Raw genomic sequence first — 54824 nt, forward strand, 5'->3', positions numbered from 1 at the left:
ACTCCCACAGGTCTTCCGGCGCCAACCGTTCGACAAGCGCAGCAGTCATCACCCCAGACTGCCGCAAGATCACGCCAACTGAAATGACGTCTTAGCTACCAACGGTGATCAACTCGTTGCCCGAGGTGTGCCCTTGGTAGTGCGTGCCGACTCCGGTCTCCCGTTACACGCGTTCAGCGTGCTGCGGATCCCCTTGATGAGCCGCCAGTTCGTGACGCCGGGCTCCTCGTGGAGTCATCTATGCTCGCGCCCAGTTGGTAAGACCAGTTCGCTTCAGGGGGCGGGGAGCCGCATGGTCGGTGAGATCAAGTACGAGTACAAGGCCGTGCAGACGGTTCGGGGCACCGACGGTTTGGTGATCTCGAAGATGCAGAAGGACGGATGGGAGCTCGTGGAACAGCTCCCAGGCAGACTTCGCACCACCCTCAACTTCCGTCGGCCGAAGAGGCCACTGCCTTGGCGTCTGATCGGGGCGGGGGCTGCCGGCCTCGTGGTCTTGGCCGCCATCATCGGCACGGGCGTTGCGCTCGGCGACGGCGACGGCGACGGCGACGAGGAGAAGGGCGCGTCGGCCAGTTCGACGGCCGCCAGTGAGAAGCCTTCTGCTACGCCGCCCGCAGACGAGCCGACCACCGCTGAGGCGATCACGGCGCAGAACAGTCCCGAGTTCGCGACGTTGTTGAAGGCGGATCCGTGTGGCGAAGCGAACGTGAACTTCGCAACCAAGCACGAGGGGCAGACGGTCGCCTTCGACGGGTCAATCAGGCACATGGTGGCCCACGCGGATGACCGGACCCGCTACGACTTCCTTCTCGGCCCGGGCGACAAGGGGCCGCAGACGACGGACGGTCCGAACTTCAAGTACGAGGACGTCAACACCGGCAACCTCCACCTGACCGGCAAGGAGGTCCCTGCCAGCATTGCTGTTGGCGACAAGTTCCGCTTCATCGCCGAGGTGATCGAGTTCAACACGGTCCAGTGCCTATTCCGCCTCGCCCCGGTCTCGACGGAGACCCGGTAGCCGAAATGGGCAGCCTTCCCAGCATGGAGGGAGCTGCCCGATAGAACGGCCCCCTGCTCCATCCATTCGAGAGTTTTGAACTTTCCCACCAGCTTGCCAGACGGCAGCGCCATCCTTGACCCATGCTCGCATCCAGCCCTGCCCAACGGCTCGCCGGCCACGTTCGACACCTCCTTGGCGGCGGACCGTTTCTCCAGCCCGGCGGATGGACCCACATGGGTGCTGTCATCTGCGACGTCAGCTTCCAGCCACGGTGCAACTACGAGAGGACTCTCCGACCGCGGCTTCTCCATCTGCAACTGAGCTGGGCTGATGCAAGAACAGTCCGCGGCTTCCAGCGCCGGCTCGTCACGGAAGACCTTGCCGTGGCCATGAAGTTCAACCACGCACAGAAGGTCGCGACGGCTCACGCCATCACCAACCTCCTCGCTGCCGACGAGGTCGATACCCGCGAGGACCTTCACACCTGGCTCGATCATCAGGCCAATCGCGCCGCGCTGCGCACGGTGAAGGGAGTGGGGCCGAAGAGCATCGACTACATAGGCAATCTCGTCGGCCGTTCGCACGTCGCCGTTGACGTACATCTGCGCGCCTTCGCCGTGGATGCTGGTGTTCCGGACCTCCCATACGACCAGTTGCGTGCCGTGTATGAGGAAGCCGCCGCGCTTCTCGGGCACGACAAAGGTGGACTGGAGCATGCCGTTTGGCGGCATAGGTCGAAGGCTACGTAGCCACCCAGCGGGCCTGGCCGTTGTAGGTGCGGGTTACAGCAGGCTGATCGCTCGCGGATGGTGCGCGGCTGAGTTCGCGGACCATGTCTCCGGTCTTCTCCTCCCACCAGCTAGTGCTCTGACCGCATAGGTTCACCGGGTTGGCGTCCCGCCGCTACGCGATTGCTCACGGAGTGTTCGCGGTCGCCCAGGAGCGGAACAAGGCGAGGGCTTCGGTGAGATTGCCGGGGCCGCATCTGGCGTGAAAGGTCTTCTCGGAAGTCCATGCCCAGACCCAGTCGTGTGCGCTGCGGTTGACGTCCTGGCGGGGGTATTCGTGTTGCTCCAGGTCGGTCTCCTCCAGGTCGATGGTGACGGTCCAGCCGGGGTTGTCGAGCGTGGCGATCTTCAGGCCCCACTCGTGCTCCCATTCCTCGTTGCACTGCGCGGCGTACCAGTGCTGCAGCCAGTCAAGGGCATCTTCCGAATCGCTCATGACAGGGGATGCTAGTAGTGCTCTGACCATAGGTTCGCCGGGTCGCTCAGGCCGTGGTGACGAGGGGTCGGCCGCCCCAGCGGATGCCTTTCTCGCTGCGGATGCGGGCGCGTTCCTTGCGCTCGACGGCTAGGACGTCGCGGTGGCGGGCGTTGGTGTTGCGCCAGCGGAGGTAGGCGTGCAGGGCCCGGGTCTGCACGGTGTGGTTGGGATGGTTGGAGTTGGCGATGGTGAACTGCCGCAGCGGTCCGAAGTGCGCTTCGATCGGGTTCGCCCACGAGGCGTAGGTCGGAGTGAAGTACAGCTCGACCTTGTGTTTCTTCGCCCGGCGTCGGATATCGGCGCCCTTGTGGGCGGACAGGTTGCCCATGATCACGTGGATCGGGGCGCCGTCGGGCCCGGCGGTACGGATCGATTTCAGCGCGGCCAGGGTGTTCACGGCTCCCTTCTTGCGTCGGTTCACACCCCACAGTCGGTCTCGCCGACCGAGTAGCAGCCGTGGAAGTACCGGACTCCGTGAGTGCGGGGGTAGGTGGCCGACACCCGGTCGGGATGCTTCCGTTTTGCCCAGCCCGAGCCAGCGGTGGGCCGGATCCCCAGCGGGCCGAATTCGTCGAAGGCGAAGACTCGGTCCGGGAAGCGGTCCATAACGTGCTCGATACGGTCCAGCTTCGCCTCACGGTCGGGGTCAGGGGACTCCTTCCAGGTCTTGGTGCGTTGAAAGGTGACGCGCGGCGGGCGAGCAGGGACCGTAGTGCCTCGCGGCCGATGCGGATCACCCGGCCGTGGACTTTGCGCAGGTAGGCAACCAGCTTGCGCAGCGACCAGCGGGTGAACGGCTGGCTGAGCTTGACCGGGCGGGTGGTGGCCGCCGCGATGACGAAGTCCTCGTCGTCATCGCTGAGTTGGCGGGGACGACCTCCCGCCCACTGAGGGTCCAGACAGGCCAGGCCGATCTCGTTGAAGCGGTGGATCACGTCCCGGACGGTGTCCGCGTCGGCCTGTGCCAGCTCCGCGATCACCGGCACCCGGTTCCCGCCGGCCGAGGCCAGCAGCATCATCGCGCGCCGGTATCGCACCGAACTGGTGCTGCCCCGGCGCACGATCCGCTGCAGCTTCTGCCCCTCCTGGTCGGTCAGTCTGCGCACACGGACGGGCTCGGCCATCGCGCCTCCAGCGGTCGGATCGGACGTCACCGCACATCCAACCGCTACAACCTCCGACCCGGCGAACCTATGCGGTCACAGCACTAGGCGTCGAGCATGTCCGTGAAGTAGGTGTCGTGTCGCACCTGGAAGGTCTTGGCTTCTTCGCGGCTGCGTTCCGCGTACTCTGCGGCCTTCTCGAAGTACTCCTCGCGCGGGGCACCCGGCGAGAAGAACATCAGCATGGACAGCGGGTCATCTGTGTCGTTCTGGAAGGCATGCAGTCCACCGGCGGGCACGTAGAGGAAGTCTCCCTTTCCGCCCCTGATCCAGCGTTCGCCGTTGTAGAACTGGACCTCGCCGGAGAGCACGTAGAACGACTCCGAGATCGCCCGGTGGAAGTGCTCTTTGGCGCCAATGGTCTTCGGTCCCATGTCGACCTTGTACAGGCCGTACTCGCCTTGCGTGGTTTCCTCGGCGGCCACGTAGTTGATGTTGGTAGCGCCAATGAAGCCGGTGTCGGGCTCCTCGGCCGCGGGTCGGTACTTCGCGCTGATCTCGCCCTTGTCGCTGAGGTAGCGAGGGTCGGGGTACGACACGGTGGTTCCTTTCGTGAGGGCGGTTTGACGCCGCGATGGGATTCCCCAAAGGAGGCGGATGGGTAAGGGCGGTTACACGCCTATCTGCGGCGTTGTCGGAGGTGGGCGGGCTGGGGCGAATGGGCGTGGTGACTCGCCCGGTCCGTGGTGCGGCCGGTCACTCAGCTGAGGATGAGCATGGTTGCCAGTGCGGGGCCGAGGGCTCCGCCCATGAGGTAGGCGAGTTGGAACAGGCCGATGGCGGTGGGGCGTTGGCGGTCGGGGACGGCGGAGGCGGCGGCCATGGACTGGGTGGCGTTGGCGCCGGTCGCGGTGAAGACGGCCAGGCCGATCGCGACGAACAGGACGATCGCGTTGTGGGCGAAGACGGCCGCCGCGGCGGCGAGCGCCGCGACCGCGAGCAGGAGTGCTCGCACCGTGCTCTGGCCCAGGCGCGCGGAGACGGCGGCGAAGGCGAGGGTGAGCATGGACCCGGCGCTCATGGCGATCATCTGGCCGACCGCGACCGATCCGGTCGACCAGCCGGCCCGGTCGGTGATCAGCTGGGGGATCCCGAACAGCAGCGTGAAGTAGAGCACGGACAGGGCGACGGCGATCAGCACCGAGCCGCGGAAGAGGCGGGACCGCAGCGCGACCTGGGGGACGTAGCCGTGCGGGCGGCGCCGGATGTGCAGGGCCAGGAGGGCGGTGGTGACGGCCGCCACGGCCAGGGCGGGCAGCGGGTTCGACGGCAGTAGGACGATGCCGCTGGACAGGATCGCGAGCAACACGGCGCCGCGGGCATCGAAGCGGCCCTCGGTCGTGGGGAGCACCTTGGTGGTGTGGCGGCTGACAGCGGGGACGGCCACGAGTGTGATGATCAGGATGGCCAGGGCCGCCCGCCAGGAGACCGCACTGGTGAGGCGTTCGCCGAGCAGTGGGCCGACACCTCCGAGGATCCCGGAGCCGGCGCTGATGACGCCCATGCGGCGGGCGGTACCGGCGAGGTTCATGGCGATGGCCATCATGCCCGCGCCGCCCGCGGCCTGGCCGGCGCGCCCGACGAGGGTGAGCGGCAGCCACGGCGAGACGGTCACGATCGCGGTGCCCACGGCGACGAAGGCGGCGCTGGTCCACAGTGCTGCGCGTGTACCGCGCCTGCGCACCAAGGTCGCGATCAGCGGGGTCGCGACGGCCAGCGTCAGCGCGAACACGGTGACCAGCCACGACGCGGTGGCCAGGGTGATGCCGAGGGAGCGGCTCATGTCGTCGAGGATCAGGACGGCGGCGTTGTTAGCGGCGGCGACCGGCGTGGCGAGCAGCGCCAGCCACAGGACGGGGACGCGGCGGATGGGTTCGTTCACGGAGGCGGGGGTGCGCGTGGAGGCCGGTCCGGTCGTGGTGGACATGACTCTTCCTGTGCCGGTGGACAGTGGGATGGAAGGGGGTGCGGGGTGGGGCGGGGTTGCCCGGTTTGGCCGGTGGTGACGGCCTGGGGTCCCAGAGGGAGCGCGAGGCGAACGGCCGGCTGGGCGCGTGGAGCCGTGGCCGGCCTGTTCACCTCGTATAGGGTCAGCTCGCGGTAACGTCGTCCAGCATCCGGGGCGCGTCGCCGTCGAAGTCGATCCACGGGTTATTGCCCAGTGCCTCCGAGCCTTCGGCGTTCGGGGCGTCGTAGCGCATGACGAACTTCTCGGGGCCGTGGGCGTAGGCGACGATCAGGCCGTGCTCGGCGTCCAGGAACGCGCCGTGGGGACGCTTGCCGGGGTAGCTGATGCGCCAGGCCGGGTCGCCGGTCTCCACGGCGGGTACCGAGAGCTTGACGACGACGCCGTCGGGAAGCCGGTAGAACCACGTCATCGGGCCGCCGGACACCACGGTCATGACCTCGTCGATGCCGACGCCATCGTCGGTGGTGTTGACGTGCAGGCGGCCGAAGCGCGCCTGCACGAAGTGCTTGGCGGCGGCGTCCATGGCCTGCATGTCGTAGACCTTCGGGTACGGAGCGACCCCGTGCTCGGAGGTGTTCAGGTGGCCGCCTTCAGTGGCCTCGGGAGTGCGGCCGGCGAGCTGGACGTGCGCCAGCAGGTCACTGCGGTGCAGGGCGAACATCGAGATCAGCTCGGCCTGCTCGTCCTCCGAAAGCGCCCGGGTCCTGGACGCCGCCACGATCGGGCCGGCCTCCGCGGGAACGGGAGTCCGGCTGGCGTGGACGCCCACGGTGCGCAGCACCTCGTTGACGGCCTCGATGCCGATCGTGGACGGCCGTCCGTCGATGTAGGAGAGCGTGAGATCTGCCTTGGTCATTTCCAGTCCTGACGTGAGTAGCGGTTGAACGGCCGCGGGAACCGCCGCCCTGCGCCTTGCAGCCAGGAACGGCCGGAACCCGCCGTCATCGACGCCTCTCCAGAGAGGGTCAGCGCCTCGTCACTTCGACCATCCACCATCAGGCTCATTTATGGAAATGCTTCCTGTGCATCTCTACTATTCGCACCATGGATGAACTGCAGCGGATCGACCTCAACCAGCTGGTGGCGCTGCACGCGCTGCTGACCGAGAAGCACGTCACCCGCGCCGCAGTGCGGCTGCACAAGAGCCAGCCGGCCGTCAGTCACACCCTGGGGCAGCTGCGGACACACTTCGGTGACCCCCTGCTGGTGCGGCACGGCGGTCGTATGGCCCTCACGGCACGCGCCCAGGCGCTGGTGCAGCCACTCGAAGACGCCCTGAGCAGCTTGAACGACCTACTCAGTGCCCCTGACTTCGAACCGGCGCGCACCCGCAGGCGCTTCAGGATCTCGATGTCGGACTACGCGGCGCACCTCGTGCTGCCCCCGCTGGTGCGGCATGTTCGCCGCCATGCTCCCGGCCTCGACCTTGCGATCACCCAAGCCAGCCGGGAGGCGATGCTGGCGCAGCTCCAGGACGGCGAACTCGATCTCGCGCTGGGAATCTTTCCCCACCTGCCCGACGACATCGAGATCCAGGACCTCTTCCAGGAGGAATTCGTATGCCTGGCGGACAAGGCGGTCCTCCCCGCAAGAGGAGGGCTGTCGTTCGAGGAGTGGCTGGAGCGTCCGCACATCTCGCTGACCCTGCGCCCCGATGCGAACGATGAGATCGAGAAAGCGCTGGCGGCGCGCGGACTACGGCGGCATCTGGCCGTGACACTGCCCCACTGGAGTGCGGCAGCCGACCTGCTTCCAGGCACCGACCTCCTGCTGACCATTGCCAGCCGGGCGGTGGGGCCTATGCGCCGGTACAAGACATTGCGGAAGTTCGCTCCGCCCCTGGAGCTTCCCCGACCCGCCTACCAGCAGGCATGGCACGTCCGGCGGGCAGGCGATCCTGCGCACCGCTGGCTGCGCCGGGCCGTGGCGACGTGCAGTCAACCCAGCGGCCCGAAGGCCGCCATCACGGGCGCCGGTGCATGAGGCCCCGTCATGAAGACGCCTCCCCCCGAATGGAAGCCAGCGCCGGTCCCACAGCCCGGCACGAACTGACGCCCTCTCGCACCTGCCGTGCCTGAGCGCGCCGGGCAGGCGTCCCGGGCGCGCGTCCCTTCGCGCTTCTGCTGGTGTCGGTCAACCGACGGTGACCGTGGGGTGGGGGGATTCGTCGATGTGGAGGGTGAAGACGTCGGGGCGGGCGTAGTGGCCGGTGGTGTCGAGGTCGAAGCGGGCGCGGGCGAGGTCGTCGAGGTCGAGTTCGGCGGTCAGGATGCCCTCGCCGTCGCGCAGTGGACCGGCCAGCACCTCGCCGAGCGGGGAGACGATGACGGAGCCGCCGCCGACCAGGACCGTGTCCGGTTCGTTGCCCTGGACGGGGCGGAGGTCGGCCGGTAGGGCGTCGCGGCGCAGGTACTGGTTGGCGCTGAGGACGAAGCAGCGGCCTTCCAGGGCGATGTGACGCATGGTGGCCTGCCAGGCGTCACGGTCGTCGACGGTCGGCGCACACCACAGGTCCACGCCCTTGGCGTACATCGCCATGCGGAAGAGCGGCATGTAGTTCTCCCAGCAGATGGCGGCGCCGAGGCGGGCGGCGCCGGTGTCGACGACGGGGAGGGTGGAGCCGTCGCCCTGGCCCCACAGATAGCGCTCGGCGGCCGTGGGCATCAGCTTGCGGTGCAGGCCCACGTAGCCGTCGGGACCGAAGTAGAGCGCGACGCAGTACAGCGTCCCGCCCTGGCGCTCGACCGCGCCGACCACCGCATGGCAGCCCAGCTCCCGGGTAACCGCGGCCAGGTGTCCGACCTCCGGGCCGGGGATCTCGATGGCTGCGGCGTGGTAGCGGCGGAAGAGGTCGCGGCCGGCCGGGGTGCGGCTGCCGACCGTGATGTCGAAGTCGAGCCCCTTCGGGTAGCCGCCGAGGAACGCCTCGGGGAGCACGACGACCTCGGCGCCCCGGCCGGCGGCCTCGCGGATGAGTTCCTCGGCCCGGGCCAGTGCGGCCGGGGTGTCGAACAACGGTGCGGCCGCCTGGGCGACGGCGACGGTCATGGTGCGGCGGGATTCAGGAGAGGTCATGCCGTCGACGGTAGAAACCCCTACACACATCCGGCAAACTAATCATCGCGATGATCGACATTTACGAAACCGAATTCCGGAAGGCTGACCTCAATCTGCTGGTCGTCTTCGCGGCATTGATGCGCGAGCGCAGTGTCACCCGGGCCGCCGCCGCTCTGCATCTGAGCCAGGGCGCGACCAGCGCCGCCCTCGGCCGGCTGCGCGGACTCTTCGGCGACGAACTGTTCACCCGCACCCGCAGCGGCGTCGAGCCCACACCGCGTGCCGCCGAACTCGCCCGCCGCATCGAACCGGCCCTCGGGCTCATCTATGGCGCCGTGACCAGTCTGGACCACTTCGACGCGGCTACCGTCCAGCGCACCTTCACCCTGGGCATGTCCGACGACATCGAAGCAGCCCTGCTGCCCCGCCTGCTGGCCGCGACCGCCCAACTGCCGGGCATCCGGCTCGCCGTACGGCAGGCCAGCCGCAACACCGTCGCCGGCATGATCGACCGCGGCGAGGTCGACCTCGGCCTGGCCGCCGCCCCCGCGCACGGCACCGACCACCGCAGCCGCGACCTGTTCACCTCCGGCTACACCTGCGTATTCAACCCCCGCCTCCTGCCGCTGCGGACCCCGATCACACTGGAGGACTACCTGGCTCACCCCCACCTCCTGATCTCCTACGACGGCCGCCGCGGCATAGTCGACGACCTACTGGAAGCTCGCGGACTCGAACGCCGAGTGATCGCCGCCACCACCCACTTCGCCGGAGCCGCCCTCCAGCTCGCCACGCTGCCCGCCCTGGTCACCCTCCCCACTCACGCAGCCACCGTCTACGCCGACATCCTGGGCCTGACAGCTACGGCGCCGCCCCTGCCGATGCCCCGGTACACCGTCAGCGCGATCTGGCACGGCACCACCACCGACGATCCCGCCCACGCCTGGCTCCGCCGCCTCGTCGACGAAGCGTCTCGCAGAAATGAGTAGTTCTGAGAGACCGCTGAGTCCGCCCTGGAGGGCGAGTTAACCGATCACCTCGGATACGAGAAGCACGATGCCGAAGGCGGGGGCAGTGGCAACAGCCGCAACAGGACGCGGGCGATGACGGTGCTGACCGATGTCGGCCCGGTCGAGATCAAGGTCCCCTGGGACGTGGCCGGAACGTTCGAGCGGGCCATCGTCAAGAAGCGGCAGCGGCGCCTGTCCGGGGTGGACGAGATGGTGCTGTCGTTGTCGGCGAGGGGGCTGACGCACGGCGAGATCTCTGCCCACCTGGCCGAGGTCTAAGGCGCGAGCGTGTCCAACACAACCATCTTCTCGATCACCGACAGTGATAGTGATACCCCGGTCTCCTGGTACAGCGCGAGGTTCTCGGCCTCCGCCCCCGAGAGGTTCTTCGGCATGGGTGCGGGGTGTTGTGGGCTGGAGGGCATGCCTCCATTCTGGGGCCGGAGTAGTGGCGCGGGTCATGATGAGCCAGCTGGCCTCTGGAGTGAGCGGGGCGGACCCTGCTGGGCAACTGGTCGTGGCAGCTCGGTCTGGCCCGAGTGGGAGGGACGGGCTGTCGACCGTGACGCTCGTTTGACGCTCTGGGCGCACTCACGCTGCGCGGCGAGCCGAGAAAGCTGCTCTGACCTGGGCTTTTCCGTGGCTCGCTCAGGCCGACACCTTTCCGATGACACATGCCTTCGGAGTGGAGTTCATCAACGCCTTTATCGACAAGCACCTTGATGCGCCCGCGGGGCCTGAATGACGGATGGTGTCGAGCGGGACTGGTGGGATCCTCGCCTTGCGGCGGTGTCCCTGTAGGGGCTCCAGATGAGGTGGCCGAGGCTGGCGTGTCGTCGAGTTCGACGGTGCGCTGACGGGCGCGGGTGGGGCTGGGGCGGGTGACCATGGTGTCCTGGATCCAGATCAGTCGCGGGACGCCGCTTGCTTCTGTGAGGTCTAAGCCCAGCTCTTCGTCGAGTTCCCGTGCGAGGGCCTGATGGACGGGTTCACCGGGGTCGGCATTGCGACCTGGCAGGGTGTACTGGTCTTGGCCGTCATTGACGCGATGAATGAGGGCGACTCCCTCGCCGTTGAGCAGGGCCGCCGAGACGCGGAACTTGATGTCCCGTCCCTGGCACCGCGGTGGCGCGGCCGAACCGAAGTTGGTCAAGGAACGCGGGTTCCGGCTGGACGATCCGCAGGGCGCGGCCGCTATCACCATCTACCTCGCCGGTCTCCACATCGCGGGCATCTTCCTCTGGTCCGCCCGATGATCCGCTAACTCAAGTGCTGCTGTGCCCAATCAGAGACGCTGCTCAGCCGGGCGGCCGCATTGACAGATGCACCGGTTCGGGTGGGCTGGTCCACCTCGAAGTCGTGTCCGGTCAAGCCGCTTTCGTCCTCGACGATGCGAGCGATGCGATAAGCCAGCTCCATCACTTCCAACGCCGCCGGACCCGAATAGCGGTAAGCAACCTCGATGTGGGCTGTGTCGCCGCAGTAGTCGAGCTGTACGCGCCCTGGCGGACCAACGGTCTCAAGCGTGAGGCTGTACAGGTACTCCTCGGACTCGACGGGACCAATGTCCCGCGAGACTCGTCTCAGGATTCGGCCCCACTCGTTCCGTTGCGCGTGAGTAAGTTGGAGCAGCGGCAGGTCGGCATCGGGATCGAAGTCGGCGCTGAGGCGGTCAACCGCTTCCTGGAACGTCAGGCCCGGCTGAACCCGCACGAGCATGATGTCGTAGGTCACCGGGCGAATCTACAGCGTCGCTCCTGCCCCCAGAACTGACTCTCTCGTGGTGATCCAACCCCCACAACGTCTCGCCCTACTCGGCGGCGGCTTCTCCACCGACGACGGTCTGCTCGCCCAGGACGTCGTGTACGTGGGCGGCGGCAACACGGCCAATCTCCTCGAGGTCTGGCGCGCCCACGGTGTGGACCGGCTGCTGCGTGAGGCGTACGAGCAGGGCACGTTGCTGTGCGGCAAAAGCGCCGGTGCCAACTGCTGGGCCGAAGGCTCGCACACCGACTCCTTCGGGCCGCTGACGTACCTCCCCGGCGGCCTGGGGCTGCTTGCCCGGCTCCGTCTGCCCGCACTACGACGGTGAACCTGGCCGGCGGCCCTCGTAGCGTGCGGCCGTGGCGGCGGGGAACCTGACGGCGGGCTGGGCGGTGGAGGACGGGGCCGGAGTGCTCTTCACGGACGGTGTGCTCACGGAAGCCGTCACCCGGGTGCCGGGAGCGGGGGTGTCACGCGTGGAACCGGACGGGACCGGCGGGGTGCGCGAGCGGGAGCTGCCCTGCCGGGTCCTCACGTCTTCCGGCTCTCTTAGGGGGCTTCTGATGGATCTCCGCGGCGTCGCGACGCCCGGCACGCACTCTCGCCGCACCGGACAAAAGGCCTAGTAGCTCCGCTACGAGGCCTTCCGCCCGGCACGCCGAGAGCACGCACCGAACGCCGCTCCTTCTCCCGCGGAGATCCATCAGAAGCCCCCTGGACGCCCCGAGCAGTGATCGGCACCGCTGATCCCCTGAACCTCAGTGATCCACCAGGATTGCCCCGTCCACGATCGGGTACGCGAGCAGAACCGTGCCCGGGGCGGATCATGTCCCGGGTGGGCCGCAAGACCGCCGCTACCAGGGAATCTGCCATGGAGACACCCGCAAACAACCCCACGCCCACGCCCGCCCAGCGGGCTCTGGACGTCCTCGCCGAGAACACCGAGGACGCGGCGGCTCTGAACGCGCTCGCCGACAGCGACGTGCTCATCCCCGTGCCCGACGACGCGAACGATGCCGACGCCGCCAACCCCTCCGCGGTGGCGCTGCCGGTGCTGGAGCAGCCGGGCGGCGAACCGGTGGTGCCCGTGTTCACCTCCGAGGTGGAGATGGCCGGGCTGCTGCCGTTCGTCTCCCGCTACCGCATGGTGCCGCTCGGCGCCCTCGCGGCGCAGTGGCCGGCCGACGACCTGTCGCTCACCATCGACGGCAGCTCGGAGCACCGCCTGACGCTCACCTCGGAGGGAGTCCGCACCCTGCTGGCACGTCCGTAGGGCGATCGGCCCGGTCCGGGCCTGGGCCGCCTACGTGCCCAGCGTCCGGGCCAGCGCCGCCCGCTGCAGCGGCAGCACCTCGGTGTGCAGGTCACGGCCCCTGGAGGTCAGGGAGACCCACACGCCCCGCCGGTCCTCCACGCACACGGAACGTGTCACCAGACCGTCCTTCTCCAGCCGGGCGATCAGCCGCGACAGCGCGCTCTGGCTCAGATGGACCCGCCCGACCAGATTCTGCACCCGGCACTGCTCGCCCTCCTCGGGCGCGGCGGTCGCGAGCATGTCCAGGACCTCGAAATCGGAGGCGCCGAGGCCGTGCGGATGCAGTGCCCGGTCGATCTCGCACATCGTGCGCGCGTGCGCCGACAGGATGTCCCGCCACCGTTCCTCGAGCCGCGCACCAGCCGTTTTCGCTGCCATAAGCGAACGGTACACCGGTCCGAGGTTCAATGACTGTGCATGGAGTGGCGTCCTTCGTGACGTCCTTCCGGAGCCAGGACCGGACCTACGTCGACTCCCGCTTCACCAACTCCGTCGGCAGGATCACCGCCGCCGGATCCTCGCCCCCGATCTGCGCGAGCAGCACCCGCACCATCTCGGCGCTGATGCGGTCCCACGGCTGCCGGATGGTCGTCAGCTCAGGGACGGCGCCCAGCGCCGCCGGTGAGTCGTCGAAGCCGCCGACCGAGACGTCCTGCGGCACTCGCCGCCCCGCCCGCTGCAACGCCGCCAGCACCCCTTGTGCCATCAGGTCCGACGCGACGAACACCGCGTCCATGTCAGGGGCCTGTGCCAGCAGCCGCTCAGCCCCCGCCTCGCCGCTGGCCCGGCTGTAGTCCCCGGAGACGACGAGCCGCTCGTCGAACTCCAGGCCGGCGTCCGCCAGCACCTCCTTGTAGCCGGCGAGGCGCTCGACACCGCCCGGCGTGTCCAGCGGACCGGTCACCATGCCCACCCGGTGCCGCCCGAGCGACAGCAGGTGACGCACCATGTCGCGGGCACCGTCGCGGTCGTCGGCGGCCACGTAGCTCACCTTGGAGGCCAGCCCGATCGGCTTCCCGCAGGCCACCAGCGGTACCCCGGCCCCGCGCAGCTGCTCGGCGACGGGATCGCCGGAGTGGCTGGAGACCAGCAGCACCCCGTCGACATGCCCGGCGGTGATGTACCGGGTGATGCGCCGCCGTTCGTCCTCGGTGCCGGCCAGCATCAGCAGCAGCGGGATGTCGTGCGCGGCGAGCGCCTGCGTGCAGCCGCGCAGCAGGACATTGAAGTTGGGGTCCTCGAAGAACCGCTCCTGCGGCTCCGTGAGCAGGAAGCCGATCGAGTCGGACCGCCCGGTGATCAGGGAGCGGGCGTGCCGGTTGACGACGTAACCCGTCCTGCGGATGGCCGCGTTGACGGCCTCCTGGGCGGCCGGGCTGACGTAGTGGCCGCCGTTGAGCACCCGCGAGACGGTGCCGCGCGAGACCCCCGCCTCGCGCGCCACATCGTGGATCGTGGGCGGCCTGCGCCTGCCTCCCGCAGCGTTCATGGTCATGACTTTACGGCTCCGGACAGCAGATCCAGACTCCAGAAGCGCTGGATGACCAGGAAGAGGGCGACCAGCGGGAGCACCGCGAGAAACGCGCCCGTGATCACCAGCGTGTACAGCGCCGGGGTGTTGGCCCCCTGCTCCAGCAACGTGAACAGACCGAGCGTGATCGGGAACTTCTCGTCGTCGCTGAGCATGATGTACGGCAGCAGGAAGTTGTTCCAGATCGCCACGAACTGGAACAGGAACACCGTCACCATGCCGGGGATCATCATCGGCAGCGCGATCCGCGTGAAGATCCGCCACTCGCTGGCCCCGTCCATCCGCCCGGCCTCGACCACGTCGGCGGGCACCGCGGCGGCGGCGTAGATCCGCGCGAGATAGACGCCGTACGGCGAGAGGACCTGCGGCAGCAGGACGCTCAGGAACGAGTCCGTGAGGTCGGCCTTCGCCAGCAGCAGGTACTGCGGGATGGCCAGGATCACCGGCGGCATCAGCACACCCGCGAGCAGCACGTTGAAGATCGCCTCGCGGCCCCGGAAGCGGTAGGTCGCCAGCGCGTAGCCGCTGAACGCCGAGACGCATGTCGACAGCAGGGCGCCCAGGCCGGCGTACAGGGCGGAGTTGCCCATCCACGCCCAGTACACGCCGTCGCGGTAGGCGCTCAGGTCCCGGAGGTTGTCGGCGAACCCCGAGCCCGGCAGGAACGTGAACGTGGAGAACAGCTCACTGCCGGACTTGGTGGCCGCGATGAGCACCCAGGCCACCGGCAGCAGACAGTAGACCGCGCCCAGGAGCAGGGTGACCGTCGGGATCAGGGCGATCCGGCGGCGCAGCGGCGGGCGGCCCTGGACGGTGCCGGGTGTGCTGCCGGCCACCGGCTCGGCCTTCGGGACGGCAAGGGAACTCATCGAGTGGCCTCCTGCTTCTGACGACGGTTCGCGGCTCGCAGGAAGCCGAAGGACAACAGGAGCGTGGCGAAGGCGATGATCACGGCCTGCGCGGCGGCGCTGTGGATGTCGCCCTCGCCGAACGCGTCCCGGTACACCTTCATCAATGGACTCCACGTCGTGGACACGGAGTTGGTGAGCGGTTTGAGGGTGGTCGGCTCGTTGAACACCTGGAGCGTGGCGATGATCGAGAAGAAGAAGGTCAGCACCAGCGAGGGCGCCACCATCGGGATCTTGATCCGCAGCGCGATCTGCGCCGGGGTGGCGCCGTCCAGCTTCGCCGCCTCGTACACCTCCGCCGGGATCGCCTGGAGCGAGGTGTAGATGACGATCATGTTGAAGCCGGTGCCGCCCCACACCGCGATGTTGGAGAGAGCGAGATACAGCGGCCCGCCGTCCAGCAGGTCCGGCTGAGGCATGCCCAGCTTGTCGAGCACGAAGTAGAAGGGGCTCACGTCCGGCAGGTACAGGAAGCCCCACAGCAGCGCCGCCACCACACCGGGGATGGCGTACGGCAGGAAGATCGCGAGCCGTGTGAAGGGTGCCAGCCGCACCTTCTCGGAGTCGAGCATCAGCGCGAACAGCAGGGCGAGGCCGAGCATCACCGGTACGACGATGCAGCCGTAGCCCAGCACGCGCAGCGTCCCCTGCAGCAGCTCGCTGTCGGTGAGGGCGTCGGTGTAGTTCTCCAGACCGGCCCAGACCTCCCTGCGGGCCCCGGAGCCGAGGCCGAGGCCGGAGACCTTCACCTTGTGGAGGCTGAGCCAGATCGCATAGCCGATGGGGAGTGCGAAGAACAGTATGAAGAGGAGGGTTGCTGGGAGGAGGAAGGCGTACGGGGCCTCCTTGACCCCGTACGACTGCCGGCGTGCCGTGCTTTTCACCGAGCGACCCCGAAGCCCTGCTTCTTCATGTCGGCGACGGTGTCGTCCTGCATCTTCTTCAGAGCCGCGCCGAAGTCGGACTTGTTCTTCGCGGCTGCGCCGAAGGCGTCCTTGAACGTGGTGTAGGCGACGTTCACGTTCGGGCCCCAGGCGGACGGTGCCGTGGTCTCCGCGATGTCGGCGGCCTTGGTGTAGAAGTCGGCCTGGTTCGAGAAGTAGGCCGGAGGCTTGAGGAAGGCACCGCTGGTCTGGGCGTTCTTGGCGGCCGGGTAGATGCCGCTCTCCTTCGCCAGCGCGTTGAGGGCGTCGCTGTCGGTGTTCAGCCAGGTGGCGAACTTCGCGGCGGCCGCCTGGTGCTTGGAGTCCGTGGTCACGGCGGTGGAGGAGCCGCCCCAGCTGCCGGTGCGGGTCTCGCTCGCGGACCACTGGGGGAGCGGGGCCATGGCCCATTTGCCCTTGGTGTCGGGAGCCGCGGTGGTGAGAGTGCCGGGGGCCCACACGGCGCTGAGCCAGGCGATCTGCTTTCCGGTGTTGAGCGCCTTGTTCCAGGCCGGCGTGTACATCGGCTGGTTGTCGACGGCGCCCTCCTCGACCAGGCCGCCCCAGAACTTCGCGACCTTCTGTGTCGCCGCGCCGTCGATGGAGACCTTCCACTGGTCGCCGGAGGTCGTCCACCACTTGGCGCCGGCCTGCTGCGCGAGGCCCGCGAAGAGGCCGGAGTCGTTGGCGGAGAAGGTGGTCAGGTCCTTGTCGGGAGCCGCCTTCTTGAGCTTGCGGGCGGTCTCGGCGAACTCGTCCCAGGTCGTCGGCACCGTCAGGCCGTACTCCTTGAACAGGTCCTCGCGGTAGTAGAACATCATCGGCCCGATGTCCTGCGGGACCGCGTAGACCGCGTCCGTCCCCAGCGTGGTCTGCTGCCAGACGCCGTCGGCGAAGCTGCCCTTCGCGTCGCCCACGTTCTTCGCCATGTCCGCGAGCGCGTCATTGCTGACCAGGGTGGGAAGTGCCTGGTACTCCGCCTGCACCAGGTCGGGCGCCTTGCCCGCCTTGTGCGCGGTGAGGATCTTGGTGACCAGTGTGTCGCCGGACGCCTGCTTCTTCACCGTGACGGTGATCTGGTCCTTCTTGCCCGGGCCCTTGTTCCACAGGTCCACGACCTTGTCCATGCCGGGCGTCCAGGTCCAGTACGTCAGCGACGCCGGGCCCGACTCGGTCTCGCTGTCCGCCGACTCCGTCCCGCAGGCGGCGAGTGTGGTGGCGCCGAGCGCGACGGCGACGGCGGTTCTCACGAGGCGGCGGCGCTTCGTGTACGGCATGGATCTCTCCCCTGACCTGGGGTCCTCGCCTGCTGCGAAGACCTGCCATGCTTCTGTGAGCGTTCACAGTAGAGAAACATCCCGGACACTTGTCAATGGTTGTTGCTGTGCGGTTATGTTGGCCTCCGCACGGCATCGTTGTGTGTGCACGTTCCCAATTAATCGATCGACCTGGAGACCATCCATGCCGGAGTCCATGCCGGAGACCACCCCCAGGGGCCTCACCAGGCTCGCCTTCGGCGGGGACTACAACCCCGAGCAGTGGCCGGAGAGCGTCTGGCAGGAGGACGTCCGGCTGATGCGGGAGGCCGGCGTCACGATGGTGAGCGTCGGGATCTTCTCCTGGGCGCTGCTGGAGCCGTCGCCCGGCGTGTACGACTTCGGCTGGCTCGACCGCGTGGTCGACCTGCTGCACGAGAACGGCATCCGCGTCGACCTCGGTACGCCCACCGTCTGCCCGCCGGTCTGGTTCTACCGCGCCCACCCCGAGGCCCTGCCCGTGACACCGGAGGGTGTGCGCCACGAGTTCGGCTCCCGCGCCGCGATCTGCCACAGCAACGCCGACTACCGCTCGGCCGCGGCGGCCATTACCACCGAGCTCGCCGAGCACTACGGTGACCACCCGGCCCTGGCCATGTGGCACGTGCACAACGAGTACGGCGTCCCCGTCTCGGCCTGCTACTGCGACGCCTGCGCCGCGCACTTCCGCCGCTGGCTCGCGACGACGTACGGCACGGTCGACGCCGTCAACGAGGCCTGGGGCACGGCCTTCTGGGGCCAGCGCTACACGGACCTCGAGCAGATCAACCCGCCCCGGCTCACCCCGACGTCCGTCAACCCGGGCCAGGCGCTGGACTACAAGCGGTTCGCCGACGCCACCATGCGCGAGAACTTCGTGGCGGAGCGGGACATCCTGCACCGCCTCTCGCCGGGCGTCCCGGTCACCACCAACTTCATGACGGCCCTGAGCCAGTGCGACTCCGTCGACTACTGGGCCTGGGGCCGCGAGGTCGACATCGTCACCAACGACCACTACCTGATCACCGACGGCCGCCGCACCCACGTCAACCTCGCGATGGCCGCCGACCTCACCCGCTCCGTCGCGGGCGGCGCCCCCTGGCTGCTCCTGGAGCACTCCACCTCGGGCGTCAACTGGCAGCCCCGCAACCCCGCCAAGGCCCCCGGCCAGATGGCCCGCAACTCCCTCGCCCATGTGGCGCGCGGCTCCGACGGCGCCATGTTCTTCCAGTGGCGCCAGTCCCGGCGCGGCGCCGAGAAGTTCCACTCGGCGATGCTCCCGCACGGCGGCACCGACACCCGCGTCTGGCGCGAGGTCACCGAACTGGGCTCGGCCGTCGACGCGTTGGCCGATGTGCGCGGCACCCGCACCGTCGCCGACGTGGCCGTGCTGTGGGACTGGCACTCCTGGTGGGCGCAGAACCTCGACTGGCGCCCCAGCGAGGACCACGACGCCCGCGAGCGCGCCGACGCCTTCTACGAGACCCTCTACGACCGTCACCTCACCGTCGACTTCGCCCACCCGGAAGCCGACTTGTCGAGGTATCCCCTTGTCGTCGTACCGGCCCTGTACCTGATGACGGAGACGGCCGGGAACAACCTCAAGGCCTACGTCGAGAACGGCGGCACGCTGGTCGTCTCGTACTTCTCCGGCATCGTCGACGAGCACGACGCCGTCCACGAGGGTGCCTACCCGGGCCCGCTCCGGGACGTCCTCGGCCTAACGGTCGAGGAGTTCTCGCCGCTGCTGCCCGGCGAACGGGTCCGCGTCACCGGCCCCGACGGATCCGAACTGGGCGCCGACGTATGGACCGAGTTCGTGGTGCCGCGCGGCGCCGAGACCGTCTGCACCTACGCCGACGGCCTCACCGCGGGCCACCCGGCCGTCACCCGGCACAGCCTCGGCGAGGGCAGCGCCTGGTACGTCTCCGCCCGGCTCGGCGGCGACGGCCTCGACACGCTGCTCGGCCTGGCGATCGAGGACGCGCGCCTCGCCCCGCGCGCCGACCTGCCCCGGGACGTCGAAGTGGTACGCCGCACCGGCGAGTCGGGCACCTACCTGTTCGCCCTCAACCACACCGGCTCGGACACCAAGGTGCCGCTGGAGACCCCGGGCACCGAGTTGCTGACCGGAGAGCGCGCAGCGGGCCGCCTGGCCGTCCCCGCCGGAGCCGTCCGGGTCGTCCGGCTCGACGGCTGAACCGACTCCCTCCGCCCGTGCGAGCCGCACGAGCCGCGGGCGGAGGGGCCCCTCACCGGCCCCCTGGTGAGAGGCGCCCCCATCCCCGACGTCGAAGGGACGACGGACGACGATGTTCCATCCCAGACGCACGCTCAGAGCCCTGCTGCTGCCGCTCGCCGCAGGACTCGCCCTCACCGCCCTGCCCGCGCAGACCGCCCACGCCGCGAGCACCCTCACCAACGGAGGCTTCGAGACCGACGGTTCGGGCGCGGCCACGCCGAGCGGCTGGTCCGAGTCCGGCGACACCGGCGCCTCGTTCGTCGAGTCCGGCGGCCACGGCGGGAGCTACCGCCTGAGCCACTGGGCCTCCACCGCCTACAAGGCGGAGACCTGGCAGTACCTGTCCGGACTCACCAACGGCCGGTACAAGCTCACCGCCTGGGTGCGCTCCGGCGGCGGACAGAAGTCCGCGTACATAGCGCTGAAGAACTGCGGCGGCGCCGAGCAGCGCACCGATCTGCCGGTCTCTGCCAGTGGGTGGATCCGGATCGTCGTGCCGGTCAATGTGACCGGCAACCAATGCACCATCAGCATCAACAGTGACGCGAATGCCGGCAACTGGATCAATGTCGACGACCTGAGCTTCACGTCGGGCACGTCCGGTACGTCGATCAAGGGTGCCGACATCTCGTCCCTGGCCAAGAGCGAGGCCAAGGGCGGCGTCTACCGCAACAGCTCCGGTACGGCCGGCGACGCCCTGGCCGTCCTGAAGTCGTCCGGCATGAACTACGCGCGCCTCAAGGTGTGGGTGAACCCGGCCGACGGCTACAACAACAAGGCACGCGTCCTGGCCATGGCCAAGCGCGTCAAGGCGCAGGGCATGAAGCTGCTGGTCGACTTCCACTACTCGGACTTCTGGGCCGACCCCGGCCGCCAGGACAAGCCCGCCGCCTGGGCCGGACACTCGTACGGTCAACTCAGGACGGACGTGTACGACCACACGTACGACGTGTTGAACGCCTTGAAGGCGCAGGGCACCACCGCCGACATGGTCCAGGTGGGCAACGAGATCAACGGCGGCATGCTGTGGACCGAGGGATCCACCTCCAACTGGACGCAGCTGGCCGGTCTGCTCAACTCCGGCTACGACGCCGTCAAGGCGGTCAACTCGTCCACCACCGTCGCCCTGCACCTCGCCGAGGGCGGTGATCTGGAGGGCACCCGCTGGTGGTTCGACAGCGCGCGGTCCAACGGCGTGAAGTTCGACGCGATCGGCCTGTCGTACTACGGCTACTGGCACGGCACACTGGCCGACTTCCAGACGACCCTCGACGACGCGGCCTCCCGCTACGGCAAGCCGGTCTACGTCGCCGAGACCGCCTACCCGTTCCGCCTGGACAGCGAGGACGCGCACGAGAACATCATCGACCTGACCGGCGAGCTGGTCCCCGGCTATCCGGCGAGCGTGGCCGGCCAGACCCGGTGGATGAACGACGTGGCGAGCATCGTGGAGGCCGTCCCGAACGGCCGGGGCCTCGGCATCTTCTACTGGGAGGCCACCTGGACCGCGGTGGGAGGCAACGGCTGGGACCCGACCGACGCCTCCTCCGGCAACGGCTGGGAGAACCAGGCGCTCTTCGGCTACGACGACCGGGCACTCTCGTCGATGTCCTGGTTCCGCCACCGCTGATCTCACCGGGGCAGGGCGACGTCCTGCCCCCGAACTTCGCCAGAGCGTACGGCAGTTCGGTATCGGTCAACGATGCCGACTGCCGTACGCGTCGGCATGGGCTGCGAGACAGTGGGAAGAAACGCGGTGAGAGGGCGAGAGCCGCGAGGCAGGGGCACGACATGCTGAGGACTCCCACGGACGAGACGCGGCTGCGCATCCTGGCCTGGCTGAAGGAACCCGGCCCCGCCGAGGGCGGGGTCACCGCGGACGCCGTCGCCGAGAAGTTCTCGCTGGCCCGCCCGGTCGCCGTCACCCACCTCCGGCTCCTCGAAGCCACCGGCATGCTGCGCACCAGCCGGTCCGCGGGCCGCGTGCACTACCACCGAGACGAGGTACGGATCGCCGAGGTCGCCCGCATGTTTGAGAAGGGCTGGTAGGCGACCCGGTACGGCGGCATCCTCCAACTGTGAAGGACACACGCACCATGAACCGTCCCACGGCACTGGTCCCACGCCACTACATCGCGCTGGGCCACGGCCCCGAGGACGTGGTCGCCGACCCGCGCGGCCGTGTCCTGACCGGTGTGGCGGACGGCCGCATCCTGCGTCTGGAGGGTCTGGCGGACCCGGTCACGGCCCGTACCGAGGTGCTCGCCGAGACCGGCGGCAGGCCGCTGGGCCTCGAAATCCTCCCGGACGGCGACCTGTTGGTGTGCGACGCCGAACGCGGCCTGCTGCGCGTCGACACCGGCGACGGGACGGTCCGCATCCTCGCCGACTCGGTGGCGGGGGAGCCGCTGCGGTTCTGCAGCAACGTCGTGTCCCTCTCCGACGGCACCGTCTACTTCACCGTCTCCAGCCGCCGTCACCCCCTGGAGCACTGGATCGGCGACATCGTCGAGCACATCGGAACGGGACGGCTGCTGCGCCTGGCACCAGGCGACGACACCCCCGAGGTGGTGCTGGACGGACTGCAGTTCGCCAACGGGCTCGCCGTCGGCACCGACGAGTCCTTCCTCGTCGTCGCCGAGACCGGCGCCCGCCGGCTCGTCCGCCACTGGCTCACCGGCCCCGAGGCGGGACGGACCCAGCCCTTCGCCGAGAACCTCCCGGGCATGCCCGACAACCTCTGGCGCGGCGCCCCCGACGGACCGGTCTGGGTCGCGCTGGCCGGACCCCGCGTCCCGCCCCTCGACCTCCTGCACCGCGGCGCACCCTCGGTCCGCCGCGCCGCCGCCCGCGTGGCCCTGCGCGCCCCGTTCCGCCCCACCGGCACGATCGCCGTGCTGGCCTTCGACGACGAGGGCCGCGTCGTCCACCACCTCACCCGCCGCCGCTCCGGCTACCGCATGGTCACCAGCGTGTGCGAAGCGAACGGGCACCTGGTGCTGGGCAGCCTCTGGGAGCCCGGCGTGGCGATCTGCGAGCCGCCCGTGCCGACGAAGTGACCGCGACCGGAAAATGACCCCGTCCCGAACCGGGGGTTAGTCTGAACCCCGGCCGCGACACCGCTCGCGGCGCGGCGGTGGGGCCCGCCGTACCCGAACCGCGGCGAGGAAGCCGCCAACGGTCCCTACTTGCGACGGCACGCGCCCGCACGACCCGGGCCCCGGCGAGTAGGAGACGTACCCCATGACAGCCCCTGAGAGCCTGCGCCTTCCGGCCTCCGCCCCCCGTCCGCCTTCCTGGCGCGCCGAGGTGCCCGTCGTCGCCGTGGTGGCGCTCGGCGGGGGAGCGGGGGCGGCCGCCCGGTACGCGCTCTCCCTGTGGTGGCCCGCCGCCGCGGGGGGTTTCCCCTGGACGACCTTCTGGGTGAACGTCGCCGGCTGCGCCGTGATCGGCGTGTTCATGGTGGTCGTCACCGAGATCCGGGCCGTCCACCCCCTCGTCCGGCCCTTCTTCGGCACCGGTGTCCTCGGCGGCTTCACCACCTTCTCGACGTACGCCGTCGACATCCAGAAACTGCTCGAGGGCGGCCACGCCGGCACCGGTCTGGCCTACCTCGCGACGACCCCGCTCGCGGCCCTCACGGCGGTGTGGCTCGGGGCCCGGTCCACCCGCCGGCTCCTGGGCAGAGCGGGCAGAGCGGACGCGAAGGGTAAGGAGTCGTTGTGAACTGGCTGCTGGTGATCGGCGGCGCGATCGTCGGCGCCCCGCTCCGCTACCTCACCGACCGGGCGGTCCGGTCCCGGCACGGCCCGGGCTTCCCCTGGGGCACCTTCACCGTGAACGTCACCGGCTGCCTGATCCTTGGCCTGCTCACCGGCGCCGCCTCGCATCTGCAGCTGCTGCTCGGCGCCGGTCTGTGCGGGGCCCTCACGACGTACTCGACGTTCTCCTACGAGACGCTGCGGCTCGCGGAGACGGGGGCCCGTCTCCAGGCGGCCGCCAATGTGGCGGCGAGCGTGGCGGCCGGTCTCGGGGCTGCGTTCGCGGGGGCCGCGCTCGTGCGTATGTGAGGCGCGCGCAGGTGTCAGCCGCGTGGATGAGATCCGTTCTCGCCCGCGTGTAGTAAGACGGTCCTCTCCGCTCCCGCTTCCCCCCGAGCAGAACTGGATCCCATGAGCGTCATCAGCGTCGGTCAGGCCGTCGTCCTCGGAGCCGTCGAAGGGGTGACCGAGTTCCTGCCCGTGTCCTCCACCGGCCATCTGAAGATCGTCGAAGGGCTCATGGGCATCCCCGTCGACGACCACGCCGTGGTCGGGTTCTCGGCCGTCATCCAGGTCGGCGCGATCGCCGCGGTGCTCGTGTACTTCTTCAAGGACATCGTGCGGATCCTCTCCGCCTGGGGGCGGGGCCTGCGCGACCGCGAGGAGCGGTACCACCACGACTACAAGTTCGCCTGGTGGGTCATCTACGCCACCATCCCGATCGTCGCCGTCGGGCTCGCCGCAAAGCCCCTCATCCAGGGCCCGCTCGCCTCGCTGTGGGTGGTGGCCGGCTCGCTGATCGCCGGCAGCGGGGTGATGTGGGCCGCGGACCAGCTGGGCCGCCACAAGCGCGGCGAGGACGACACCTCCTTCAAGGACGCCATGCTGGTCGGCAGCTCCCAGATCCTCGCCCTGCTCTTCCCCGGCTTCTCCCGCTCCGGCGCCACCATGTCCACGGCGCTGCTTCTCGACCTGGACCGCGTTGCCGCCACCCGGCTCTCGTTCTTCCTGGGCATCCCCGCACTGACCGGCGCAGGCCTCTACGAGCTCAAGGACGCCCTGGGCACCGGGGTGGGCGCGGCCCCGCTCGCGGCCGGCACGCTCGTGTCGTTCGTCGTGGCGTACGCCTCCATCGCCTGGCTGCTGAAGTTCGTCGCCAAGCACTCCTTCAACGCCTTCGTGATCTACCGGATCGTCGTGGGGGTGCTGCTGTTCGGCCTGCTCGGAGCGGGTGTGATCCACAGCTGACCGTCCGGACGGGCCAGCGGGCCGGGCGCCTGAACGCACGCTTCCGGCCCCCTGGACGATTCCTTTCGGCCTCTTGACAGGCGCCTCCCGCGCCCCGCAGGATCACCACCGTGAACCTGTCAGACAGCCGGACAGCCGGACAGCCCCTGCGTCGCGTCAGTGCCATGGAAGCGGTACTGGCGCACCTGCGCGGCGCCATCGAGCGAGGCGAGTACGCCATCGGCGACAAGCTCCCCTCCGAGGCGGAGCTCTGCCGCACCCTGGAGGTCTCCCGGCCCGTGCTGCGCGAGGCCCTGCGGGCCCTGCAGACCATGGGCCTGACCGTGTCCAGGACCGGCAAGGGCACCTTCGTCGTCGCCAGTACCGTCGAGGACCCCACCTTCGGCGACTACTCGGCGAGCGACCTGCTGGAGGTGCGCCGCCACGTCGAGATCCCGGTCGCGGGCTATGCGGCGCGGCGCCGCACTCCGGAGAACCTCGACCACCTGGCCCACATCCTGGACCGGATGGAAAAGGAGACGGACACGACCGCGTGGGTCGCCATGGACACGCTGTTCCATCTCGCCGTGGCCGAGGCCGCCCAGAACCCGGTCTTCCGCCGGGTCATCGAGGAGATCCGGGACGCCCTGGCCCGCCAGTCCGCCTTCCTCAACCAGCTGGGCGGCCGCCGCGAGCAGTCCAACCGCGAGCACCGCGCGATCGTCGAGGCGCTGATCGACGGTTCCGAGAACGACGCGGTGGAGGCGATGGCCCACCACCTCGACCGTGTCGAGACCACCCTCACCGACATCGTGCGTCCCCCGCGCACGGACACCCCCACGGAAGGCGGTACCGAGGCGTGAGCGAGCAGTCCCTGCACGACGATGTGCAGAAACGTTCCGGCCATGTCGACGCCGGAGACGAGGGCTACAGCAAGTCCCTGAAGTCCCGGCACGTCAACATGATCGCCATCGGCGGAGCCATCGGCACCGGCCTCTTCCTCGGCGCCGGCGGCCGCCTCGCCGACGCGGGCCCGTCCCTCTTCATCGCCTACGCGGTCTGCGGCCTCTTCGCCTTCCTCGTCGTACGCGCCCTCGGCGAACTCGTGCTGTACCGGCCCTCCTCCGGCGCCTTCGTGTCGTACGCCCGTGAGTTCATGGGGGAGAAGGGCGCCTACACCGCGGGCTGGATGTACTTCCTCAACTGGGCGACCACCGGCATCGCCGACATCACCGCCGTCGCCACCTACACCCACTACTGGGGCATGTTCTCCGACATACCGCAGTGGGTGATCGCGCTCATCGCACTGGCCGTGGTGCTCACCGTGAACCTGATCTCGGTGAAGATCTTCGGCGAGCTGGAGTTCTGGTTCGCGATCATCAAGGTCGGCGCGCTCGTCCTCTTCATGTGCATCGGCATCTTCCTGCTGGTCACCCAGCACCCCGTCGACGGCCACAGCCCCGGCCCGTCCCTCATCAGCGACAGCGGCGGCGTCTTCCCGAACGGCCTGCTGCCCATGCTGCTGATCATCCAGGGCGTCGTCTTCGCCTATGCCTCCGTCGAGCTGGTCGGCGTCGCCGCCGGTGAGACCGAGAACCCCGAGAAGATCATGCCGAAGGCGATCAACTCGATCATGTGGCGCGTCGGCGTGTTCTACGTCGGCTCGGTCGTCCTGCTGTCGATGCTGCTGCCGTGGAACAAGTACACCGCCGGCGAGAGCCCCTTCGTGACCGTGCTGGGCAACATCGGCATCCCGGCGGCCGGCGACGTGATGAACCTCGTCGTCCTCACCGCCGCGATGTCCTCCCTCAACTCCGGCCTCTACTCCACCGGCCGCATCCTGCGCTCCATGGCCATGGCCGGATCCGCGCCCAGGTTCACCGCCGTGATGAGCCGCAGCCAGGTCCCCTACGGCGGCATCCTGCTCACCAGCGGCATCTGCGTCCTGGGCGTCGGCCTCAACTTCGTCGTGCCCGCCGAGGCGTTCGAGATCGTGCTGAACTTCGCCGCGATCGGCATCCTCGCCACCTGGGGCCTGATCATGATCTGTCACCTCCTCTTCTGGCAGAAGACCCAGAAGGGCGAGCTGACCCGCCCGGACTACCGGCTCCCGGGCTCCCCCTGGACCGAGATCGTGACGCTGGCGTTCCTCGCCTCCGTCCTGGTCCTCATGTACGCCGACGGCGGCGCGGGACGCACCACCGTGCTGTGCCTGCCGCTGATCGTCGGGGCACTGGTCGTCGGATGGTTCGGCATCCGCGGCCGTGTCGCCGCCAAGTCCACCACCGGAACCGACGCGTGACCGACGCGCCGCTCCCCGAGAAACAGGCAGTGATGTACAGCAGTTCCCCGGCGGACGCACCCCTTGTCCGCGAACCCGTCCACGCCCCCGTCGCCCACCTCATCCGCGGTGGCATCGTCGAAGGCATCCACTACGGCTCCGTCGTCGTCCTCGGCGCCGATGGAGAGGTACAGCTCCAGCTCGGTGACATCGAGGCCGCCTTCTATCCACGTTCCGCGCTCAAGCCCCTCCAGGCCGTGGCCATGGCCCGGGCCGGGCTCCCGCTCGACGGCGAGCTCCTGTCGCTGGCCGCGGCCAGCCACTCCGGCGAGGAACGCCACCTCGCCGGCTCCCGGCGCATCCTCGAGATCGCCGGGCTCACCGAGGGCCATCTGCGCAACGTCCCGGATCTGCCGTACGACCCGGTCGTCCGGGACGCCTGGGTGCGTGAGGGCCGGATGCCCTCGCGGCTCGCGCAGAACTGCTCCGGCAAGCACGCTGCCATGCTCTACACCTGCCTGCTCAACGGCTGGTCCCTGGAGGACTACCTCGACCCGGGTCACCCGCTCCAGCAGGCCATCGCCGAGATCGTCGAGGATCTCACCGGGCAGCGCATCGCCCGGGTGACCGTCGACGGCTGCGGCGCGCCCCTGTTCTCCGTCTCCCTGCACGGACTCGCCCGCGCTACCGCCCGCATCACCACCGCGGTGCCGGGCACGCCCGAGGCCCGGGTGGCCGACGCGATGCGTGAGCACGCCGAGATGGCCTCCGGCTCCGGCCGGGACGTCGCCGCGCTGATGCGGGCCGTGCCGGGGCTGCTCGCCAAGGACGGCTTCGAGGGCGTTCAGGTCGCCGCGCTGCCCGATGGGCGGGCCGTCGCTGTGAAGATCTCCGACGGGGCGAACCGGGCGCGTGTGCCGGTGGCTGCCGCCGCGCTGGCCCGGGCGGGCGTCGCCCCGGGCCTGCTCGCGGAGTTCGAGGGCGAGCCGCTGCTCGGGGGAGGGGAGCCGGTGGGGTATGTGCGGCCGGTTCGTGCGCTGGATCCTCTCCTGGCGACGGCCGACATGTGATCCTGCGCCGGATCCGACGGGGGACTGCGGGCGTCGCCGGTCTGCGGGCCGGTTGTGGTTGATCGCGCAGTTCCCCGCGCCCCCTTCGTTGCACAACCCTCCGCTCAGAAAGAACTCTCATGACCGCCGCCGCCACCCGCTCCGAACACGATCTGCTCGGCGACCGTGATGTGCCCGCCGACGCCTACTGGGGTGTCCACACCCTGCGCGCCACGGAGAACTTCCCCATCACGGGTATGCCCATCTCCGCGTACCCGCATCTGATCGACGCGCTCGCCGCCGTCAAGGAGGCCGCCGCCCTCGCCAACGAGGAACTCGGCCTGCTGGAGCCGAAGAAGGCCGCCGCCATCGTCGCCGCCTGCCGCGAGATACGCGACGGCAAGCTGCACGACCAGTTCGTGGTCGACGTCGTCCAGGGCGGCGCCGGCACGTCCACCAACATGAACGCCAACGAGGTCGTGGCGAACCGGGCGCTGGAACTGCTGGGGCACGCCAAGGGCGAGTACCAGTACCTGCACCCGAACGAGGACGTCAACCTCGGCCAGTCCACCAACGACGTCTACCCGACCGCGGTCAAGGTCGCGACGGTGTTCGCGGTGCGCGGGCTGCTCTCGGCGATGTCCGTCCTGCAGGACACCTTCGCCGGCAAGGCCGTCGAGTTCCACGACGTGCTCAAGATGGGCCGTACACAGTTGCAGGACGCGGTGCCGATGACACTCGGCCAGGAGTTCTCCGCATACGCGGTCATGATTGACGAGGACCGGTCCCGTCTTGCCGAGGCCGTCGAGTTGATCCATGAGATCAACCTCGGTGCCACGGCGATCGGCACCGGCCTCAACGCCCCCGCCGGATACGCGGAGGCGGCCCGCCGTCACCTCGCGGCCCTCACCGGCCTGCCCCTGGTGACCGCGGCCAACCTGGTCGAGGCGACCCAGGACTGCGGCGCCTTCGTCCAGATGTCGGGCGTGCTCAAGCGCATCGCGGTCAAGCTCTCCAAGAGCTGCAACGACCTGCGGCTGCTGTCCTCCGGCCCGCGCGCCGGCCTCAACGAGATCAACCTGCCGCCGGTGCAGGCCGGTTCGTCCATCATGCCCGGCAAGGTCAACCCGGTGATCCCCGAGGTCGTCAACCAGGTCGCCTTCGAGGTGATCGGCAACGACGTCACGATCACCATGGCCGCCGAAGCGGGACAGCTCCAGCTCAACGCCTTCGAGCCGATCATCCTGCACTCCCTGTCGGAGTCCATCACCCATCTGCGCGCGGCCTGCCTCACCCTCGCCGAACGCTGCGTGGCCGGCATCACCGCCAACACCGAGGCGCTGCGCGCCACCGTCGAGAACTCCATCGGCCTGGTCACCGCCCTCAACCCGCACATCGGCTACACCGCCGCCACCGACATCGCCAAGGAGGCCCTCGCCTCCGGCCGGGGCGTGGCCGAACTCGTCCTGGAGAAGGGCCTCCTGCCCGCCGAGACCCTCGCCGGCCTGCTGCGCCCGGAGGTCCTGGCGGGCAGCGGCCCGGCTCCGACGGCCTGACCCAGGGCCTGCCGAGCGCACCGGGACCGGCACCGAGGGACAATGGTGATCATGACATCGCCGACGACCTTCCAGCCGGTCCTGGAGCGCATCGCCGAGGAGATCGAGCGGACCCCCGGCCGCGGCCGGCCCGCCGACTACATCCCGGCGCTCGCCGCCCGCGACCCGCGCCGGTTCGGCATGGCCGTCGCCGAACCCGACGGCACGGTGCACGGCGTGGGGGACTGGCGGGAGCCGTTCTCCGCGCAGTCCCTCACCAAGGTCTTCACCCTCGCCCTCGACCTGGCCCGCGAGGGCGACGCCCTGTGGGAGCACGTGGGCCGCGAGCCGTCCGGCAACCCCTTCAACTCCCTCGTCCAGCTGGAGTACGAGAACGGCATCCCGCGCAACCCGTTCATCAACGCGGGCGCCCTCGTCGTCACCGACCGGCTGCACACCCGTACCGGCGACGCCTCCGGCGAACTGCTGGCGTTCCTGCGGGCGGAGAGCGGCAACCCCGGCCTGTCCTTCGACGAGGAGGTAGCCGCCTCCGAGACGGCGCACGGCGACCGCAATGCCGCTCTCGGCCACTTCATGGCCGCCTACGGAAACATCGACAACCCGGTGCCGGTCCTGCTCGACGAGTACTTCCGGCAGTGCTCGATCACCGCGTCCTGCGCCGACCTCGCCCTGGCCACGAGCTTCCTGGCCCGCCACGGCCTGCGCGCCGACGGCACCCGACTGCTCACCCGCAGCCAGGCCAAGCAGATCAACGCGATCATGCTGACCTGCGGCACGTACGACGCGGCGGGCGACTTCGCCTACCGCGTCGGGCTGCCCGGCAAGAGCGGTGTGGGCGGCGGCATCATCGCCGTCGTCCCGGGCCGCTGCACGCTGTGCGTGTGGAGCCCGGGCCTCGACGAGCGCGGCAATTCGGTGGCGGGCATGGCAGCCCTCGACCGATTCACGACGCTGACCGGCCTCTCCGTCTTCTGAAGGCCTCTGATCACCGGCCGGTCACGCTGCCGCTGCCTCCTGGAACAGACCCCGTCAGCTTCCGGCCACCCGACATCGACACCCTGACTGAGTGTTGGCCATGGCTTTCCCCGTCGATCTCCGCCGCTGCCAGATACTCGGTCTGGCCGGTACCGCCTTCCTCGCGGCGGGCGGTGAGACGGCCGGCGCCCTGCCCGTACGGGACCTCCTCCACCCGGCCTCCGCCGGCGCGGCCCTCGGACTGGTCGCTGTGTACTTCGGCGTCGTCCTGCTCATCGCGGCCTGGGCGCTGCTGGGCCGCCTGGTGCGCGGGCCGAGGCCGCCCACCCCCCGCGCCCTGCTGCTCGTCCTCGCCGTCTGGGCGGCACCGCTGCTGCTCGCCCCGCCGCTGTTCAGCCGGGACGTCTACAGCTACCTCGCCCAGGGGGCGATGGTCGACGCGCACATGGACGTGTACGCGCACGGGCCGTCCCGGCTCGGCGGCCCGCTCGCCGACGAGGTCGCCCCGCTCTGGCGGCACACCGGAGCCCCGTACGGCCCGGTGTTCCTCGCCGTCGCGGCGGCCCTGTCCGGTCTGACCCGAGGGGAACTGCCCGCCGGGCTGTTCGGGATGCGGCTCGTCGCGGTCGCAGGCGTGGCCCTGATGGCGGCCGCACTGCCCCGGCTCGCCCGGCACAGCGGCGCCGACCCGTCCGCCGCGCTGTGGCTGGGTGCCCTCAACCCGCTCGTCCTGCTGCACCTGGTCGCGGGCGCCCACAACGACGCCGTCATGCTCGGCCTGCTCGGCATCGGCCTGGTGGCGGCGCTCGGCCGGTGGCCGATCCTCGGCGCCGTCCTCGTCACGCTCGCCGCCCTGGTCAAGGCGCCCGCCGTGCTCGGCCTCGCCGCCGTCGTCGTCCTCCAGGTCCGCGCGGGCCGCACTCCGGCGAAGGCCCTGCTGACCACCACCGTCGCCGCCGCGGGGACGACCGCCGCCGCCACGGCCGTGGCAGGCACCGGGTACGGCTGGATCGGCGCCCTGAACACCCCCGTCTCACCCCAGAACTGGGCCCTGACCACCCTGCTCGGCCGCGCCACCCGGGCCCTGCTGGAACACCTGGGCAGCGACCTCGCGCCCCTGGCGATCCCCGCCTGGCACGCGCTCGGTATCGCGGCGGCCGTGGTCGCGATCGTGCTGATATGGCTCCGGCTGCGCCCACGGCCGGTCTACGCGCTGGGCCTGAGCCTCGCGGCGGTGGCCGCGCTCGGCCCGGCGATCCGGCCCTGGTACGCCCTGTGGGGCCTGTTCCTCATCGCCGCCGCCACGCCCAGCACCTCCGTACGCCACCGCACGGCCGCCGTGACCGGTGTGCTCGCGCTCTGCGTCCTGCCCAGCGGCGGCGCGGCGGACACGGGGCAACTCGTCCTCGCCGTCTCCGGCGGCGCGCTCGCGGTCGTCGTGCTGTGGCAGGCCCGCCAGGCCGAACTCGCCCCGGCGCTGGGAGGCGCGGCATGACCCCGGCCCCGCCGCGCACCGACCGCGGACGACTGCTGCTCCTGCTCGCCCTCGCGACGGCGGTGACCGTCTTCACCGCCACCGTGCCCCTGCTGCGCGACTGGTTCGACCTGCGCGTCTACCACGGCAGCATCGACACCTGGGTCCATCACGGCGGCCGGATCTACGACTACCGGGTGCCCGGCACGGCATACGGCTTCACCTACCCGCCGTTCGCCGCGGTCGCCATGCTGCCGATGGCCCTGCTGGACCTGCGCACCGCGATCGCAGCCGCCCTGCTGCTCAACCTGGCGGCCCTGGCCGTGATCCTGCGCCTGCTCACCGGCCCCGGATGGCGGCGCCACGGCTGGTACGGCTGGGCCCTGATCGCCTGTCTGCTCGCACTGTTCGAACCGCTCCGCGACACCTTCAGCTTCGGTCAGGTCAACCTGCTCCTGCTGGCTCTCGTGCTCACCGACGCGGCGCTGCTCGCCACCCGACGCGGATGCGGACGGTGGGCGGGCGTCGGCATCGGGCTCGCGGCCGCGATCAAGCTCACCCCGGCGCTGTTCATCGGGCTGCTGCTGGTGGCCCGGCGGTGGCGCGCGGCGGCTCTCGCCACGGCCGTCGCCCTCGGGGCCACGGCCCTCGCGGCCTGGGTCGACGCGGACGCCTCGCGCTTCTACTGGACCGACGCGCTGTGGGACACCAGCCGCATCGGGCGCCTCGGCTACGTCTCGAACCAGTCGGTCCAGGGCATTCTGGCCCGCCTCGGCGAACCGGACCGGGCGGTGTGGGCGGCGGCGGTCCTGCTGATCCTGGGTGTGTGGGCGGTGCGAGTGCGGCGGGCGGTCGCCGCGGGGGACTGGACGGCCGCGTTCGCCCTGACCGGCCTCGCCGCGTGTCTCGTCAGCCCGATCACCTGGGTGCACCATCTGGTGTGGCTGCTGCCGTCCTTCGCCGTGCTGGTCCGTACCGGGCACCCGCGGATCGCGGGCGCCCTGTACGCCGTGCTGTGCACCAGCGTGGTGTGGCTGTGGTTCGACGACGCGTCCGGCGTCGACGGATTCCTGGGCAGCAACACCTACGTCTGGATCACCCTGGGTCTGCTGCTGTGGCTGCCGGTCGGTCAACTCCCCTCGGACCGGCGGACCGGCAGGCGCAGCACCAGCACGACGACCGCCGCGCCCAGCCCGACGGCACCCACGATCAGCCCCGCCTCGGTCCAGGCGGAGGCGGCTTCTTCCGGTACGGCCGCGGCGGCGGCCGCGGGCAGCGTCGTCGCTCCCGGCCGAGCGGGGGCCCGCCGGGTCTCGAGCGAGCCCACCGCTTCGACCCCCGGGGCCGACCGGAACCCCCAGTCGAGCAGTGAGCGTGCTTCCTCGTAGACGGCGGCCCCGCCGCCCTCCTGAGGGTTCATCACCGTCACGACGAGGGTGCGCCCGCCCCGGCGTGCCGCCGCGACGAGCGTGCTGCCCGCCTTGCTGGTGTAGCCGTTCTTGATGCCGATCAGCCCCCGGTACGGCTTCACGCCGCGGGTGCCGCTCAGCAGCCGGTTGGTGTTGCGGATCGCGTACGACCAGCCGCCCCCGCCGGGGAATCTGGCCTCGACCGTGGCGCAGTACCGGGCGAAGTCCGGGTTGCGCAGCCCCGCCCGGCCGAAGATCGCCAGGTCGAACGCCGACGACACCTGGCCCGGCGTGTCGTAGCCGTCCGGCGACAGCACACGCGTGTCGTGGGCGCCCAGGGAGCGGGCCTCGGCCTGCATCCGCCGGGCCGTGGCCCGCCAGCCGCCGTTCAGTTCGGCCAGGACGTGCACGGCGTCGTTGCCGGAGTTGAGGAAGACACCGCGCCAGAGGTCGGCGACCCGGTAGGTACGGCCTTCCGCGACCCCGACCAGGCTGCTGCCGGCACCGACGCCCCGGAGTTCCTCCGCACGGACCGTGTGCCGGCCGTTCGACGGCAGCGCGGGCAGCACCGCGAGGGCGAACAGGGTCTTCAGGGTGCTGGCCGGGGGCAGCCTGCGGTGCGCGTTGTGGGCTGCGAGCACATCGCCGCTGCGGGCGTCGGCCACCAGCCACGACAGGGCGGAGACCTCCGGGAGACGGGGCACCCCGGCACGCGGGCGGACATGGGTACCGGGGACGTGCAGCAGCGAGGGGTGCGGGGCCGCCGCCCTCGGCCCGGCGGGCGCACTGGGCTCCGCCCTGCCGGAGACGTCCGCCGCGGCGGGCACCACCGCCAGGAGCCCCACCGCACAGAGCACACCGGCCGAGACGGCCATCCGGAAAGAGAGTCCGAGGATCATATGATTAACGTAGAAACGGATGTGCTCCGCACGGCGACGACCGGGCCGAACAGCGTCCGCGAGCACCCGGATGCCACACCGGCGACGTCCCGGAACGGCGTGGTCGGGGTGTCCGTCAGCCCGAGGGCAGGGTCGGCTGGATGCGCCGCAGGAACGTCGCGTTGTCCGGCGTCTCGCGCATCCGCTCCAGGAGGGTCTCCAGACCGCCCTGGCCGTCCCGGCTCTGCAGCACGCGCCGCAGGCCGTACACGGCCGTCAACTCGGCCGGGGGCAGCAGGAGTTCCTCGCGGCGGGTGCCGGAGGGGGTGATGTCGACGGCCGGGAACACGCGGCGGGACGCCGGGTCGCGGCTCAGTCGCAGCTCCATGTTGCCGGTGCTCTTCAGCTCCTCGAAGTAGAAGTCGTCGGCCCGGGAGCCGGTCTCCACCAGGGCGGTGGCGAGGATCGTGAGCGAGCCGCCCTCCTCGGCGGCCCGGGCGGCGCCGAAGAACCGCTTGGGGCCGGTCAGCGCGGACGCGTCGACGCCCCCGGTGAGGATGCGGCCACCGGACGCGGCCGCGTTGTTGTGCGCCCGGCACAGCCGGGTCAGCGAGTCGAGGAGGATGACGACGTCCTCGCCCGCCTCGACGAGCCGCTTGGCCCGTTCGATCACGAGGTCGGCGAGCGCGATGTGCTGCTTGGCACTGCGGTCGAAGGTCGAGGCGTACACCTCGCCCCGCACGCTGCGCCGCATGTCGGTGACCTCCTCGGGCCGCTCGTCGAGCAGCAGCACCATCAGCCGGCTCTCGGGATGGTTGCCGGCGACGGCGGCCGCGAGCTGCTGGAGGATGACGGTCTTGCCGGTCTTGGGCGGAGCCACGAGGAGCCCGCGCTGGCCCTTGCCGACCGGCGAGATCAGGTCGACGACCCGTCCGGTCAGTCCGGCGGCCGGGTGCTCCAGACGCAGCCGCTCGTGCGGATGCAGTGGTGTCAGGTCCCGGAAGTGGCGCCGGCCGCGCGGTTCGCCGGGCTCGCGGCCGTCGACCCGTACGACGTCGGTCAGACCGCGCCGGTCGCCGCGCACGCCCTCGACCAGGTCGCCCTTGCGCAGGCCGTACCGGCGGATCAGCGCGGGGGAGACCGGAGGATCGGCGGGCGTGGGCAGGAGGCCCTCGTCGCGCAGATGCCCCTTCCCGGCCGCGTCGATGTCGAGGACGCCGGTCGCGTTCTGGGCCTGGGTCTGCTGCTGGACGGGTGGGTTCTCGAGTGTGGTGGTCATGGTGGTGTGTCCTTTCACGGACGGTCGGCATGGGACATGCGAAGGGGAGGGGGAGAGAGCCGCGAAGGGAGGGGCCTTGGGGCACGCCTCCGGGCGGCGAGAACAGCACAGCACCTTGGCTACGACGAAGAACGTCCTGCTCAGCGAGGCGGTGCTGGAAATGAAGAGAAAGAGAAGAAATGAACTGGCACCGGCGCCCGAAACCCGGGCGTACACGAGTGCTGCTCGTACTGTACCACCGGACGCGATGCCGGGGGCGTGAAATGTGCCTCAGAAGCCTCAGCGGCCGGCCAGCAGCCCGTACAGCAGCGGGATCCGCGGCTCGGGCAGCCGCCACCAGCCGGACTCCGTACGGACCATCTGGGGCCAGCGCGGCCAGGGAAGTTCGTCGCCTTCCCGCAGCCGCCGCACGGTGAGTCCCGCTCCGGTCAACGCGTTGACGACCTCGCCCATTCCGTGCATCCACTCGTAACTGTCCGTGGCGCCCTCGACGGCCGGGCCGTCCGTGTAGGTGCGGGTCGCGTCCCGGCGCACCGGGCCGCCGCCGCTCAGGTAGTCATGGCGCAGCAGCAGCTCGGTGCCTTCGCCCGGAGCGGGCTTCGGGCCGAGGGAGTTGAGGAGGGGATGGAACTCGACGACGTACAACCTGCCGCCCGGCCGCAGGAGCCGGCCGACGACCTCCGCCCATCGGTCCAGGTCGGGCAGATAGCACAGGGCGCCCTTGCCCGTGTAGACGACGTCGAACCGCCGCCCGTCCAGGGCCTCGACGGCGTCGTACACGTTCGCGTGTACGTACGTCATGTCCGTCCCGGCCTTCGCGGCGATGCCGGTCGCGGCCGCCACCGACGCCTCGGAGAAGTCGAGGCCGACGGCACGGGCTCCGCGCCGGGCCAAGGCGATCGTCTCCGTGCCGAGGTGACACTGCAGATGCAGCACGTCACGCCCGGCCAGCTCGCCGAGGTCCTCCCACTCGAAGGAGGCGAACCAGCGCTCGGGGTCGAGGTCCTGGTCGAGACCGTAGAACCGGCTGGCGAGATGGACGGGCGTGCGGGCGTCCCAGTTGGCCTGGTTGGCCCGCATCAGCGCGTCGTGCTCGGCGGACGTCATGGGGGCATCCAACCAGACGAGTTGCTCACACCGAGCGTGCTCGCGCCTCCTCGGCGATCCGCTCGAACTGCGCGCCCATGGCCGCCGCGAGCGCCTGTGCCCCTGACAACGGGCGCACCATCACGGTGAATTCGTCGATGAGTCCGTTCTCGTCGACATGGATGAAGTCGCAGCCGCTGATCTCCCGGTCGCCCACTCGCGCGCTGAAGACGAGGGCGTGGTCACGGCCGTCCGTGTCGTTGATCTCGCGCACGTAGCGGAAGTCCTCGAAGACGCCGGAGACGGCGCGCAGGATCGCCGCCGTGATCGCCTTCCCGGCGTACGGCTTGAACACGACCGGGCTGGTGAACACGACGTCCGGCGCCAGGAGCGCCTCGGCGGCGTCGAGGTCGTCTGCCTCGATGGCCTCGCGGAATGCACGCATCGAACCTGCCTTGGTCAATTAGTTGAGTAGGTGCGGATGAGATTAATCAACTGCTGTTAGTGTGTCCACATGTCTCTGAAGTACGCCGTTCTGGCCGCACTCCTGGAAGGAGAGGCCTCGGGCTACGAGCTCTCCAAGGTGTTCGACGTCTCGCTGGCGAACTTCTGGGCCTCCACGCCGCAGCAGCTCTACCGGGAACTGGAGCGCCTCGCGCAGGACGGGCTGATCGAGGCCAGGGCCGTACGCCAGGAACGGCGGCCCGACAAGCGGATGTTCACGCTCACCGAGGCGGGCCGCGAGGATCTGCGCACCTTCGCCGCCACACCGCCCCGGCGGCCCACCGCCATCAGGGACGAACTCCTCATCAAGATCCAGGCCATGGACGGCGCGGACCCCGAGGCCACCCGTGCCCTGGTCGAGGAGCGCGCGGCGTGGGCCCGCGGCAAGCTCGCCCGCTACCGGCGCGTCCGCGAACGCCTGCTGGCCGGCCGCGGCGAGGAGGAGTACCTGCGGGAGGCCGGCCGCGTCGGTCCGTACCTCACCCTGATGGGAGGCATCGGCTTCGAGGAGGAGAACCTCCGCTGGTGCGAACGCGTACTCACGGTCATCGAGGAGCGAGCTCCCCTAGGCTGAGCCGATGTTCAGCCCCGAAGGTCCCAGTCTGCGTGAACTCGCCGTCCAGGCGCTGTCGTCCGTCGAGCGCGGCTACGACCTCCTGGCACCGAAGTTCGACCACACCCCCTTCCGGACACCCGAAGCGGTCCTCGACGCCGTCGGGTCGGCACTGCGGAGCATGGGGCCTTTCGGCACCGGCCTCGACCTGTGCTGCGGCACCGGCGCGGGCGTCGGTGTGCTGGCGGGGGTGTGCCGGGAGGGGGTCACCGGCGTCGACTTCAGCGCGGGCATGCTCGACATCGCGCGGGAGCGGGTCGGGCCCTTGGAGCCGCCGGTCTCCTGGGTCCGGGCGGACGCCCGCGCCCTGCCCTTCGCTCCCGCCTTCGACCTGGTGGTCAGCTTCGGGGCCTTCGGGCACTTCCTGCCCCGTGAGCTGCCTACCCTGTTCGCGCAGGTCCGCTCGGTCCTGCGGCCGGGCGGCTGCTTCGCGTTTCCGCTGGTGGCGCCGCCCCGCCCGGGCTCGCTCGGCTACTGGATGCTGCTCGGTTTCGACACGGTGATGCGGGTGCGCAACGCGCTGTGGCGGCCTCCGTTCGTCATGTACTACCGCGCGTTCCGCTTCGGGGACGTTCAGCGCGAGCTGGCACGCGCCGGCTTCCGGGTGGACCTTTACGCCCTGCCGGAGTTCGGGCCGCGACGGGACGGCAGCCCGCGGGTACGGCTCGTCGTGGCCCGGCTGCCGGACGGATCGGCCCGGCCCGGCAGGGTGAACTCGTAGACCAGCGCGTCCTGTTGGGCGTCCACGACGAGGTCGGTGATCTCCAGCGGGCGCGCGCGTCGCAGTGCCCGTGCACCTGTGTCTCGTTCTCGGACATGAGCCCCTCCGCCGACCGTCTCGGGGCCGGGCGGCCATGGAGCGGCCCGGCCGCGAAGAACATACCGACTGGTCGGTACCGTGTGGAAGCCCGCCGGCGCGAACGGCCGGATCAGATGTACGAGCGCATCCAGCGCAGCTTGGCCGCCTCCTGGAAGGGACCGCCGCCCTCGTGGTCGTTGAAGTCGTACACCTCGATCTCCTTGTCCTCGTGGCTCCAGGCGTTGAAGGCCGCGAAAACGGTGGAGGGCGGGCAGGTCTGGTCCTCCAGGGCGGCCGAGAAGAGCGCCGGGGCCCGGCCGCGGGCGGCGAAGTGCACGGAGTCGAAGTAGGAGAGCGTGCGCAGGGCGTCCTCGGCGCGACCGCGGTGCGTCTTGAGGTACAGGCCGATCTCCCGGTACGGGTGCCGGTCCGTGAGCGTCGCCGCGCGCGGGTAGTCGCACAGGAACGGCACGTCCGGCGCGATGGCCGCCAGGTCGGGGACCAGGCCGCCCACGGCGATCGTGATGCCGCCGCCCTGGCTCGCGCCGACGGCCACCGTGCGCGTGGCGTCGGTCAGGGGGTGCGAACGGGCCGCCTCCACGGCCCGCACGGCGTCCGTGAACACCCGGCGGTAGTAGTAGTTCTCCGGCGCGTCGATACCGCGCGTCATGAAGCCCGGGAAGGCGGGCGCGCCGCCCACCGGGTCCGCCGTGCCGCCGCCCGCGCCCCAGGCGCTGCCCTGCCCGCGGGTGTCCATCACGAAGTGCGCCCGGCCCGAGGACGCCCACAGCAGGTGCTCGTGCGGCAGTCCGCGGCCTCCGCCGTAGCCGATGAACTCCACGACCAGCGGCAGCGGTCCGTCCGCCCCGGCCGGCAGCGTCAGCCAGCCCTTGACCGGATGACCACCGAAGCCGGCGAACGTCACGTCGAACACCTGCACGGTGGACAGGCCCGTGTCGACCGGTTCGAAGCGGGCGTCCAGATCGTGCTGACGCGCCTCCTGGAGCGTCTTGGCCCAGAACGCGTCGAAGTCCTCGGGCTCGGGGGACGCGCTGCGGTACTCGCGGAGCTCATCGAGAGGAAGGTCGAACAGGGCCATGCAGGACCGCCTTGGGTGAGGAACAGCTGCGGAGACAGAGCGGATGATCACACTATGTGGGCGGTCGGAGGACCCGCCAGGCATTTTTGCGCGTCACGCGCGGCGGTGCGTCCACTCCGGTTCCGTACGGGCCCACGCCCGGTCCCACTCGGCCAGCCTGCGGCGCAGCGCCACCCGGCGCACGACGACGTGGCCGAGGACCACCACGAGCACCGCACCGCCCGCGGCACACGTGCCGATGGTGAGGGTGTGCTGCCAGACCGTGGTGCCGTCCACCGGCGGGGGAACGTTCCGCCCCCGGGAGTCGAACCAGACGTCCACGACCTCGCCCTGCCGGGTGCCCGCGGCGACCGGAGCCGTCGCGGTGCGCGTCCCCCCGCCCGGCTCCGTCCAGCGCACGGTCGCCCGGAACGCCTGCTGTCCGCCGGCCTCCACCGACGGCAGCGAGTCGCCCTTCCTGCCGACCACCTCGGCACGGACGCGATGCCGCTCCGCGCGCTGCTCCACCGAGACCGACGTCGCCTCGTCATGGGCCCACCAGGCCGCCGCCACTCCCGCCAGAGGCGCGCCCACGAGCAGCAGGACGGCGACCACCAGCACCGTCCACGCCTCGACGACATCGGACCGGCGCCGCAGCGGACCGCGCCGCCAACGCCAGCCGCGCACCCGGGTTCGCATGTCGACCTCCTCGCCGTCACCGCGGCCGGAGGGCCGGGCCGGCCGTACGGTTGCGGTGCCGCTCCCTCCGCGTCATGCCACACCTGCGAGTACCAGGGACCGGGTACCCCCTCCGACGCGCATCGATCGCTCGTCGTGGCTCCGGTACCGGGCGCCGGGCCGTCGGTCCGCTCCCGAGATCAGCCGAAGCGCTCGATCCGGACGCGGTCGACGGGCTGACCGGCCGTCACGAGCAGCCGCGAGGCATGCTCGGTGAAGGAATTGGAGCCGCACACATAGGCCTCCCACCCACCGGACGGCTGCTCGGCCAGGAGCGGCGCCACATGTGCCGCGGCCATACGTCCCACCGGCACACCCTCCGGCGCGGCCCGGGTGAAGACGGGCGTGGTCTCCGCTCCGAACTCCCGGGCGTAGATGAGCTCCTCGGGGCCGCGCGCGGACACCACCAGGCGCAGCGGCACGGTCAGGTTCCGCGCCCGGTGGTGCCGGAGCATCGACATCAGCGGTACGACACCGGAGCCGGCGCCGATCAGCAGCGCGGGCCGGTCCCCGGGCCAGGCGAAGAAGCCGCTCACCGGGCCCCGGACCTCGACCCGGTCGCCGGGCCGGGCGACGGTGTGGAACCAGCCCGAGACCTCGCCGCCGTCGACGTGGTCCAAGGTCAGCTCGATGTGCCCGGAGTCGTCCGGGGCGGACGCGATCGAGTAGTGGCGCTGGGCCGCATAGCCGTCCTCGGCGGTCAGCCGCACCATCAGGTGCTGGCCGGGCAGGTGCCCGGGCCAGCCGGGCACGGCGAACCGGAAGGTGGCGGCACGCGCGGTCTCACGCCGGATCTCGGTCAGCGTGGCGGTCTGCCACACGGCGGCGGCCTGCTCGCTCACCGCGATGCGCCCGGGCACGGCGAACCGCGTGGGAGGCACGAAGGTCTCAGTCACCGGAGTACCTCTGCTCCTCCCAGGGGTTGCCCCGCTCGTGGTAGCCGTTCTGCTCCCAGAAACCGGGCTCCTCGTGGTCGAGGATCCGCAGGCCCGCGATCCACTTGGCGCTCTTCCAGAAGTACAGGTGCGGCACCAGCAGCCGCGCCGGACCGCCGTGCTCGGGGGCGAGCGGGCCGCCGCCGTACTCCCAGGCGATCCAGGCACGCCCGCCGGTCAGGTCGCTGAGCGGGAGGTTCGTGGTGTAGCCGGTGTGCGAGTAGGCGACGGCATGGGTCGCCGACCCATGGGGCCGGACCACATCGAGGAAGGTGTCCAGGGACACGCCCGAGAACCGCACCCCGAACTTCGACCAGCCCGTCACGCAGTGGATGGCGCCCTCGTACGCCGACGGCGGCAGCCGGTGCGCCTCCTCCCAGTCCCAGGTGCGGGGCTCGTCCACCAGGCCGTCGACGCGGAACGTCCAGTCGGCGGGTGCCAGGTCGGGAGTGACCTCGGCGGACAGGACGGGCCAGTCGTCGCCGGCGTCGTACTGGCCCGGCGGCAGCCCGGGGTCGTCGACGCGGGGGCGCCCGGTGAAGCCTCTGGTGATGTGCATGGGGAACTGCCTCCGGACCGGGCCGACGGTGCCACGCCGGGCCCCGGGTGATCAGTGATTGCGCATTCAACGGTACGTGCGGTGCGCCTCAGTCGTGCCCACCGGGCCCGGAGCCCGCGTTGTAGCGCACGAGACACTCGGCGAACATCGACAGATCCTCGGCCGGCCAGTCCGCCAGCCGCTCCCGGAAGGCGGCCCGGCGGCTCTCGGTGACCCGGGCCAGGACGCGCCGGCCGGACTCCGTCAGATGCAGCACCAGAACGCGCTGGTCCTCCGCGTCGGGGCGGCGTTCGATGAGACCGGCCCGTTCCAGGGCGGCCACCTGGCGGCTGACGGTGGACTTGTCCAGGGCGTAGTGGGCGGCCAGATCGGTGGCACGGCAGCCGCCGCTCTCCTCCAGATGCCCGAGCAGCGTGTACGACACCAGCGACAGCTCGGGGTGCATCCGCCCCGCCGCGGCACGGGCACGGCGGGCGAAGACCGTCATCTCCCGCTGGATGGTCTCCACGGCGTCGGCTGGGTTCACCTGGCCTCCCTCATGGCGCTGCTGCCTGGCCTTTCCATGGTTGCATGGCCCAACCACCTGCCGGCCGGGCGGCAGGCCCTCGGTCCCGTACCGGGCGGCCGGTCCGTCAGGTAATGTTGCCGTCCGGCTGGGGACCACCCCAGCCATCGGAAGCCGAGGAGGTGAGACCCATTACCGCTGTGTCAGCTCGGGTGCTCACTCCTCGATGCCGCGCGGACCGCCGCCCTTAGGCGACCGCCGGAGCGCCCTTCGGCTCTCGAAAGGCTCTTGGCTTCCATGCCGTCTGTGTCTTCTGTCCCGCCCTCCACGCCGTTGTCCCGTGCCTCCGTGGCGGAGGCCCTGCGCACCGCGGGGTGCGTCTTCGCCGAGGACGAGGCCGAGTTGATCCTCTCCACCGCCGGCACCCCGGCCGAAGCGGCCGCCATGGTCGAGCGCCGCGCCGAGGGCCTGCCCCTCGAACTCGTCGTCGGCTGGGCCGGGTTCCGGGGCCTGCGCATCGCTGTCGCCCCCGGTGTCTTCGTGCCGCGCCGCCGCACCGAGTTCCTGGTGGAACAGGCCCTCGCCCAGGCGCCCGTCCCCACCGTCGTCGTGGACCTGTGCTGCGGTTCGGGGGCCGTCGGTGCGGCGCTGGCCGCCGGGCTGGGCCGCGTCGAACTGCACGCCGCCGACATCGATCCCGTCGCCGTGGACTGCGCCCGCGGCAACCTCGCCGCCGCCGGTGGTCACGTCCACCAGGGCGACCTGTTCGAGGCGCTGCCCGGTGAGCTGCTCGGCCGCGTCGACATCCTCGCGGCCAACGTGCCGTACGTACCCAGCGACGAGATAGGCCTGCTGCCCCTGGAAGCCCGTGATCACGAGCCCTTGGTCGCCCTCGACGGCGGCACGGACGGCCTCGACGTCCTGCGCCGGGTCGCGGCCGAGGCTCACAGCTGGCTCGCGCCCGGAGGTTGCGTCCTGGTGGAGACCAGCCGACACCAGGCCCCGACCGCCGTCGCCGCGTTCGAGCGCAACGGTCTGACGACCCGCCTGGCCGTCTCGGAGGAGCTGCACGCGCATGTGGTGATCGGGGTGAGGCAGCCGGTGCCGCTCAGTCCGGGGCCGTCGCCCGCGCGATGAGCAGGGCCACGTCGTCGAAGTTGTCCGGCTCGTGGAGGGTGCGCAGGAGCAGGTCGCAGACCTCCTCCAGAGGGCGGTCGGGGCCGTCGAGCAGGGACAGGAGGGTGTCGAGGCGGTCGTCCAGCGGGTCGCGGCGGGTCTCGACGAGGCCGTCGGTGTAGAAGACCAGGCGGTCGCCCGGCTCGAGGTCGACCGTGGTCGTGGAGAACGGGACGCCGCCCACGCCGAGCGGTACCCCGGTCGGCAGGTCGAGCAGCTCAGGAGGCCGGCCGGCCCGGACGCGTACCGGCGGCAGATGCCCGGCGTTGGCGATCCGGCACTGTCGCCGATGCGGGTCGTGGACGGCGTAGACGCAGGTGGCGATGGCCTGCTCCAGTCCCTCGGTGATCTTGTCGAGGTGCTCCAGCAGCCGGGCCGGGTCGAGGTCGAGGGCGGCCAGCGTGTTGGTCGCCGTACGCAGTCGGCCCATGGTCGCCGCCGCGGGGATGCCGCTGCCCATCACGTCGCCCACGACGAGCGCGGTCGTGCCGCCGTCCAGCGGGATGACGTCGAACCAGTCGCCGCCGACCTCGCTCGTGGCCCCGGCCGGCTGGTAGCGGGAGGCGACCTCGAGACCGCCCGTCACCGGGGGATGGCTGGGCAGCAGACTGCGCTGGAGGGTGAGCGCGGTGTCCCGGGCACTCTGGTACCAGCGGGCGTTGTCGATCTGCACGGCCGCCCGGGCGGCCAGCTCGCGCGCCAGCAGCAGGTCGTCCTCGGAGAACGGCAGCGGATTGCGGGTGCGCTTGAGATCCAGCGCCCCCAGCACCTCACCGCGCGCGATCAGCGGCACCGCCAGATAGGAGTGCACTCCGGCCCGGCCCAGCAGCTTCGCCGCCTCCGGGGAACGGGCGATACGCGGCAGATCCTCGTCCGTGACCTGCGGCAGCATCACGGGACTGGCCGTACGCACGCACTCGGTGACAAGCCGGTCGGGCGCGTACCGGGCCACCTGTCCCGGAGGGTCGGCCGCCTCCAGGGCCTCGACCGAGTCGTACCCCTGGACCGCCAGCGCGCGGATCACGGCAGACTCGGCGGGGCCGAGGCTGGTGCGCCGGCCCTGCACCACCGCGTCCAGCAGATCGACGGCCGCGATGTCGGCGAGTTCCGGCACGGCCACGTCGGCGAGCTCGCGGGCCGTGCGGTCCAGGTCCAGCGAGGTTCCGATCCGGCCGGAGGCGTCCGCGATCAGGGCCAGACGCCGCCGGGCGGCCTCGGCCTCGATGCCCGCCCGGTACTGCTCGGTGACGTCGACGATCGAGACGGCCACGCCCAGCACGGTCCCGAAGGCGTTCTCCAGCCGGTACAGCGAGATCGACCAGGCGTGGTCCTGGTCCGGGTCCGCCGGGGTGCGGCCGATCGTGGACTGGTCGACGACCGGCCTGCCGGTGTCCAGGACCCGGCGCGCCGCGGCCTCCAGGGCCTCGACGTCCATCTGCGGCACCACCTCGTGGACCGTGCGGCCCAGGTGCTCCTCGGCCGGCACGCCGTTGATCTCCTCCAGCGCCGCGTTGACCGAGACGTACCGCAGCCCGGTGTCCAGCACCGCCAGCCCGATGGGGGACTGCGCGATCATCCGCGTCGACAGCGCCACCTCCCGCTCCAGCCGGTGCACGGTCGACTGGTCGGCGCACAGACCGAGCGCGTAGACGTCGCCCTCGTCGTCCAGCAGCCGCATGTTGCGGAACTCCACGAGCCGTGTGCTGCCGTCCTTGCGGCGGATGGGGAAGGCCCCGGCCCAGCTCTGCCCGGTGCCCATGACGTCCGCGAACAGTTTGACCACGAGGTCGACGTACTGCTCGTGGACCATGATCCGGGCGGCGTACTCCCCGAGCGCCTCCCGCGCCTCGTACCCGAACAGTTCCTCGGCCTGGGGGCTCCACAGCACGATGCGGCCCTCGGAGTCGAGGACCACCGAGGCCATGCTCAGGACGTCGAGCAGCCCGCTCGGTCGTGCCGACCCGCGTGGGGGCTCGTCGCCCTCGGCCACGGGAGACCCGGCTGCACTCATCCCATGCCCCGCCTTCGCCGATCCTCGCGGCACGCCGTCATGGTGCCGACACCCCATGTTCTACCGCGCGGAGCCGTTTTCTCGAGGCCCCTTCCGTCACCTTCCACCATCTCCCAACACGGCGCGTACCGCCCCGCAAACCGGTCACCACAACAGGGGCGCTGCCGGTAGTGCTCGTCGGAAGGTGGTGCTTTGCTGGGAAAGGGGCGGATACGGCAGCGTGGCCAGAAGGCAGAGGAGCGTCACGATGGACCTTGAGCGACCGCACCCCCACTCCGTCTCGGTGGAGATCAGCGGATGCAGCAAGCACGACGCCCGGATCGTGTTCGACACGCTGTGCGCCTGCTTCGAGTCGGACCGGTGCGCCGACGACGTGCCCGAGGAACTGCACGAGACCCGCCCGACCGTGTGGCTCGGCACCTTCGACGTCGCCGACACGCACGAGGGCGCGCGGCCGGCCCGGCTGTCGTCCTCCGTCGACGCGGACCTGCACGGCGGGTACTGGGCGATCGAACAGTTCCGCATGAGGCTGGACTCCCTGTTCGTCGTGCAGGACCTGACCACGGTCCCCGGCGACCAGGAGAAGGAACTGCACGTGCGCCTCGAGAGCCGGTGATCCCCTGGCCGTAGCCCGGTGTGCCCTCCATCACCTTATGCAACTAGTTGCATAAAGCGCCGGTGGTCCTCTAGAACTACGGGGACGACACCGCGCACGGAGGGCCCGACGATGAGCCGATACCCGCACCTGCTGACCCCCCTCGACCTGGGCTTCACGACCCTGCCCAACCGGGTCCTCATGGGCTCCATGCATGTCGGTCTGGAGGAGGCCGAAGGCGGTTTCGAGCGCATGGCCGCCTTCTACGCCGCCCGCGCCCGCGGGGGAGTGGGCCTGATCGTCACCGGCGGCATCGCACCCAACGACGAGGGACGTCCCTACGAGGGCGGCGCGAAGCTCACCACCGAGGCGGAGGCCGAGCAGCACCGGGTCATCACCGACGCCGTGCACCACGCGGGCGGGCGGATCGCGATGCAGATCCTGCACTTCGGCCGGTACGCCTACCACCAGGACCTGGTCGCGCCCAGCCCGGTCCAGGCGCCGATCAGCCCCTTCCCGCCCCGCGAGCTGAGCGACGCCGACATCGAGCGGACCATCGACGACTACGTCCGCGCCGCCCGCCTGGCCCGGCACGCCGGCTACGACGGCGTGGAGATCATGGGCTCCGAGGGCTACCTCATCAACGAGTTCATCGCCCGGCACACCAACCAGCGCACCGACCGCTGGGGCGGCTCGTACGAGAACCGCACGCGTTTCCCGCTCGAGATCGTGCGACGGGTGCGCGAGGCGGTCGGCGAGGACTTCATCGTCGTCTACCGGCTCTCCATGCTCGACCTCGTCCCGGGCGGCTCGACGCTCGACGAGGTGATCACCCTCGCCAAGGCCGTCGAGGCCGCCGGGGCGACGATCATCAACACCGGCATCGGCTGGCACGAGGCCCGCATCCCCACCATCGCCACCTCCGTGCCGCGCGGCGCGTACACCTGGGTGACCAAGCGGCTCATGGGCGAGGTGTCCGTCCCGCTCGTCACCACCAACCGCATCAACACCCCCGAGCTCGCCGAGGAACTGCTCGCCGAGGGCGCGGCCGACATGGTGTCGATGGCCCGCCCGATGCTCGCCGACCCGGACTTCGTCATCAAGGCGGAGACCGGCCGGCCCGAGGCGATCAACACCTGCATCGGCTGCAACCAGGCCTGCCTCGACCACACCTTCAGCGGTCTGATCACCTCCTGCCTGGTCAACCCGCGCGCCTGCCACGAGACGGAACTCGTGCTCTCCCCGACCCGGCTGCGCAAACGCGTCGCGGTCGTCGGCGCCGGACCGGCCGGCCTCGCCTGCGCGGTCTCGGCGGCCGAGCGCGGCCACGACGTCACCCTCTTCGACGCCGCGAGCGAGATCGGCGGGCAGCTCAACGTCGCCCGCAAGGTCCCCGGCAAGCAGGAGTTCGACGAGACGCTCCGCTACTTCCGCACCCAGCTCGACTGGCACGGCGTCGACGTACGTCTGAACACGTCCGTCACGCTCGCGGACGTCGACGGCTACGACGAGGTCGTCGTCGCCACCGGCGTCAGCCCGCGCACCCCCGACATCCCCGGCGTCGACCACCCGAGCGTCCTCGGCTACCTCGACGTCCTGCGCGACGGCGCCCCCGTCGGCGACCGGGTCGCGATCCTCGGCGCGGGCGGCATCGGCTTCGATGTCGCCGAGTACCTCACGGACGGCGGCGACAAGGCCCACGAGAACCCGGCGACGTACTTCCGCCAGTGGGGCGTCGACCTCGACTACCGCGCCCCCGGCGGCCTCGCCGCGCCCGAGCGGCCCGCCCCGCCGCGCACCGTCCATCTGCTCCAGCGCAAGACGTCCAAGGTCGGCGCCGGACTCGGCAAGACCACCGGCTGGATCCACCGTGCCGAACTCAAGCACCGCGGCGTCACCATGGTCCCGGGCGTGAGCTACGACCGGATCGACGACGCCGGACTGCATGTCACGGTCGACGGCGCGAGCACGGTGCTGGAGGTCGACACGATCGTGCTGTGCACCGGCCAGGAGCCGCGCCGCGGTCTGTACGAGGAACTGGTCGCGGCCGGGCGCAGCACGCACCTCATCGGCGGCGCCGACGTGGCCGCGGAACTGGACGCCAAGCGCGCCATCAAGCAGGGCACCGAGCTCGCGGCGGCGCTGTAGGGGGCCTGCCGTCCGTCCCTAGGATGACTGGTATGTCACTCCCGCACGCGATCCTCACCGCCCTGCTCGAGAAGCCGTCGTCGGGCCTGGAACTGACCCGCCGGTTCGACCGGTCGATCGGCTACTTCTGGTCCGCGACGCACCAGCAGATCTATCGCGAGCTGGGAAAACTGGAGGCCGACGGCCTGATCAGGGCCCTGCCGCCCGAGCAGCCGGCGCGCGGGCAGAAGAAGAGCTACGAGGTCCTGCTCGCGGGCCGCGCCGAACTGGCCCGCTGGACCGCCGCCTCCCAGGACCCCAAGCCGCACCGCGACACGCTGCTGCTGCGGCTGAGGGCGACGGCCGTGGTCGGCACGGCGGGCCTGGAGGCCGATCTGCGACGCCATCTGCAGCTGCACGAGCGTCAGTTGGCGGAGTACCAGGAGATCGAGCAGCGTGACTTCCCGCCCGGCCGGGGCGGCACCGAGGACCGGTTGCGGCATCTGGTGCTGCGGGCCGGCATCGACCTGGAGACCTTCTGGACCCAGTGGCTCAGCCGCGCCCTGGCGGAGTTCGCCGAGCTCCCGGACGGCGAGCCGACCCGCCCGGCCTGACCGGGGTGTGACGGCGGCCCGCCCGACCGGAGCGCTTCGGGAGGGCGGGCCGCCGTCCGTACCGGGTCAGAACCGGTACGGCTTGTTGCGGCGGCGCAGGTACCAGGCCGTCCCGAGCAGGCCGGCCCCGACCAGCGTGCCGCCCGCGACCAGCGTGACGGTCCCGTAGTCCGTCGCGCTTCCGCCGGTACCGCCCATGACGCCGAGGGACGGCGAGGCGGACGGGGACGGGGACGCGGACCTCGTGGGGGAGGGCGTCGGGGAGACGACGACGGACTGGGTGCCCGCGGTCGTGCCGTCCGAGCAGCGGACGATGACGGTGTACGTCCCCGCGCTGACGCTCGACCAGGCGGCGGACTGGCTCGTGGACGTCCCCGACAGGGTCACCTGGCGCCCCTGGGCGAAGCTGCCCTGACTGCTGGTGAGCAGTGAGGCGGTGCCCCAGCTGCCGTTGATCTGGGTGCACGCGCTGGTCGTGACCGACACCGTGTTACCCGTGGTGCTCACGGAGATGCCCGGGCCCGCGGCAGCGGGCCCCGCGGCCAGGGCGAGGGGCAGAGCGGCGGCTGCCACGGTCAGGCCGGAGCGGAGAACTGGCGATGAATTGCGCATGTGGACTGCCCTCCGGCGGCACGGTTGGCGGTACATCCCTAGCGCCGCCGAGGGTCGGGAATCGCCCGTGCTGCCTCAGGGGTCAGCCAAAGCTCCCAGGGCCGGGGCCGCACGCCGGGTTCCGCCGTGCAGGTGACAGCGGCCGCCGCCGTGGTGTCGGCGTCACCGCCGCGCGCCCGTCGTCACCGTCCGCTCCGCCGAGAAGCCGCCCCAGGTGCCGTCCGGCAGCATCGCCCGGATCCGGACGCGGTGGGTGACACCGGCGACCCGCCCCACGTAGAAACGGTGTGTCGCCCGGTCGCGCGGGGCGCTCCCGCCGTACACGAGGGACGTGGCCGGGCGGCCGTCCAGCTGGATCTGGTACTCGGTGATCTCGCCGTCCACGCGGGGCGGCACCCAGCTCAGGCCGACGTGGTACGCCCCGTCCTCGCGGTGGCTCGTCGCCCGGAAGCCGGTGGGGGCCGTGGCGCGGCCGTCGTCCGTGCCCGGGGTGGTGAGACGGACGGTGTGACTGGCGGGGGAGACGTTGCCGGCCGCGTCCCTGGCCCGGACGGTGAACGCGTAGGACGTGCCGGGCCGCAGCCCCGTGACCACGGCGGCCGTCTGGCCTCCGCCCACGCTGTGGATCTTCGCGGCTCCCTGGTGGATGTCGTACGACACCACGTCCCGGTCGTCCGTCGAGGCGGACCACGACAGCTGGACCGCCCGGCTTCCGGCCGTCCGTCCGACGGGCGCCGAGGGGCGGGCCGGCGCCGAGTGGTCGTCCGCCACGGCAGCCGGTGTCCGCGCCCGGACCTGACGGCTGGGCGGTCCGAGCCGCCCGTCGGCGTCCCGCGCCCGTACGGTGAAGACGTACAGCGTGGACGGCCGGAGCCTGGTGACGTCCATCATGTGCTTCGAACCCGGTACTTCGCTGACCTTCGTGGTGCCCCGATACACCTCGTAGACATCGGCCCGCACGGTCACGTTCCACATGACGTGCACGCTCGTCGCACTGCCCGCCTCGGCGGTGACGCCCGTCGGTGCCCCCGGCGCACCGCCGACGTCCCGTTCCTCCGCTCCGGCCCAGCCGCAGGCGGCGACCAGCGCGAGAGCCCCGCAGAGCGCGACGCGCCGGAGGAGAGGGGCGGGAGAGGAGAACGAGACGAGAACGCTTCGCACGACACTGCCTCCCGGACGGCACTCGGGAATGGTCCGGACCAATATGGCGCGACTGGCGCGATCACATCAAGAGGGCGGTGGTGGAGGGTGACAGGGCGAGTCGAGGCGGTCGCGCGCCACCCCCGCCCTTCGTGCCCCCTCGGGAGGGTTACGTATGCTGACGTTGCCCACGGTCGAACTCCTGGCGGACACCAGGAAGTTCGGGCCTGTCGCGCGGACCGCTGTCGTCGCAGATCCCGTGCCGACGCGGGCGGCCGGGCGGCCCGGGTCCCACACGGACTCAGGTCCCCGGCCCCTGTCGGTGGTTGGGGGAGTGCGCCGTCCGGCCCTCCGAGGGTGACCTTCATGAACAGCCGGGGGAACAGATGGGCCTGAGTGCCCGTCAGGTTCCCTCAGGAGAGGCCCACCCATCGTGCGTGTCCAGTCGCTCACACTGGCCGCGGCCAGCGCCGCCCTGCTCGTCCCGACGACACCGGTCGCCACGCCGGCCCAGCCGCGCACCCAGCCGGTGGTGTGGCGCCCTGTGGTGTGGCGCCCGGTGGTGTGGCGCGAGGCCCCTGTCAGCGCCGCCGACCTGCTGGCCAGGGCGCGGGACTGCACTCGCGTCTCGCGTGGCCGGTACCGCAAGGACTTCGGCGCCGCAGCGAAGATCCCGGTCTGCGGTACCCGCGACGCCGTCTTCTGGAAGGCCGACATGGACATCGACTGCGACGGCCGCCCGGGCCCCCGCTGCAACCGCCGCACCGACCCGTACTTCGACGCCGGCACGGCCTACTCACAGTCCGACGGCCGCCCCTTGAACGCCGAACGCCTCCCCTTCATCGTCGTACCCGCCCCGAGCCGCATCTGGGACTACCGGGACCACGGCGTGGGTGGCGGTTCGGTCGTGGCCGTCGTGTACCGCGACCAGGTGCAGTACGCGGTGGTCGGCGACACGGGCCCGCGGGGCGTCATCGGAGAGGCCTCCTACGCGACGGCCGAGGCCCTGGGCATCCGCCCCCACCCGCTCCGGGGCGGCACGGCCTCGGGCGTCACCTACATCGTCTTCAAGAACACCCGGGTGTCACCCATCGAGGACCGCGCGGCGGCCGTGACGACGGGGGAGCGGGCGGCGAGGCGGTTCGTCGACGGGGGCTGAGCGAGTGATGGCACGTCAGCTCCCGCTCACCGTGGCCGGGCACGCCGACGTCCGGCGTGCCCGGGTCCGGCCTCACACCTTCCGGTACGTGTACGCCTCCGCGGCGGCCGACTCCACCGCCGCCAGATCGGCACCGGTACCCGCCGTGACGACGGCGGCCACGGCTCCCTCCACGAACGGGGCGTCCACCAGCCGCGTCCGCTCCGGGAGTTCGTCGCCCTCCGCGAGCAGGGCCTTCACGGTGAGCACCGCGCTGCCCAGGTCGGTGAGGACGGCGACGCCCGCACCGCGATCGACGGACGCGGCAGCCGCGGCGATCAGTTCGGCGCTGGTGCCCAGTCCACCGCCCTCGGTGCCGCCCGCCGGGGCGACGGGCACCACCGGGCCACCACCCGCGAGCCCCTTGGCCAGCGCGGCGACCGAGGCGGCCACCTCCGCGCTGTGCGACACCAGCACGATTCCCACCAGCCGCTCGTCACTCATCGGCGGCCTCCGTGAGAGCGGCGACGAGCAGCGCCGCCGATGTGGCGCCCGGATCCTGGTGCCCGATGCTGCGCTCACCCAGATAGCTGGCCCGGCCCTTGCGCGCCTGCAGGGGCGTCGTCGCCACGGCGCCCTCCTCCGCGGCGGCCCGCGCCGCCCCGAACGAGTCACCGAGCGCGTCCACCGCGGGCACCAGCGCGTCGATCATGGTCTTGTCGCCCGGGGCGGCACCGCCGAGCGTCATGACCGCGTCCACCCCGGTCCGCAGCGCCTCGGCCAGCTGCTCCGCACTGACCTCGGCGGCATCCCCGAGCGCCTTGCCGGTGCGGCGCAGCAGCGTGCCGTACAGCGGCCCCGAGGCACCGCCGACCGTCGAGATGAGCTGGCGCCCGGCCAGCGTCAGCACCCCGCCGGGCGTGCCGGGGGCCTCCTTCTCCAGGGCGGCCGCCACGGCCCTGAACCCGCGTTGGAGGTTGCTGCCGTGGTCGGCGTCCCCGATGGGGGAGTCGAGGGCGGTGAGCCGTTCCGCCTCACGGTCGACGGACGCGGCGGTGGCCGTCATCCAACGGCGGAAGAATGCGGCGTCGAGCACTGGATCTCCTTGCCTGGTAGATACGTGGTGATCCTCTACCCCCTGTGTGTCACATGCCCCAGCGCAGACCGGCGGTCTTCACCGGCGCGTCCCACAGCCGCAGCATCTCCTCGTCGACCTGGCACAGGGTGAGCGAGGCGCCCGCCATGTCGAGGGAGGTGACGTAGTTGCCCACGAGGACCCGGGCCACGGGTACGCCGCGCTGGGCGAGCACCCGGTGCACCTCGGCGTTGAAGCCGTACAGCTCGAGCAGCGGAGTCGCACCCATGCCGTTGACGAGGACCAGCACGGGATTGCGCGGCTGGAGGTCCTCCACCACCGCCTCGACGGCGGCCTCGGCGATCTCGCCGGAGGTCATCATCGCCCGCCGCTCCCGGCCGGGCTCGCCGTGGATGCCGATGCCCAACTCCAGCTCGCCGGTCGGCAGGTCGAAGGTGGGGCTGCCCTTGGCGGGGGTGCTGCAGGCGCTCAGCGCGATACCGAAACTGCGGGAGTTCTCGTTGACCTGCCGGGCGATGGCCTCCACCCGCTCCAGCGGCATGCCCTCGTCGGCGGCGGCACCGGCGATCTTCTCCACGAACAGGGTCGCGCCGGTGCCACGCCGGCCGGCCGTGTAGAGGCTGTCGGTCACCGCCACGTCATCGTTGACCAGCACCTTCGCGACCTGGATGCCCTCGTCCTCGGCCAGCTCGGCGGCCATGTCGAAGTTGAGCACGTCGCCGGTGTAGTTCTTCACGATGAACAGCACCCCGGCCCCGCTGTCCACGGCGGCGGCCGCGCGCAGCATCTGGTCGGGCACCGGGGAGGTGAACACCTCGCCCGGACAGGCCGCCGACAGCATGCCGGGACCCACGAAACCCCCGTGCAGCGGCTCGTGCCCCGAGCCTCCGCCCGAGACCAGCCCCACTTTTCCGGCCACGGGAGCGTCCCGCCGCACGATCACCCGGTTCTCCACGTCCACGGTCAGCTCCGGGTGGGCAGCCGCCAGACCGCGCAGCGCGTCCGCGACCACGGTCTCCGGGACGTTGATCAACATCTTCACGGGTACCTCCTAGGGAAACTAGTAGATGAGCCCTCGAACTCCAGCTTCGCAGGCCAGATTGCGTTTGACCAGTTGTCGATCTTGGCGGTGCGTAGCCCTCACCGGCGGCCACATCGCCGGGGACTTGTAGCACGCCGAGGTCTCCGTCCTCATCGGGAAGAACCCCTGGCAGTCCCACGGCGTCCCGCGAGCCCGCACCGGGCCGAAGGACGACAACACCTGGCACAGATCACCACCGCACGCGGCACCGCCCAGGCGGTCGTGGAGGTCGACGACCGCCTGCAACCAGGGCACGCAGCCCTGCCCAACGGCTTCGGCTCCCCGCCCGGATCCAGGCCCTCACCGCCGAGACCGGTCTGGAACAACAGGCCCGGTCTTACCCCGAGGTGGGTACGTGTGGGGAGCGGAGCACGAGCAGGGTGATCTCGCTGGGGGCGAAGACGCGGAACGGCGGGCCCCAGAAGCCGGTGCCGCGGCTGGTGTAGAGGAGGGTGCGGGGGCCGTGGTGGCTGAGGCCGGCGAGGGCGGGCTGGTCGATGCGGACGAGGTGGTGGAAGGGCCAGATCTGGCCGCCGTGGGTGTGGCCGGAGAGTTGGAGGTCGATGCCTGCGGCTGCTGCCCGGTCGATGAACTTGGGCTGGTGCGCCAAGAGCAGGACGGGTAGGCCGGGGTCGGCGCCGTTCAAGGCGCCGGCGAGGTGGGCGCGGTGGCCTGCCAGGCCCGAGGACTCGGCGGTGACGTCGTCCACGCCGGCGACCACGAGGGTGTCGCCTCCGCGTTCGAGCAGCAGATGGCGGTTGCGCAGCGGCTCCCAGCCCAGCTCGTCCATCAGGTCGACCCAGCCCTGGGCCTCGCTGTAGTACTCGTGGTTGCCGGTGACGTATACACGGGCCCGGGTGGCCCGCACGGTCCCGAGTGGGACGGCCTGGGCGCGGCGGCGTTCGGCCGTGCCGTCCGCGATGTCGCCGGTGTGGCAGACCAGGTCGGCTTCCAGGGTGTTCACCGTCTCGCACACCCGTGCCGACCAGCGGGCGCGATCGAGTGGGCCGTAGTGGGTGTCGGTGATGAGTGCGACGCGGGTGCCGTCCAACCCGGCACCCAGCCGTGGGAGTTGCACATCG

The 54824-nt window shown here is 70.8% G+C and carries 55 protein-coding genes and 4 pseudogenes (1 of these 59 running past the window's edge); 29 read left to right on the plus strand and 30 right to left on the minus strand.

Going from position 1 to position 54824, the window contains the following annotated elements; translation table 11 throughout:
* Positions 1-292: 292 nt before the first annotated feature.
* A complete protein-coding gene (locus ACZ6I3_RS37945; protein WP_469420895.1) occupies positions 293-1021 on the plus strand; it encodes a DUF4839 domain-containing protein in 729 nt (242 codons plus the stop codon).
* 122 nt (positions 1022-1143) lie between these two features.
* Entirely contained in the window at positions 1144-1752 is a 609-nt protein-coding gene (locus tag ACZ6I3_RS37950; protein ID WP_469420896.1) for an HhH-GDP family DNA glycosylase, read from the plus strand.
* Between the two features lie 166 nt (positions 1753-1918).
* On the opposite strand, the gene ACZ6I3_RS37955 is transcribed toward ACZ6I3_RS37950, so the two are convergent.
* The 6 genes and pseudogenes from ACZ6I3_RS37955 to ACZ6I3_RS37980 all read right to left on the minus strand — a co-directional run bounded on the left by ACZ6I3_RS37955 (position 1919) and on the right by ACZ6I3_RS37980 (position 6406).
* Complete coding sequence (locus ACZ6I3_RS37955) at positions 1919-2227, minus strand: immunity 53 family protein (protein ID WP_469420897.1); 309 nt, start codon at positions 2225-2227, stop codon at positions 1919-1921.
* A 46-nt stretch (positions 2228-2273) separates the two neighbouring features.
* A pseudogene (locus ACZ6I3_RS37960) lies at positions 2274-3393 on the minus strand (IS630 family transposase).
* An 83-nt stretch (positions 3394-3476) separates the two neighbouring features.
* A complete protein-coding gene (locus ACZ6I3_RS37965) occupies positions 3477-3971 on the minus strand; it encodes a cupin domain-containing protein (protein ID WP_469420898.1) in 495 nt (164 codons plus the stop codon).
* A 161-nt stretch (positions 3972-4132) separates the two neighbouring features.
* On the minus strand, positions 4133-5359 hold the full coding sequence (locus ACZ6I3_RS37970) for an MFS transporter (protein WP_469420899.1): 1227 nt from the start codon (positions 5357-5359) through the stop codon (positions 4133-4135).
* 163 nt (positions 5360-5522) lie between these two features.
* Entirely contained in the window at positions 5523-6257 is a 735-nt protein-coding gene (locus tag ACZ6I3_RS37975) for a hypothetical protein (protein WP_469420900.1), read from the minus strand.
* Positions 6254-6406: a hypothetical protein gene (locus ACZ6I3_RS37980; protein ID WP_469420901.1), complete on the minus strand. Its 153-nt coding sequence runs from the start codon at positions 6404-6406 to the stop codon at positions 6254-6256. Before ACZ6I3_RS37980 ends, ACZ6I3_RS37975 begins: the two co-directional genes overlap by 4 nt.
* A 39-nt stretch (positions 6407-6445) precedes the next feature.
* Here ACZ6I3_RS37980 and ACZ6I3_RS37985 point away from each other — a divergent pair, with 39 nt between their 5' ends.
* On the plus strand, positions 6446-7384 hold the full coding sequence (locus tag ACZ6I3_RS37985) for a LysR family transcriptional regulator (protein ID WP_469420902.1): 939 nt from the start codon (positions 6446-6448) through the stop codon (positions 7382-7384).
* A 150-nt stretch (positions 7385-7534) separates the two neighbouring features.
* On the opposite strand, the gene ACZ6I3_RS37990 is transcribed toward ACZ6I3_RS37985, so the two are convergent.
* Positions 7535-8476, minus strand: coding sequence for a nitrilase-related carbon-nitrogen hydrolase (locus ACZ6I3_RS37990; RefSeq protein WP_469420903.1), 942 nt, complete (start codon positions 8474-8476; stop codon positions 7535-7537).
* A 50-nt stretch (positions 8477-8526) separates the two neighbouring features.
* Here ACZ6I3_RS37990 and ACZ6I3_RS37995 point away from each other — a divergent pair, with 50 nt between their 5' ends.
* Positions 8527-9447: a LysR family transcriptional regulator gene (locus tag ACZ6I3_RS37995; protein ID WP_469420904.1), complete on the plus strand. Its 921-nt coding sequence runs from the start codon at positions 8527-8529 to the stop codon at positions 9445-9447.
* Between the two features lie 15 nt (positions 9448-9462).
* A pseudogene (locus ACZ6I3_RS38000) lies at positions 9463-9816 on the plus strand (transposase); the annotation flags it as partial.
* On the opposite strand, the gene ACZ6I3_RS38005 reads toward ACZ6I3_RS38000, so the two are convergent.
* The gene (locus ACZ6I3_RS38005; RefSeq protein WP_469420905.1) at positions 9782-10621 is read right to left on the minus strand and encodes an NUDIX hydrolase; all 840 of its coding nucleotides are present in this window, start codon (positions 10619-10621) and stop codon (positions 9782-9784) included. The pseudogene ACZ6I3_RS38000 and the gene ACZ6I3_RS38005 overlap by 35 nt on opposite strands.
* Here ACZ6I3_RS38005 and ACZ6I3_RS38010 point away from each other — a divergent pair.
* A complete protein-coding gene (locus tag ACZ6I3_RS38010; RefSeq protein WP_469420954.1) occupies positions 10572-10724 on the plus strand; it encodes a hypothetical protein in 153 nt (50 codons plus the stop codon). The genes ACZ6I3_RS38005 and ACZ6I3_RS38010 overlap by 50 nt on opposite strands.
* Positions 10725-10728: 4 nt before the next feature.
* Here ACZ6I3_RS38010 and ACZ6I3_RS38015 read toward each other — a convergent pair whose 3' ends face one another.
* The gene (locus ACZ6I3_RS38015; RefSeq protein WP_469420906.1) at positions 10729-11202 is read right to left on the minus strand and encodes a hypothetical protein; all 474 of its coding nucleotides are present in this window, start codon (positions 11200-11202) and stop codon (positions 10729-10731) included.
* 109 nt (positions 11203-11311) lie between these two features.
* On the opposite strand from ACZ6I3_RS38015, the pseudogene ACZ6I3_RS38020 reads away from it, so the two are divergent.
* Both ACZ6I3_RS38020 and ACZ6I3_RS38025 read left to right on the plus strand, forming a co-directional pair.
* Positions 11312-11858, plus strand: a pseudogene (locus tag ACZ6I3_RS38020) (Type 1 glutamine amidotransferase-like domain-containing protein); the annotation flags it as partial.
* A gap of 245 nt (positions 11859-12103) precedes the next feature.
* Positions 12104-12505, plus strand: coding sequence for an SseB family protein (locus ACZ6I3_RS38025; RefSeq protein WP_184595591.1), 402 nt, complete (start codon positions 12104-12106; stop codon positions 12503-12505).
* Between the two features lie 30 nt (positions 12506-12535).
* On the opposite strand, the gene ACZ6I3_RS38030 is transcribed toward ACZ6I3_RS38025, so the two are convergent.
* The 5 genes from ACZ6I3_RS38030 to ACZ6I3_RS38050 form a co-directional block, all read right to left on the minus strand.
* Positions 12536-12925 (minus strand): MarR family winged helix-turn-helix transcriptional regulator, encoded by a 390-nt coding sequence (locus ACZ6I3_RS38030; protein WP_469420907.1) that lies wholly within the window; start codon positions 12923-12925, stop codon positions 12536-12538.
* A gap of 85 nt (positions 12926-13010) precedes the next feature.
* Entirely contained in the window at positions 13011-14042 is a 1032-nt protein-coding gene (locus ACZ6I3_RS38035) for a LacI family DNA-binding transcriptional regulator (RefSeq protein ID WP_469420908.1), read from the minus strand.
* Positions 14039-14947 carry a carbohydrate ABC transporter permease gene (locus ACZ6I3_RS38040; RefSeq protein ID WP_469420909.1) on the minus strand — a complete coding sequence of 303 codons (909 nt, stop codon included), beginning with the start codon at positions 14945-14947 and terminating at the stop codon, positions 14039-14041. The genes ACZ6I3_RS38035 and ACZ6I3_RS38040 overlap by 4 nt, the downstream gene beginning before the upstream one ends.
* Complete coding sequence (locus ACZ6I3_RS38045; RefSeq protein WP_469420910.1) at positions 14944-15870, minus strand: carbohydrate ABC transporter permease; 927 nt, start codon at positions 15868-15870, stop codon at positions 14944-14946. The genes ACZ6I3_RS38040 and ACZ6I3_RS38045 overlap by 4 nt, the downstream gene beginning before the upstream one ends.
* Positions 15867-17186, minus strand: a complete 1320-nt coding sequence (locus ACZ6I3_RS38050) for an ABC transporter substrate-binding protein (RefSeq protein WP_469420911.1) — start codon at positions 17184-17186, stop codon at positions 15867-15869. The genes ACZ6I3_RS38045 and ACZ6I3_RS38050 overlap by 4 nt, the downstream gene beginning before the upstream one ends.
* Positions 17187-17382: 196 nt before the next feature.
* Here ACZ6I3_RS38050 and ACZ6I3_RS38055 point away from each other — a divergent pair, with 196 nt between their 5' ends.
* The 14 genes from ACZ6I3_RS38055 to ACZ6I3_RS38120 all read left to right on the plus strand — a co-directional run bounded on the left by ACZ6I3_RS38055 (position 17383) and on the right by ACZ6I3_RS38120 (position 33157).
* Positions 17383-19404 (plus strand): beta-galactosidase, encoded by a 2022-nt coding sequence (locus tag ACZ6I3_RS38055; protein ID WP_469420950.1) that lies wholly within the window; start codon positions 17383-17385, stop codon positions 19402-19404.
* 112 nt (positions 19405-19516) lie between these two features.
* Entirely contained in the window at positions 19517-21076 is a 1560-nt protein-coding gene (locus tag ACZ6I3_RS38060) for a glycoside hydrolase family 53 protein (RefSeq protein WP_469420912.1), read from the plus strand.
* 161 nt (positions 21077-21237) lie between these two features.
* The gene (locus ACZ6I3_RS38065; RefSeq protein ID WP_468196513.1) at positions 21238-21495 is read left to right on the plus strand and encodes an ArsR/SmtB family transcription factor; all 258 of its coding nucleotides are present in this window, start codon (positions 21238-21240) and stop codon (positions 21493-21495) included.
* 47 nt (positions 21496-21542) lie between these two features.
* Positions 21543-22505, plus strand: a complete 963-nt coding sequence (locus ACZ6I3_RS38070; RefSeq protein WP_469420913.1) for an SMP-30/gluconolactonase/LRE family protein — start codon at positions 21543-21545, stop codon at positions 22503-22505.
* Positions 22506-22689: 184 nt separating this feature from the next.
* Positions 22690-23172, plus strand: a complete 483-nt coding sequence (crcB, locus tag ACZ6I3_RS38075) for a fluoride efflux transporter CrcB (RefSeq protein ID WP_469420914.1) — start codon at positions 22690-22692, stop codon at positions 23170-23172.
* Positions 23169-23516 (plus strand): fluoride efflux transporter FluC, encoded by a 348-nt coding sequence (locus ACZ6I3_RS38080; protein WP_469420915.1) that lies wholly within the window; start codon positions 23169-23171, stop codon positions 23514-23516. Before crcB ends, ACZ6I3_RS38080 begins: the two co-directional genes overlap by 4 nt.
* A 102-nt stretch (positions 23517-23618) precedes the next feature.
* Entirely contained in the window at positions 23619-24455 is an 837-nt protein-coding gene (locus ACZ6I3_RS38085) for an undecaprenyl-diphosphate phosphatase (RefSeq protein ID WP_469420916.1), read from the plus strand.
* Positions 24456-24619: 164 nt separating this feature from the next.
* Entirely contained in the window at positions 24620-25297 is a 678-nt protein-coding gene (locus ACZ6I3_RS38090) for a FadR/GntR family transcriptional regulator (RefSeq protein ID WP_469420917.1), read from the plus strand.
* Positions 25294-26736, plus strand: coding sequence for an amino acid permease (locus tag ACZ6I3_RS38095; protein ID WP_469420918.1), 1443 nt, complete (start codon positions 25294-25296; stop codon positions 26734-26736). Before ACZ6I3_RS38090 ends, ACZ6I3_RS38095 begins: the two co-directional genes overlap by 4 nt.
* A gap of 32 nt (positions 26737-26768) precedes the next feature.
* Positions 26769-27785 (plus strand): asparaginase, encoded by a 1017-nt coding sequence (locus ACZ6I3_RS38100; RefSeq protein ID WP_469420951.1) that lies wholly within the window; start codon positions 26769-26771, stop codon positions 27783-27785.
* Between the two features lie 119 nt (positions 27786-27904).
* Positions 27905-29320: an aspartate ammonia-lyase gene (gene aspA / locus ACZ6I3_RS38105; protein WP_469420919.1), complete on the plus strand. Its 1416-nt coding sequence runs from the start codon at positions 27905-27907 to the stop codon at positions 29318-29320.
* A 42-nt stretch (positions 29321-29362) separates the two neighbouring features.
* Positions 29363-30295, plus strand: coding sequence for a glutaminase (locus ACZ6I3_RS38110; RefSeq protein ID WP_469420920.1), 933 nt, complete (start codon positions 29363-29365; stop codon positions 30293-30295).
* Between the two features lie 100 nt (positions 30296-30395).
* Complete coding sequence (gene mptB, locus ACZ6I3_RS38115) at positions 30396-31790, plus strand: polyprenol phosphomannose-dependent alpha 1,6 mannosyltransferase MptB (protein ID WP_469420921.1); 1395 nt, start codon at positions 30396-30398, stop codon at positions 31788-31790.
* The gene (locus ACZ6I3_RS38120; protein WP_469420922.1) at positions 31787-33157 is read left to right on the plus strand and encodes a glycosyltransferase family 87 protein; all 1371 of its coding nucleotides are present in this window, start codon (positions 31787-31789) and stop codon (positions 33155-33157) included. Before mptB ends, ACZ6I3_RS38120 begins: the two co-directional genes overlap by 4 nt.
* Before the next feature lie 83 nt (positions 33158-33240).
* Here ACZ6I3_RS38120 and ACZ6I3_RS38125 read toward each other — a convergent pair.
* The 4 genes and pseudogenes from ACZ6I3_RS38125 to ACZ6I3_RS38140 form a co-directional block, all read right to left on the minus strand.
* A pseudogene (locus ACZ6I3_RS38125) lies at positions 33241-34077 on the minus strand (D-alanyl-D-alanine carboxypeptidase family protein); the annotation flags it as partial.
* Positions 34078-34192: 115 nt separating this feature from the next.
* Entirely contained in the window at positions 34193-35335 is a 1143-nt protein-coding gene (gene rho / locus ACZ6I3_RS38130; protein ID WP_469420923.1) for a transcription termination factor Rho, read from the minus strand.
* Positions 35336-35614: 279 nt separating this feature from the next.
* On the minus strand, positions 35615-36442 hold the full coding sequence (locus tag ACZ6I3_RS38135; protein WP_469420924.1) for a class I SAM-dependent methyltransferase: 828 nt from the start codon (positions 36440-36442) through the stop codon (positions 35615-35617).
* 25 nt (positions 36443-36467) lie between these two features.
* A complete protein-coding gene (locus ACZ6I3_RS38140) occupies positions 36468-36866 on the minus strand; it encodes a nuclear transport factor 2 family protein (protein ID WP_469420925.1) in 399 nt (132 codons plus the stop codon).
* 69 nt (positions 36867-36935) lie between these two features.
* Here ACZ6I3_RS38140 and ACZ6I3_RS38145 point away from each other — a divergent pair, with 69 nt between their 5' ends.
* Together ACZ6I3_RS38145 and ACZ6I3_RS38150 are read left to right on the plus strand one after the other, a co-directional pair.
* Entirely contained in the window at positions 36936-37499 is a 564-nt protein-coding gene (locus ACZ6I3_RS38145; protein ID WP_469420926.1) for a PadR family transcriptional regulator, read from the plus strand.
* A gap of 4 nt (positions 37500-37503) precedes the next feature.
* Positions 37504-38259, plus strand: coding sequence for a class I SAM-dependent methyltransferase (locus ACZ6I3_RS38150; protein WP_469420927.1), 756 nt, complete (start codon positions 37504-37506; stop codon positions 38257-38259).
* Between the two features lie 208 nt (positions 38260-38467).
* On the opposite strand, the gene ACZ6I3_RS38155 is transcribed toward ACZ6I3_RS38150, so the two are convergent.
* The 5 genes from ACZ6I3_RS38155 to ACZ6I3_RS38175 form a co-directional block, all read right to left on the minus strand.
* Positions 38468-39436 (minus strand): acetylxylan esterase, encoded by a 969-nt coding sequence (locus ACZ6I3_RS38155; protein WP_469420928.1) that lies wholly within the window; start codon positions 39434-39436, stop codon positions 38468-38470.
* Between the two features lie 93 nt (positions 39437-39529).
* The gene (locus tag ACZ6I3_RS38160) at positions 39530-40114 is read right to left on the minus strand and encodes an Rv1733c family protein (protein ID WP_469420929.1); all 585 of its coding nucleotides are present in this window, start codon (positions 40112-40114) and stop codon (positions 39530-39532) included.
* A gap of 179 nt (positions 40115-40293) precedes the next feature.
* Complete coding sequence (locus ACZ6I3_RS38165; RefSeq protein WP_469420930.1) at positions 40294-41049, minus strand: ferredoxin reductase; 756 nt, start codon at positions 41047-41049, stop codon at positions 40294-40296.
* Positions 41042-41647 carry a sulfite oxidase-like oxidoreductase gene (locus ACZ6I3_RS38170; protein ID WP_469420931.1) on the minus strand — a complete coding sequence of 202 codons (606 nt, stop codon included), beginning with the start codon at positions 41645-41647 and terminating at the stop codon, positions 41042-41044. The genes ACZ6I3_RS38165 and ACZ6I3_RS38170 overlap by 8 nt, the downstream gene beginning before the upstream one ends.
* Before the next feature lie 88 nt (positions 41648-41735).
* On the minus strand, positions 41736-42134 hold the full coding sequence (locus tag ACZ6I3_RS38175; RefSeq protein ID WP_469420952.1) for a MarR family winged helix-turn-helix transcriptional regulator: 399 nt from the start codon (positions 42132-42134) through the stop codon (positions 41736-41738).
* A 315-nt stretch (positions 42135-42449) separates the two neighbouring features.
* Here ACZ6I3_RS38175 and ACZ6I3_RS38180 point away from each other — a divergent pair, with 315 nt between their 5' ends.
* The gene (locus ACZ6I3_RS38180; protein WP_469420932.1) at positions 42450-43289 is read left to right on the plus strand and encodes a putative protein N(5)-glutamine methyltransferase; all 840 of its coding nucleotides are present in this window, start codon (positions 42450-42452) and stop codon (positions 43287-43289) included.
* Here the strand turns inward: ACZ6I3_RS38180 and ACZ6I3_RS38185 are convergent.
* Positions 43261-45339 carry a SpoIIE family protein phosphatase gene (locus ACZ6I3_RS38185; protein ID WP_469420933.1) on the minus strand — a complete coding sequence of 693 codons (2079 nt, stop codon included), beginning with the start codon at positions 45337-45339 and terminating at the stop codon, positions 43261-43263. The two genes, ACZ6I3_RS38180 and ACZ6I3_RS38185, sit on opposite strands and share 29 nt — an antisense overlap.
* A 247-nt stretch (positions 45340-45586) precedes the next feature.
* Between ACZ6I3_RS38185 and ACZ6I3_RS38190 the strand changes: the two genes are divergently transcribed.
* From ACZ6I3_RS38190 to ACZ6I3_RS38200, 3 genes are all read left to right on the plus strand, one after another.
* A complete protein-coding gene (locus ACZ6I3_RS38190) occupies positions 45587-45955 on the plus strand; it encodes a hypothetical protein (RefSeq protein ID WP_382580035.1) in 369 nt (122 codons plus the stop codon).
* A gap of 111 nt (positions 45956-46066) precedes the next feature.
* Positions 46067-48082 carry an FAD-dependent oxidoreductase gene (locus ACZ6I3_RS38195; protein ID WP_469420934.1) on the plus strand — a complete coding sequence of 672 codons (2016 nt, stop codon included), beginning with the start codon at positions 46067-46069 and terminating at the stop codon, positions 48080-48082.
* A 32-nt stretch (positions 48083-48114) separates the two neighbouring features.
* Positions 48115-48675, plus strand: a complete 561-nt coding sequence (locus ACZ6I3_RS38200) for a PadR family transcriptional regulator (RefSeq protein WP_469420935.1) — start codon at positions 48115-48117, stop codon at positions 48673-48675.
* 66 nt (positions 48676-48741) lie between these two features.
* Here the strand turns inward: ACZ6I3_RS38200 and ACZ6I3_RS38205 are convergent, their stop codons facing one another.
* Positions 48742-49287, minus strand: coding sequence for a hypothetical protein (locus ACZ6I3_RS38205; RefSeq protein WP_469420936.1), 546 nt, complete (start codon positions 49285-49287; stop codon positions 48742-48744).
* Between the two features lie 162 nt (positions 49288-49449).
* Positions 49450-50448, minus strand: coding sequence for a fibronectin type III domain-containing protein (locus ACZ6I3_RS38210; protein ID WP_469420937.1), 999 nt, complete (start codon positions 50446-50448; stop codon positions 49450-49452).
* A 412-nt stretch (positions 50449-50860) separates the two neighbouring features.
* Here ACZ6I3_RS38210 and ACZ6I3_RS38215 point away from each other — a divergent pair, with 412 nt between their 5' ends.
* Positions 50861-51586: a glycoside hydrolase family 75 protein gene (locus tag ACZ6I3_RS38215; protein WP_469420938.1), complete on the plus strand. Its 726-nt coding sequence runs from the start codon at positions 50861-50863 to the stop codon at positions 51584-51586.
* Between the two features lie 72 nt (positions 51587-51658).
* On the opposite strand, the gene ACZ6I3_RS38220 is transcribed toward ACZ6I3_RS38215, so the two are convergent.
* The 4 genes from ACZ6I3_RS38220 to ACZ6I3_RS38235 form a co-directional block, all read right to left on the minus strand.
* The gene (locus ACZ6I3_RS38220) at positions 51659-52069 is read right to left on the minus strand and encodes a PTS-dependent dihydroxyacetone kinase phosphotransferase subunit DhaM (protein WP_469420939.1); all 411 of its coding nucleotides are present in this window, start codon (positions 52067-52069) and stop codon (positions 51659-51661) included.
* Positions 52062-52661 carry a dihydroxyacetone kinase subunit DhaL gene (gene dhaL / locus ACZ6I3_RS38225; protein ID WP_469420940.1) on the minus strand — a complete coding sequence of 200 codons (600 nt, stop codon included), beginning with the start codon at positions 52659-52661 and terminating at the stop codon, positions 52062-52064. The genes ACZ6I3_RS38220 and dhaL overlap by 8 nt, the downstream gene beginning before the upstream one ends.
* A 49-nt stretch (positions 52662-52710) precedes the next feature.
* Positions 52711-53703: a dihydroxyacetone kinase subunit DhaK gene (dhaK, locus tag ACZ6I3_RS38230; RefSeq protein ID WP_469420941.1), complete on the minus strand. Its 993-nt coding sequence runs from the start codon at positions 53701-53703 to the stop codon at positions 52711-52713.
* A 376-nt stretch (positions 53704-54079) separates the two neighbouring features.
* Positions 54080-54824, minus strand: the 3' portion of a protein-coding gene (locus ACZ6I3_RS38235) for a metallophosphoesterase (protein WP_469420942.1). It continues 476 nt past the right edge of the window; 745 of the gene's 1221 nt are visible here — the last part of the coding sequence; the start codon falls outside the window, past its right edge; the stop codon is at positions 54080-54082.

The sequence above is a fragment of the Streptomyces sp. NPDC041940 genome, from assembly GCF_055589465.1.

Excerpts from the sequence above, each read along its gene's own strand:
- rho (WP_469420923.1), bottom strand. The coding sequence starts at position 35,335 with ATGACCACCACACTCGAGAACCCACCCGTCCAGCAGCAGACCCAGGCC.
- ACZ6I3_RS38010 (WP_469420954.1), top strand. The coding sequence starts at position 10,572 with ATGTCCCGTCCCTGGCACCGCGGTGGCGCGGCCGAACCGAAGTTGGTC.
- ACZ6I3_RS38025 (WP_184595591.1), top strand. The coding sequence starts at position 12,104 with ATGGAGACACCCGCAAACAACCCCACGCCCACGCCCGCCCAGCGGGCT.
- ACZ6I3_RS38145 (WP_469420926.1), top strand. The coding sequence starts at position 36,936 with ATGTCTCTGAAGTACGCCGTTCTGGCCGCACTCCTGGAAGGAGAGGCC.
- ACZ6I3_RS38090 (WP_469420917.1), top strand. The coding sequence starts at position 24,620 with ATGGAAGCGGTACTGGCGCACCTGCGCGGCGCCATCGAGCGAGGCGAG.
- ACZ6I3_RS37975 (WP_469420900.1), bottom strand. The coding sequence starts at position 6,257 with ATGACCAAGGCAGATCTCACGCTCTCCTACATCGACGGACGGCCGTCC.
- ACZ6I3_RS38100 (WP_469420951.1), top strand. The coding sequence starts at position 26,769 with ATGTACAGCAGTTCCCCGGCGGACGCACCCCTTGTCCGCGAACCCGTC.
- crcB (WP_469420914.1), top strand. The coding sequence starts at position 22,690 with ATGACAGCCCCTGAGAGCCTGCGCCTTCCGGCCTCCGCCCCCCGTCCG.
- ACZ6I3_RS38070 (WP_469420913.1), top strand. The coding sequence starts at position 21,543 with ATGAACCGTCCCACGGCACTGGTCCCACGCCACTACATCGCGCTGGGC.
- ACZ6I3_RS38150 (WP_469420927.1), top strand. The coding sequence starts at position 37,504 with ATGTTCAGCCCCGAAGGTCCCAGTCTGCGTGAACTCGCCGTCCAGGCG.
- ACZ6I3_RS38160 (WP_469420929.1), bottom strand. The coding sequence starts at position 40,114 with ATGCGAACCCGGGTGCGCGGCTGGCGTTGGCGGCGCGGTCCGCTGCGG.
- ACZ6I3_RS37995 (WP_469420904.1), top strand. The coding sequence starts at position 8,527 with ATGATCGACATTTACGAAACCGAATTCCGGAAGGCTGACCTCAATCTG.
- ACZ6I3_RS37950 (WP_469420896.1), top strand. The coding sequence starts at position 1,144 with ATGCTCGCATCCAGCCCTGCCCAACGGCTCGCCGGCCACGTTCGACAC.
- ACZ6I3_RS38185 (WP_469420933.1), bottom strand. The coding sequence starts at position 45,339 with ATGAGTGCAGCCGGGTCTCCCGTGGCCGAGGGCGACGAGCCCCCACGC.
- ACZ6I3_RS38170 (WP_469420931.1), bottom strand. The coding sequence starts at position 41,647 with ATGCACATCACCAGAGGCTTCACCGGGCGCCCCCGCGTCGACGACCCC.
- ACZ6I3_RS38200 (WP_469420935.1), top strand. The coding sequence starts at position 48,115 with ATGTCACTCCCGCACGCGATCCTCACCGCCCTGCTCGAGAAGCCGTCG.
- ACZ6I3_RS38195 (WP_469420934.1), top strand. The coding sequence starts at position 46,067 with ATGAGCCGATACCCGCACCTGCTGACCCCCCTCGACCTGGGCTTCACG.
- ACZ6I3_RS38120 (WP_469420922.1), top strand. The coding sequence starts at position 31,787 with ATGACCCCGGCCCCGCCGCGCACCGACCGCGGACGACTGCTGCTCCTG.
- mptB (WP_469420921.1), top strand. The coding sequence starts at position 30,396 with ATGGCTTTCCCCGTCGATCTCCGCCGCTGCCAGATACTCGGTCTGGCC.
- ACZ6I3_RS38190 (WP_382580035.1), top strand. The coding sequence starts at position 45,587 with ATGGACCTTGAGCGACCGCACCCCCACTCCGTCTCGGTGGAGATCAGC.
- ACZ6I3_RS38220 (WP_469420939.1), bottom strand. The coding sequence starts at position 52,069 with ATGAGTGACGAGCGGCTGGTGGGAATCGTGCTGGTGTCGCACAGCGCG.
- ACZ6I3_RS38155 (WP_469420928.1), bottom strand. The coding sequence starts at position 39,436 with ATGGCCCTGTTCGACCTTCCTCTCGATGAGCTCCGCGAGTACCGCAGC.
- ACZ6I3_RS38110 (WP_469420920.1), top strand. The coding sequence starts at position 29,363 with ATGGTGATCATGACATCGCCGACGACCTTCCAGCCGGTCCTGGAGCGC.
- ACZ6I3_RS37945 (WP_469420895.1), top strand. The coding sequence starts at position 293 with ATGGTCGGTGAGATCAAGTACGAGTACAAGGCCGTGCAGACGGTTCGG.
- ACZ6I3_RS38065 (WP_468196513.1), top strand. The coding sequence starts at position 21,238 with ATGCTGAGGACTCCCACGGACGAGACGCGGCTGCGCATCCTGGCCTGG.
- ACZ6I3_RS38035 (WP_469420908.1), bottom strand. The coding sequence starts at position 14,042 with ATGACCATGAACGCTGCGGGAGGCAGGCGCAGGCCGCCCACGATCCAC.
- ACZ6I3_RS38085 (WP_469420916.1), top strand. The coding sequence starts at position 23,619 with ATGAGCGTCATCAGCGTCGGTCAGGCCGTCGTCCTCGGAGCCGTCGAA.
- ACZ6I3_RS37955 (WP_469420897.1), bottom strand. The coding sequence starts at position 2,227 with ATGAGCGATTCGGAAGATGCCCTTGACTGGCTGCAGCACTGGTACGCC.
- ACZ6I3_RS38060 (WP_469420912.1), top strand. The coding sequence starts at position 19,517 with ATGTTCCATCCCAGACGCACGCTCAGAGCCCTGCTGCTGCCGCTCGCC.
- ACZ6I3_RS37985 (WP_469420902.1), top strand. The coding sequence starts at position 6,446 with ATGGATGAACTGCAGCGGATCGACCTCAACCAGCTGGTGGCGCTGCAC.
- ACZ6I3_RS38040 (WP_469420909.1), bottom strand. The coding sequence starts at position 14,947 with ATGAGTTCCCTTGCCGTCCCGAAGGCCGAGCCGGTGGCCGGCAGCACA.
- ACZ6I3_RS38140 (WP_469420925.1), bottom strand. The coding sequence starts at position 36,866 with ATGCGTGCATTCCGCGAGGCCATCGAGGCAGACGACCTCGACGCCGCC.
- ACZ6I3_RS37990 (WP_469420903.1), bottom strand. The coding sequence starts at position 8,476 with ATGACCTCTCCTGAATCCCGCCGCACCATGACCGTCGCCGTCGCCCAG.
- ACZ6I3_RS38180 (WP_469420932.1), top strand. The coding sequence starts at position 42,450 with ATGCCGTCTGTGTCTTCTGTCCCGCCCTCCACGCCGTTGTCCCGTGCC.
- ACZ6I3_RS38175 (WP_469420952.1), bottom strand. The coding sequence starts at position 42,134 with ATGACGGTCTTCGCCCGCCGTGCCCGTGCCGCGGCGGGGCGGATGCAC.
- ACZ6I3_RS38135 (WP_469420924.1), bottom strand. The coding sequence starts at position 36,442 with ATGACGTCCGCCGAGCACGACGCGCTGATGCGGGCCAACCAGGCCAAC.
- ACZ6I3_RS38055 (WP_469420950.1), top strand. The coding sequence starts at position 17,383 with ATGCCGGAGACCACCCCCAGGGGCCTCACCAGGCTCGCCTTCGGCGGG.
- ACZ6I3_RS37980 (WP_469420901.1), bottom strand. The coding sequence starts at position 6,406 with ATGAGCCTGATGGTGGATGGTCGAAGTGACGAGGCGCTGACCCTCTCT.
- ACZ6I3_RS38205 (WP_469420936.1), bottom strand. The coding sequence starts at position 49,287 with ATGCGCAATTCATCGCCAGTTCTCCGCTCCGGCCTGACCGTGGCAGCC.
- ACZ6I3_RS37970 (WP_469420899.1), bottom strand. The coding sequence starts at position 5,359 with ATGTCCACCACGACCGGACCGGCCTCCACGCGCACCCCCGCCTCCGTG.
- ACZ6I3_RS38050 (WP_469420911.1), bottom strand. The coding sequence starts at position 17,186 with ATGCCGTACACGAAGCGCCGCCGCCTCGTGAGAACCGCCGTCGCCGTC.
- ACZ6I3_RS38030 (WP_469420907.1), bottom strand. The coding sequence starts at position 12,925 with ATGGCAGCGAAAACGGCTGGTGCGCGGCTCGAGGAACGGTGGCGGGAC.
- aspA (WP_469420919.1), top strand. The coding sequence starts at position 27,905 with ATGACCGCCGCCGCCACCCGCTCCGAACACGATCTGCTCGGCGACCGT.